Origin of the sequence: Psychrobacter sp. UBA3483 (genome assembly GCF_002377905.1) — a bacterium.
GTDB lineage: Bacteria > Pseudomonadota > Gammaproteobacteria > Pseudomonadales > Moraxellaceae > Psychrobacter.
The window spans coordinates 1-41,671 of sequence record NZ_DFQS01000049.1; the positions used below are offsets into that span (position 1 = coordinate 1).

The following is a 41,671-nucleotide window of genomic DNA, read 5'->3' on the forward strand; positions in this document are numbered from 1 at the left end:
TTTCGATATCACCTTAATCCTTGATTCAGTCGGGTTAAGATGACACTAGTCATTAAAACATTCAGACTCATATCTAACCCCCTTTGCTGACGACAATAGCATGATGGCACCACCTGATCCCTTCCCGAACTCAGAAGTGAAACATCATCGCGCCAATGGTAGTGTGGCTCCGGCCATGTGAGAGTAGGTCATCGTCAGCTCTCTATTCTAAAGTAACCCCCTTCTGCTTATGCAGTTGGGGGTTTTCTTTGGGAGTGGGTTTTATAAAAAAATATCAATTGTCTACTTTAACCAATGCTTACTTTACTTATCTGACGTTATTATCAATTTTTTCTAGCCCTTTCATATCTCGTTATGAAAGGGCTTTTCTTTATTTAAAAAAATACTCCTTAACGCCTCTATTTTTTATTTCGATGACTTTAGAATCTCTCAAATTTATCTTTAAAAATTATTTCTTTCTGCATAATTTATCAGATTTTCTTAAAAAAACTTTTTAAATACTAGATTTTTAGTGTGTCTCTTATACCTAAATTATTGATTTAGATATGGTTACTGAGCAGTATTTAAATTAAATATCCCACATATTGTGTTATTAGTAAGGTGTATATACTATATATGGGTCTCCGCGATTTGGCTTAAGGGGTAGTGATGTTGAATATTGTTGAATATGACATTGTTTTTCAAGAAGTACCAACAGAGGTTAGCTTAGCGTTGACCGTTGCTGGCTGCCCTTTGATGTGCCGAGGTTGTAGTCGTGCTGACACGTGGAAAAAAGAGAAAGGTACGCCTTTAACTGATGACTTTTTAGCAGGGTTATTGGAAAGCTATAAGGGTCTCGTCAGCTGTGTGCTGTTTATGGGTGGTGAATGGCAACCGTCCGCCTTGTTGTCTGCGCTCAAGCAGGTTCGACACTCCGGATTGAAAACGGCACTGTACACAGGCTTGGATGCCATACCGTCCAGTTTGCAAGCAGAGCTAACTTATCTAAAAACAGGACCATGGATTATGGAGCTTGGAGGTTTAGACACTCCAACCACTAATCAAAGGTTTATCGATTGTACTAACGGTGAAGTATTAAATCATTTGTTTTGGAGGAATTATGAGTAAGTTGAATTCAGAGCAGTTGGGCGATAAATTGTTTTTTATCAAAGATTATATGCAAGCGAATAATGCGGCAGATGGCTCTCATGTAGACGCCAATGCCAACGTGACGGTCAAGAATATCGCCACTTTAGAAAGCGAAATTATGAAAGATTATTTTATTCAGGTTAATCGCAGTCAAGTACAACAGCAGATTCGCACATGTTTTGATAGTCATTTGGCAGATGAGTATTTGCGCCAAATTGAAGCTCATGAAATTTATGTACATGACGAAACCAGCCTAAAACCTTACTGCGTCTCAGTATCGTTATATCCATTTTTGCTCGATGGCCTAAAGAAGTTGGGAGGTGAGGCCGGTCCACCGCAGCACTTAGCGTCGTTTTGTGGCTCTTTCATTAACTTGATATTTGCCATTAGCTCACAGTTTGCTGGCGCAGTGGCGACGGTTGAGTTTCTTGCCTATTTCGATTACTTCGCTCGTAAAGACCATGGTAGTGATTATTTAACCACTCATAAATCATTGATTGAAAACTGTTTCCAGCAAGTGGTTTATTCCATTAATCAACCTGCTGCTGCGCGTGGTTATCAAAGCGCGTTTTGGAATATCTCTTTATACGACGAACATTATTTTGATGCCATGTTTGCCAACTTTGTGTTTCCTGATGGTGAAAGACCGTACTGGGAAACGATTAAACAGCTACAGGCGTATTTTTTAACCTGGTTTAATGAAGAGCGTAAGCGTGCAATTTTAACCTTCCCAGTCGTTACCTGCGCCATGCTAACCGAAAACGGTAAATGTAAAGATGAAGAATATGCCGATATGCTAGCGACCGAGTTGGCAGAAAAAAACAGCTTCTTTATTTATCAAAGTGATAATCCGGATTCTTTAGCTTCTTGTTGTCGTCTGCGCAATGAAATCACTGATCACACTTTCTCTTATACTTTGGGCGCAGGTGGCGTGGCTACCGGCTCAATCAATGTTATCACCCTTAATCTAAATCGTATGATTCAAAATGGGCAAGATTTGGCTGCAGAGGTACAAAAAATTCATAAGTATCAGGTCAGTTATCGTAAACTGATGGAACAATATCAAGCATCTGGCATGTTACCTGTTTACGATGCAGGGTTTATTCAACTAGATAAGCAGTTCTTGACGCTCGGTATCAATGGCATGGCAGAAGCGGCGGAGAGTCAGGGCATAGTAGTCGGTAATAATCAGCAATATCATACTTTCGTTAACGACATCCTAAAAACCATTTATGATGAAAATCGAAAAGCCAGTATTCAGTATGGTTTGAAGTTTAATACTGAGTTTGTACCAGCGGAAAACTTAGGCGTTAAAAATGCCAAATGGGACAAACGAGATGGCTATGAGGTGTCGCGTGAGTGCTATAACTCTTATCTGTATCTGGTAGAGGATGAAACAACCAATACCTTGGATAAGTTTATGCTGCATGGGCGTGAGCTCACGCAGTGGCTCGATGGTGGCTCGGCCTTACATTTGAATTTGGATGAAACTCTCGATAAGCAGCAGTATCGTAAATTATTAGATATTGCCGCAACCACAGGGTGCCAGTACTTTTGCATTAACGTGCGTATCACCATTTGCAATGAGTGTCAGCATATTGATAAGCGCACCCTTTATCACTGTGAGGCTTGTGGCTCAAACGATGTCGATCATGCCACGCGTATCATTGGCTATTTAAAGCGGGTATCCGCTTTTAGTGAGGGCAGACGCTTAGAACATCAATTGCGCCACTATCGCCGTGAACGCCAAGTTGATGTGGCTTAATTTTGCCAATGAGTCATTCTAGGTGATGGGGCTGTTACTCCGTGCGACTATATAGTTTAAGTTCGTGGTTAAAGCAGTAGATTTACTTTTCTTATGATTGAAAAAGCCCGTATTAACGAACTAATACGGGCTTTAACATTCAAGAGAGTATTTAAATAAACAAGGCTAATGCTTAGCTAATAGTTAGATTTTAAGCGCCTTCACCAAACTTGCCACTTTGGAAATCGGTGACTGCTTGCATGATTTCTTGCTGACTGTTCATGACAAAAGGACCATATTGCACAATTGGCTCGCGTAGTGGGCGACCAGTGATTAAAATCACTTTGGTATCCTCACTACTATCGGCTGTAATGGTGACGCCATCAGTATCCGCGTTATTTTCAAGAATAGCCATGGTCTTGGTTGGTACCGTTTCGCCTGCAATCTCTATGATACCGCGATAGACAAAAGCAAAAGCATTATGGTCAGCCGGAATCGCCTGACTAAAACTCGTTCCTGCTGGTAGATGGATATCCAAATAAGTCGGCTCAGTGATGTTACGTGTGACCGCGCCTTCAATACCATGCGATTGACCCGCAATTACCGTGACGTCTACGCCATCTTCCGTGCTATATTTTGGCAAATCGTCACTTTGAAAATCTTTATACCAAGGGTCATTCATTTTATCTTTAGCAGGTAGGTTAAGCCAAAGCTGAAAACCTTCCATTGCGCCGTTCTCTTGTTCAGGCAATTCTGAATGAATCACGCCGCTAGCCGCCGTCATCCATTGGACACCGCCATTTTGTAATAGCCCTTCGTTACCGGCGCTATCGCGGTGGCGCATACGGCCAGTAATCATATAGGTAATGGTTTCAAAACCACGATGCGGATGATTGGGGAAACCGGCAACATAGTCGTCTGGATTATCGCTTTTAAAGTTGTCTAACATCAAATACGGGTCAAGACGCTCTTGTAGCTGCTGGGTCAGTACCCGCGTCAGCTTAACCCCAGCACCGTCTTGGGTATCGACACCAGCGTAAAGGTGTTCAATTTGGCGCGAGTTTTTCACTGTGTCTTTCATATCAGGCGTGACAGTATGATTCATTATCTTATCCTTAAAAATCATTTGGTTTATCAATATTCATTTACTTATATATAGTGATAATAAAATAAATTTCAATAGGATACTATGTAGTTTTTTTACATTAGTGGATTTTAAAGTTAAGTATATATTAACTAGTCTCTTTGTTAAAACAATCTTCCTGTCTCTATTGGTACATCAAAATCAAAGCCCAATTGCTCGCCTTTACGCTTTCGCAGCTGCTCGATACGTTGCCGACGTCCTGCTATAAGCCTTAGTACTTCGCGGCGCTGTTCGGTATTCATCTCATGCCATAGCTGGCGCTCAGGACGGCTACGCAGGCAGCCAAAGCAGTAGCCCTTTTTATTGCTTTGGCAAACACCAATGCATGGATTGGCAATCTCGAACAGTTCAAACTGCTGATTCATGGCGGCTCCATCGCTATTACGTTATTCCTTTAACTTGCCCGATTGCTTGTCTTGTCTCACCGTAAATACTAGTATGGCGCAAATAGCGAATAATACTGTGCCATTTTATCGTTACTGTTTTTGTGGCGTCAGTGCTATGCTAAGTTTTGCACCGCCCTATATAGCAATCATAACAAAACCAATCAGTGAGATTCTACATGAATATTATTTATATCCATGGCTTAGACAGTGATGCCAACTCAACAAAAGGCAAATTATTGGAGGATTATTGCCAAAAGTATCATCCCGATATCAAGGTATTACGACCAGATTTGAACAAGACCCCTGAGCAAGTTTTTAAGCAAATACTCTCGTTAATTGAACGTTTAGACGGTCAAAATAAAAAGGCGAAAGATAAGCCAAATAAATTTTTTCCTACCGTACTGGTCGGTAGCTCCTTAGGCGGTTATTTTTCTACGGTGGTTAGCAATCATACCGGTTGCCCAGCGCTATTATTAAATCCCAGCATCCAGCCCCATATTACTTTGCAGCGGTTTGCCAAAGATTTTGCGCTAAAAAACAATTTTAAAGACGAGGATTTGGGCAAGCAGGTTATTCATTCGACAGCGGGCGGTTGGGGTATTACTCAAGCAGATTTACGCTGGTTTGCAGCGCACCAACTATCAACCGTTAATTGTCCTAATAAAATTGCTGTCCTCATTAAGGAAGGAGATGAGCTGCTTAATCCTGAACTGTCTAAACAGTTTTATCAAACGCAAGGAGCAAGCGTAACGATGCAAACGGGCGGCGATCATCGCTTTAGTGATTTTATTGAGCAATTACCTACGGTGATTGAGATGCTGCAGAGTCTCACACGGATTTAACTAAACGACATTATCTGACGTAAGCAAATGAGTATTGACCTTAAGGCCACTGTTTTTCGTTATAATGGGTTAATAGAATTAATCGCACATGAATAATTAAGGATGCATTTGTGAGTCAATATAATGCGCAATCGTTAGAAGTTTTAGAAGGGCTGGAGCCTGTCCGTCGTCGCCCTGGAATGTACACTGACACCACGCGACCCAATCATTTAGCCCAAGAGGTCATTGATAACTCAGTCGACGAAGCGTTGGCGGGCTATGCAAAGACCATCAAGGTGCAGCTGCATAGTGACGGCTCGCTATCGGTCGAAGATGATGGTCGCGGTATGCCAACCGATATCCACCCTGAATTTGGTCAATCAGGGATTGAGCTGATTTTGACCCGTTTGCATGCGGGTGGTAAGTTTTCGACCTCCAATTATGAGGTGTCGGGCGGTCTGCATGGTGTGGGTATCTCTGTCGTCAACGCACTCTCAACGCGAGTTGAAGTAACGGTTTGGCGCGATAGTACGCAGTTCGAGATGGCGTTTGAGAATGGCGCAGCGGTCACCTCTTTAACCGAAACGGTGAGCCCCAATAAACGTAAGCGTGGCACTAGAGTTAAGTTTTGGGCCGATGGTAGTTTTTTTGATACGCCAAAATTCAATGTTAGGCAGCTGAAACACAATCTGAAAGCCAAAGCGGTATTAGCCGCTGGTCTGACGATTGAGTTTGTCGATGATATCAACAATGAAAAAGTTATTTGGCAATTTACCGACGGGGTGGTTGAATATTTAAACGAGCAGCTAGATGGTTTAGAAACCTTACCGGAGGCGCCGTTTTATTATAACCATGAGGCAAAAGCTGGTGAGCGCGCTGCTATCACCTTTGCCTTGTCTTGGTTGCCGGATGGTGGCACGCCGATTCAAGAAAGCTATGTCAATCTTATCCCAACCGCGCAGGGCGGTACGCATGTTAATGGCTTACGTACTGGTATTTTAGAGGCCCTACGTGAGTTTTGCGATATCCATAATCTACTGCCTCGTAATGTTAAATTAACAGCCGAAGATGTCTGGGATGGCGTCAACTATATCCTATCACTGAAGTTTTCTGAGCCGCAGTTTTCTGGTCAAACCAAAGAGCGGCTTTCTAGTCGTGAAGCGGCGGGCGCGGTGCAAACATTGGCAAAAGATGCCTTTAGCTTGTGGCTCAATCAGCATGCCGATAGGGGTGCGCAAATTGCCGAATTGGCGATTAATAAAGCTGGTCGCCGTCTAAAATCTGCCAAAAAAGTCGCGCGTAAAAAAATCACTCAAGGGCCAGCATTACCTGGGAAGTTAGCGGATTGTCGCGGTGATTTACGTGACGGTGCAGAGCTATTTTTGGTTGAAGGGGATTCGGCAGGCGGTAGTGCCAAGCAAGCACGTGACCGTCATTATCAGGCAATATTACCCCTTCGCGGTAAGATTCTAAATACGTGGGAAGTGTCGTCAGATACGGTACTATCGAGCCAAGAGATTCATGATATTGCCATCGCGATTGGTGTGGATCCAGCGTCGGACGACTTATCTGAGCTGCGCTATGACAAAATATGTATTTTGGCTGATGCTGACTCTGATGGTCTACATATTGCCACGCTTATTTGTGCCCTGTTTGTTAAGCATTTCCCAGCGTTGGTTGATGCAGGTCATTTATTTGTCGCGATGCCGCCGCTGTACCGCGTCGATGTGGGTAAAGAAGTACATTATGCGTTAGATGAGTCAGAGCTTGAACACATATTGGCCAATGTACCGGGCAATAAAAAAGCCCAAATCACGCGCTTTAAAGGACTCGGTGAAATGAGTGCCGAACAGCTGCGCGAGACCACCATGAACCGTGATACTCGCCGTTTGGTACAGCTGGACATGGACGATATGATACTGACCAATAGCGTGATGGATATGCTGCTCGCCAAAAAACGTGCGTCTGACCGTAAGTCATGGCTTGAAAATAAAGGCAATTTGGCGATTATCTAGGAAAGGTTGTATAGGTTTGCGCACTTTACTTTTCATTTCTATAGTTTAGTTATATCAGTATAGGAAAAAGTGAGCTGGCAGGTAATAAAAGCCTATAAAATTCAATCTAGTAGCATACGCTTAATGGTATTATAGAGGTATCTTTTACTATCTGGTGCCGTCATGACATCAAAATTTTTTAAGCGTTCTAAAGTGGCTGTTTCTAATCCTACGCGCTCAAAAGTACTACCAAGTTTGAGCAAAAACCAGCTGGGTAATTTAGTACCAAAACGTGGTAATAAATTTGCGCCAAAGATTGGGTCCGCATTGTTAAAAGCAGCAGGCTGGCGCACCGTTGGCGAGATTCCAAATATCCCGCAGGCGGTGGTTTTGGCACTGCCGCATACCTCCAACGTTGACGGTATTTATGCGATACCAAGCTTATTTGCCCTAGATTTGAAAATCAGCATCATGGGCAAACATACGCTATTTAAAGTGCCGTTGTTTGCGCAGCTGTTAAAGTGGATTGGCGTCATTCCTATTGACCGTGGTAATAAAGGCTCGGTGCTGCAAGCGAGTATCGATAAATTTAAGACTGGCAAACCGCTATTTTTAGGCCTAGCACCAGAAGGTACGCGCCAATATACCAAAGACTGGAAAACAGGTTTTTATTATTTGGCATTAGGTGCCGGCGTGCCAATTTTGCCCGTAGCCATGGATTATAAAACCAAGGAAATACGCTTTATGTCGCCCGTCTATCCGACCGGTAATATCGACGTCGATTTGCCAAAAATTTATGCGCAGTATCGCGGGGTAGTACCACGATATCCTGAGCGCTTATCGCAGCCATTACAAGATATCAATCATTTAGCTGAGTAACGCTTTTATGATTTCTAATAACGGTTGCAACCAAAAAGCCTCTGATATTTGAGCTATCAGAGGCTTTTTTAATCTTGAGCAATTATGATTGTTATCAAATAGTTTTTTAGGCGATAGATTATTGGCTACTAAAAATGCGGTTGCCCATTAGAGGCACTGACTCCGCCATCAACGGGCAAATTAACACCGGTAATCATAGCGGCGTCGTCACTGGCTAAAAAAGTGATGGCGGCGGCGATATCTTCTGGTTTCGCCATCCGCTTAAGGGGGCAGCGGTCCAAAAACTTATCGCTTTTGCTATCGTTGTCTTGAATGGCGGTGGTCATCTCGGTTGCCGTCACGCTTGGATTGACGGCGTTGACACGCACGCCATCAGCACCGTGGTCTAGCGCGAGCGTACGAGTCAGATTGCTGATACCGGCTTTGGCCGCATTATAAGCCGCCATATTCCAATCGCCACCGACGCCAGACAGCGACGAGACATTGATAATATTGCCTTTACTCGCAATTAGATGCGGCATGGCAGCCTGACAGACATAAAAAGTACCATTTAAATTGACATCGATGGCTAATTTCCAATCTTCAGAAGACAGCTCAGTAATTTTGCCTTGCATGGCTTTGCCGGCATTGTTTACCAAGACATCGATTTTGCCAAATTTATCGACGACTCTTTTGATCATCTCTTTTACTTGAGCTTCTACGCTGATATCGCAAATGATGGTCAAAAAATTGTCGGTATGAATCCAAGTGCGATCTTGTGGAAACGCTTTAGCCGTTTCTTCTAGGGTGGCCGCGGTACGTCCGACTAACACCACATTAGCGCCTTCTTGAGCAAAACGAATGGCGGTTGCGCGGCCGATACCTGAACCTGCGCCTGTGACGATGACGGTTTTTTCTTTAAAGCGTTTCATGATGTTCAGTCCTTGTTATTATACGAGTGTTATTGTATAAATAAAAATATTAAGCAAGCCCACAGGTGCTGTGGCAATTGATAGCTCAGCAACCGAGGCGTAAACGTGCTAGCTTTTGTGTCATCATAACAACTCACTGCGATGAATGCGACTAGGTATAATGGCGTTTATGTTGTTTAAGTTGTCGTCAAAAGTTATGACAGGGTGTAAATTGCCATATTTATTTTATAAGAAAAGGTTGCGGCTGTGTCCAATTTGACTAGGGTGAGGTCTGATAAAAGCTATCTTGGCGATGAGTTGGCTTGTTACCTGCAATCTGAGGTATCTACGCTTGTATTGCCTGATTTGCAAGCGCTTGCGACTGGCTATAACGGCCAATATAAGGCGCAAAAATTTGAATATCAATTGCCACTAGGTAGGTTGCAACTAATAGAGTTGGTGGTCTATTTGCCTAAGGATATTGTCGCAGGATATTTTGAAAACGTACGTAAAACGGCTATTGAATCGCTTGCGGCATGGCAAAACCACTATTTAACTAAGCATAAAGATAACGTAGATGCGACAATGTATGTTGTGGTTTTTGATATTCAATTTAAAAGCGCTTATCAGAATACAAAAGAACGTTTACAGCATGAGTTTAGAGACGGTTTAAGTTCAGAAATACATGCAAGCGAACCGCCATTGCAGCTGTTTGGCTGGCATGATTGGCAATTGATATTAAGGGCGCTACATACGCCATGCGAGCTATGGCGTTTTTTACAATATCGTTTAGAGCAGACGCAATACAGTGCTAGTAGCCATGTATCTAATCTTAAAACTGAAGAGTTGATGATTAATGGTTTCCTAAATGACCCTGCCGTATTTGCGCAAGCTATCGCTATAGATAACGCGCTGATTAAATATAAGATGCAAGATAAGCCGAATTCCGCTTTGATAGCGATGGCACTGGCGCAAAAAAGTCATAGTACGACAGACCAGATGTATCAGCAGCATATGGCACAAGCGTCTGTGTTATGGTCGCAAATGATTAGCCAAATGCTCAAGCGGTATAGCGATGATGCGCAGAAAAATAATGGGCCACAATCCTCAGAGATAGACCTTGCATATTGGCAGCAGCAAATAGTCGATGAGTCTTTGTTTTCACGTCATGAGCTGATTCGTACGTTATATAAACATCCCAAACAACAACAGCAATTACGAGAACAGGGCTATGTTGTCCATCAACATTCTTATGAGTCTTTAGGTCGGCATTATATGCTGATATTTTATGGGCAGGATGTCAAAGGGCAACATAGTAAACAAACCATGCAGCCAAACCTTGCGAAAATCGCTTTGGATGTGGCCACGCGCTTACCGATAGCGGAGCTGCATCACGTGATTGTACTCGGTATAGATTTCATTGAGGAGGCGAATGACACCTTTATCGATATTGATTTATGGATACAGCCAGTTGCTGCCATGAGCCAACGCGAGCGGCAGCTGACCAAGCAAATACAGCAGTTGCAACAGCAAAATCTAAACCGATAGTGGGAGCAGAACCGAACATAAAATGTGCTTTGTTCTAGCTATAGTAAAAGTATCCTAAAAACGCTACGGTATTGCTGATATCAATTTTTTGTAGCCTCTGTCTGCGCAGGCACAGCAAGCAAGAAAAATTGATATAAGCATTGCGTGATGTATCGATATTACTTTTCACTCACTATAACTCGTTAGAAATATTTATAAACGCGTATAAAAAAAGACAGCCTAGGCTGTCTTTTTTGTACTTAAAATATAATCACTGCTTATTTATTATTGGTATCGTCATATAAACCGCTACCAGGCAGGATGTTATTGTTAGCAATATCCTCATCAGTGATACTACCATCGTTAACGTTGTTATTTACGTTAGGATTGTTTACCTTGTTATTGGCAGTGTTGTTGATGTCAGAGGTATTGATCGTGTCTGTATTCACCCGAGTCGTATCGACGATATCTGTATGGATATCAGAAGTTGACGTAGTCGCAGGCTTAGCTGTTGGCGTATTATCACGCACTGAAGCCGCAAATTTATCTTGCGTCGAAGAGTTAGGCGTCAGAGCAGATTTCGCTTTTGCTTCATCACGTTCTCTGTCCATCTTATCTTGCATTTTACGTAAGAAGCGAGCGGCTGCTTCTTGACCGCCGAGACCAAATGATAGGGCAAATGCAACCGCAACCGCACCTAACGTTAGACCGAATGCTAGGTTAACGATAGAATCAGCGATACCCATCGCTTTTAGACCCATCGCCAGTACTAAGCCCATGATTAAGACACGTACGATGTTTGCTAAGAACTGTGAACCTTGTTCAGAGCGCTCAACGACACCAGCGATGATGTTGGCAAGCCAAAAACCAATAAACAGAATAACTGCGCCCAAAATGATATTAGCACCAAAAGCGATAAACATAGCGATGATGGCTGAGATAGGTTCAAAACCTAATAGATCAGCGGCGGCAATCGCAGCAAATAGCATGGCAAAGAAGATAATCGCATAACTGACAAGATCAGAAACCTTCTTGTCACCCATGGTTTCTTGCAGACCAACTTTCGCAGGCAACTGATTGATTTGAGTGTTCTCAATCAAACCTTTGATGATGTTAGCGACCATACGTACTACATAGAAGGTCACGATTAAAATCGCTGCTGCCATAAAGATATTTGGCAAGGCTTCCATGATTTTGTTCAGCATGTTGGTTGCAGGGCGTGCAATCACATCGATTTTTAGCGCATTTAAAGCAGCAATAATCGTTGGGATAATAACCACTAAAAAGGCTAATGAACCTGCGATATTAGGCAGGCTGTTTTGTTCGCTTAGACCTGCTTTTGATGCCAATTTCTGTACATCAAACGTAGAAACTAAGTTGGTGACAATGCCGCGTACGACTTTGGCGATGATATAACCCACCACAAAGACCACACCAGCAATAAGAATGTTAGGAATAAAGCTAAAGATTTTATCAACCATATTGGTCAATGGTGCAAATAAACCCTCAAGCTCTAACTGACCAAGTACCATGGTCAATACTACCAATAGGATGAACCAGTAAACCATATCAGCAATGGTGCTGCTCATTGGTTTTACGCCAGCTTTGGCACTTAAACGCTCATCCATTGAGGTTTTTGCTAATGCTGCGTTAATAGCAGTACGAGCAACAGTTGCAACAACCCAACCGATAATACCAACGGCAATCGCGCCGATAAGATTAGGGATGAATGCCAATACTTGATTAACCATGTTGGCAAATGGGGTCGAAATAGAGTTTAGATTAAGTTGATTTAAAGCGCCTGAAATAGCGATAATGAAAATAAACCAAAAGACGATTTTTGAGATAATCCCCTCTAAATCATAGCTTTTACCCGTAGAAGAATTCATACGTTGGTTAAGATTTACTTTTGACAACACCCCGCGTACTAAAGCTGCAATACCTAGTGCCACAAGCCAGCCAATGATAAAAATTAAAATAGCGCCGATGATGGAACCAATAGGGCCACCAAGATAACCGTTGAACGATGTATACATTGGATTCATCCTGTCCTCCTTTAATGATCATGCACCCGTTGTCCAACAATCTTTGCTATATAATATAAGCCTGATTATTGGTAGCGAATACATACCTAATTATTAATATTTTTAATTGATATTATTCAAGAAGCGTTTTTTATAAGACCCTAGCCAACATTCTATGCAGATTGTTAACAAAATCTACGTTCTGTTACTTCTTACCTTAACCAATTTAGCTTAGCTGATGTAATGCAGTATTTAAAGACAGAAAGCTTAACGGCTTACTATAGTTGTGTGATAAGTTGTTAATTTGGCGGCGAATATTAACATAGACTGTACATTTGACCGATAATTTCAAGGGAATCGTAGCTCCTAAAACTAAGATTTGCTATGATAGAAGAATGTGACATCTCGCCACTATCCCTACAATTTGAGAGTATTCTATGAAAAAAATTACTACCTTAAGCATTAGTGCCCTTGCTAGTGCGATGTTATTGGTTACCGGCTGTAACGCTAGTAATGGTAATAAAGAAAGCGCCAGCAAAAGCGTTTCAGTGACCGAAAAAAGCCCAGCCAATGAAAAAGTGGGTTATAGCTTGGGTTATATGATGGCAGAAGGTAATAAAGAAGCGGTTGGCGATCTGAATCTTGATACCTTTGAAAAAGGCTTTCGTGATGGCTATGAAGGTAAAGAATCAGCATTGACGCAAGAACAAATGCAAGAAGTATTGATGACTTATCAAAAAGAACAAGAAGAGAAATTCGTCAAAGAAATGGAAGGTAAAGCTGAAGATAACAAAACCAAAGGTGCGGCATTCTTAGCAGAGAACGGCAAGAAAGCTGGCGTGAAAACCACCGCTTCTGGCTTACAATATAAAGTATTGACGGCGGGTACTGGTAAATCACCAAAAGCGACTGACGTGGTCGAAGTGAACTACGAAGGTAAATTGATTGACGGTACGGTATTTGACAGCTCCTATGAGCGCGGTGAGCCAATTGAATTCCCACTTAATCAAGTCATCGCTGGCTGGACAGAAGGTCTACAGTTGATGAAAGAGGGCGGCAAATACGAATTCTATATCCCATCTGATATCGCTTATGGCGAAGCGGGTAATGCTGGTATCGAGCCTAACAGTACGCTTATCTTTACCGTTGAGCTATTAAAAGTAAAATAAGGCGTTATCAGATTTTAGCTCTTTAAATTTAAAGTGGTTAAAGACAATAAAAAGCCCTCATCATATATGAGGGCTTTTTCGTGCGCGGTAATTAAAGGTTGTCAATTGATTAATGAATAAAGGGCTAACTAACCAATTAACTCGCGGCTTATAAAGTTATTTTGAATTATAAAGCCTTTTGGAACACTTTAGAATTACGACCATTATTGTATTTTTCACGGCGCGCTTCCGGTAGAGCAGCAGCATCAACTTCCGCAAAACCTTGCTCGACAAACCAATGCGCGGTACGAGTGGTCAGGACGAACAGCTTATGCAAACCATGGCTGCGCGCTTGTTGCTCTAAAAATGCCAGCAGGTCAGCACCGCGGCTGCCGCTACGGTATTCAGGATGGACCGCCACGCAAGCGACTTCGGCTGAATCTGCATCCAGTGGATAAAGTGCGGCACAGCCCAAAATCATACCATCACGTTCAATGACACTATAGTGATCAATCTCTTGTTCTAAGCGCTCGCGTGAGCGGCTGACCAAGATACCTTGTTGTTCTAGCGGGGTTAGTAGCTCAAGCAGTCCAACCACATCGTCGATATCAGCACGGCGAATCTCTTCATACGGGTCATGACTGATCAAGGTGCCAGAACCATCACGGGTAAATAGCTCTTCGAGAAGCGCGCCATCTTTGGCATAAGAGATGATATGGGTGCGATGCACGCCTTGACGGCAGGCATTGCTAGCACAGCTTAAGAAGTAATTAATCTCACAATTTAAATCACGATCGCGTAAAAAGCGGTCGACTTCATTTGGAATCATCTCACGCAGCAAACGGTTATCGTGATTGATACCAGCTTCTTCACCTAAGAATATCAGCTTATCAGCACCGAGCGCCACAGCAGCACTAAGCGCTACATCTTCAGCCAATAAGTTGAAAACTTCACCCGTTGCTGAATAACCCATCGACCCTAAAATCACAATATGGTCATGTAACAGGTTGTTTTTAATGGCTTCGACATCGATTGAGCGCACCTCACCAGTCATCTGATAATCAACGCCGTCACGAATCCCGTAAGGACGCGCGGTGACAAAGTTGCCCGAAACCGCGTCAATACGCGAGCCGTACATGGGTGAGTTTGCTAAGCCCATCGATAGTTGGGCTTCGATTTGCAAACGAATCGCACCAACCGCTTGTAAGATAGCCGGCATAGCAACACGCGGGGTCACTCGAATATCTTTATGTAAGGGAGAAGTAATCTTCGCATCTTTCAAGTTTTTTTCGATTTGCGGTCGCGCGCCGTGTACCAGTACCAGTTTGATACCCAAGCTGTGCAATAAAGCAAAGTCATGAATCAAGGTACTGAAATTGGGATGATTGACCGCCTCACCGCCAAACATAATCACGAAAGTCTTACCGCGATGCGTGTTAATGTAAGGGGCAGAGTTGCGGAACCAGTGTACGTATTCAGGATTAATTTGTGGCATGGCGCTAGTAGTCATAATGGGTGCAATAGTTGTTAGAATAAGAAAAAGAGCGTGACAGCAAAAGCATGTCGCTAATGAATTACCATAGCAAAAAACACCGTTATGAGCTATCTTTTATTTTAGCCACTTTAATGAATCTTGGTAGCAAATAGATGATATACACAACCTCAACACGGGATTGGTGTACCGCCAAACGCTTTTTGTTATGCTAAGCGCTATTGCTTTAGCACCAGCTTACGCAGATAATTGATAAAAATAACCATGTTGTTGAGCGACGCTTTATTAACAAATTGTTTTACCGCTATACTGTTTTACCGATACATTAACTAGGGATAATGAATGTCATGAAGAAAAGTAACCATTTTGCAAACCCATTCAGTGCGTGGAGCGGCCACCGCTTATTTCATGTTGTCGCTGGTACGCTCGTTGGCGTGATGGCAGTGACGCAGGCTTCAGCAATGTTGCCAACGCCAGAGCAAGCCGTTGATAATTCAGTGGCAATCCAGTCAAATGCCAACCCAGCCAGCACTTCAACGGCGCAAGCGGTCAATAGCAAAATTACCGCCTCATTGATTAGTGTCGATGCAAATGGTCAGGAAGTACTGGTTCCAGTCAATGCCAATACGCGCTTGCAGTCAGGGAATGTCTTAGAATATCAAGGCTACTTTACCAATACCAATGCTGATCGCGTACGTAAAATGACCGTCACTATGAGTATTCCTGAGCAAGTAGAATTGCTACGTGCGGTATCTCCTGACTTCCCTTATGGTAGTGCTGACGGCAACACCTTTGCCCGTATGCCATTACGCGGTAAGGTTGATAATCAATTGCAAGAAATTCCGTTAAAATACTATAAAGCGGTACGTTGGGATTTAGAAGGCGTTGGTTTGAATGATACCGTTGTGGTTAAATATCGTGCACGCGTTAAATAAGTCTGTTTTTTGATATTTATCTAATACTTGCCGAATCGAAAAGCACCACAGTCTAAAGTCTAGGCTGCGGTGCTTTTTTTATAAACAACTTACTAACTCAGATTTGGTAAAATGGCTTTTACCAGCTAAATGTACTTTTGAAATTAAAGCGTGGCATATTTACTTGGCAGCTTTTCTACAAGACCTTTTTCTTGCTGGGCTTTGTCTTTCATAAGTTGCTTAATGGCAGCAATTTGCGGGGTAGTGGCTTGCATGCCAGCCGTCATTAGCGCGCGTCGTTGGCTGGTATCTAGTGAGCTAATATGACCGATATCGGGGATAATGATAATATCCGCACGCTCACGTTCACGGCGCATTGCTGTCGAACGGTTGGTGCTTGCTTGGCTAACACTCGAAACATTGGTGGCGTTAGAAAAATTGGCGACGATATTGCTCTCAAGAAAACCCCAAAAACTGCTTAATGAATTGATAGTCGGTATGTTATTGCTAGCGGGACCATTAGCATTCGCCGCCGTCACATCAACGGCGATGATAATATCGGCACCCAAATCACGCGCGGTGTCGACCGGTACTAAGCTGACCACGCCACCATCGATATATTTTTTGCCAATCTTTTCAGGAATGCGCGGCGCGATAAAAATATTGGGTACGCTGCACGATGCTTGTACTGCAAGTCCGGCATTGCCACTGCTAAAAACGGCCTTTTTTAGCGTGTGTTTTTCGGCAGCGACGGCGGCAAAGCTGATAGGAAAGTCCTCTATATCGCGTCCGCCAACTTTTGCATTAATAAAGTTTTTAAGCTTAATACCTTCGATAAAGCCTTGGTTGGATAAAGTAAAATCTGTTAGTTCACTGTCAGAAGTATTTAGCGCTAAGCGCTCAAGCTGCTTGGCGTTATAACCACTGGCATATAAGCTGCCAATCAGACTGCCGATACTGGTGCCGACCACTAGCGTTGGCGTGATACCATTTTCTTCTAACGCCTTAATGACACCAATATGGGCAAAGCCCTTGGCACCGCCGCCGCCTAATACCAAAGCGACCTTTGGCTGTTTTTCTATAGGTGCGACGGTTTTAGTAACTGGCGGCAAACTTTGGCAAGCACTAATAAACACACCCAACATGGCAAGTATGCTGAAGCGCAGCAAGCATGATAAATGCCGATAGCCATTATAATTAGTAGATAAAAACATACGCAAAAATCACCATAAAGCACTAAAGAGTTAAAAGATAAGCCATTCATCAGCCGCTTACTGAGAAATCAGCTAGACGCCGTATCGTTAAATAGCTTAGCATAAGCAGGTGGCTTGGCCGTTATAATCATTCTGACTGCATTTTTATAGAGGTTGATGATTATAGCTTTTATAAGACCAAATATATTTTAAATCATAAACATCATTAGGATTATTGATGCCCACATCGGTTAGTCGCACTACTACCTTGAACCCAGCAGACGCTATCAGGTCTGAGATGCCCGTTTCGGCGCTTGATATGCCGGTGACGGCACTGGCGGGTGTGGGGCCAAAAGTGGCGGAGCAGTTGTCCCAGTTAGGTATCGAGCGCATTTTTGATTTGCTGCTGCATCTACCGCGTGATTATGAAGATCGTAGCCGACTGGTATCGATAGCTGATGTGGCGCATGGGCAAGCCGCCTTAATTACAGGGCGGGTGGTGCATGTGGATACCAAGCGCAGTGGCATGACGGTGGTGGTCGATGATGAGACTGGCACCCTATCGCTGCGTTTCTTTAAGGTTTATCGTGGCCTTGCGCAAACGATGAGTCTTGGCACGCAGCTGCAATTATTTGGTGAAGTAAAGGTCAGTCGTTACGGTAAGCAGATACATCATCCTGAATATCAAGTGATGAGTAGTAATGAAGCCATCGTCAATACAGGCTTACAGCCGATTTATCCGAGCGTGAAAGGCTTACATCAAAATAAGCTGCGCACGCTCATTAAGCTTGCGCTGCAAACGGTCCGCACCCAAGGTTTACCGATGACCTTGTTCACGCCTGCCGACTTTGGGGTGGTTGCTGATTTGCCGTTAGCGCCTTTTGAGCCTGCTAAATTGGCAATGGCAGACGATGATTTTCCAGACGATATATTTTCAACCCTTGCGCGCCGTGTGCCTGACAATTCAATAAGCTATATTGGCAACATAACTGCAGTTAATGACACGGATAATCAAAATGTTTATAACCTAACGATATTTGAAGCCTTAGTATTGCTGCATACGCCGCCGACTTATACCGATGCAGGGCGACAATATCAGCTACTGACACAATTAAGTGCTCGCACCCATGCTGCCTGTCAGCGATTAATCATTGAAGAATTAACCGCGCATCAACTTAGTCTGTTATATCGCCGTCAGCAATTGCATCAGCATAAAGCCCCCAAGTGTACGATGAATAGCCCGCTTGCCGATCGGTTATTTGGCGCATTGCCGTTTGATTTAACCGGCGCGCAGCAACGCGTCATGAAAGACATCACGGCTGATATGGCGACTTCTATTCCGATGCTCCGACTGGTACAAGGCGATGTGGGCGCAGGCAAAACCTTGGTCGCGGCAGGCGCGGCGGGCTATGCACTCGATAGTGGTTGGCAGGTTGCGGTCATGGCACCGACAGAAATCTTAGCAGAGCAGCATTTGGTCAATTTTAAAAACTGGTTTGAGCCATTGGGTATCGGCGTTGGCTGGCTGGCCGGCAAACAAACCGCCAAGCAGCGCCGTGAAGCGTTAGAAGCGGTGGCAGAAAATACAGTACAAGTGGTGGTTGGTACTCATGCCTTATTCCAAGAGCAGGTGCAATTTGCTAAATTGGGCTTGGTCATTATTGATGAACAGCACCGCTTTGGCGTTGAGCAGCGCATGGCCTTGACCAATAAGGGCGTGGCCAATAGCACACCGCATCAGCTGATTATGACGGCAACCCCGATTCCGCGTACGCTCGCGATGAGCGTTTATGGCGATATGGACACCTCTATCATTGATGAGCTACCTCCGGGGCGTACGCCAATTACCACGGTGACGATTGACCGTAACCGCCGCGACGAAGTGATTGAGCGTATTGCAGTGAATTGTGAAGCAGGTAGGCAGGCGTATTGGGTTTGCTCATTGGTAGAAGAGTCAAGCGTGCTCGATGCGCAAGCCGCAGAAGCGACTTATGAAGATTTAAATGAGCGCTTGGACATTCGTATTGGCTTGGTACACGGCAAAATGAAATCCGCTGACAAACAAGCCATTATGCAAGCATTCAAGAATGGCAATCTTGATTTATTGATTGCCACAACAGTCATCGAAGTGGGCGTTGATGTACCTAATGCCTCGTTAATGGTCATCGAAAACGCCGAACGGCTAGGGTTATCGCAACTACATCAGTTGCGCGGGCGGGTTGGGCGTGGTTCGACCAAAAGCTTCTGCGTACTGTTATATCAAAAGCCGCTATCAGAGACGGGTACGGAGCGCTTAAATGTGCTGCGTGACAGCACCGACGGTTTTGTCATTGCCCAAAAAGACTTAGAGCTACGTGGTCCTGGTGAGCTGTTAGGCAAACGTCAAACCGGTAATGTCGGTTATTATTTGGCCGACCTTATCCGCGATGAGCAGCTGTTTGCGATTGCGCAGCGCCTAGCAAAACATCTTATCTCTGACCCAACCCGTAAAGCGGACGTCAGCCAACTTATCCATCGCTGGATGCCAGAAGCCAGTCGTTATACCAATGCTTGATCATTGATGCTTGCCTGACGACTGATGCAATTCTTTGCTATCGATCCTGCTAAAAAAGCCATTATTTTGTTAAAGATAATGGCTTTTTTTATGGTTTTTATAGGGTATATAAACGATAAGATAGAATATCTGTCCACTCATGCTTATTAACGAGCTGTTCTGATTGTTTATCACCTTTCTCATGTTGCTTTGCAAGTTTTTACGCTTGTTCATGCTTAATAGAGGACAGACTTACGAAGCTAAAACACACTATATAAAAATAAGATGATGACTTAATATATGCTATCCTCAATAAATTTATAGACTATTGTAATCATAAATAGACCTTTTTTACCTATTATTTTCTAACCTTATACCCTTTTTAATTGCCTGTATTGACAGAGAGTTATCATGAGCGATGTTGAAGACAACAAGCTGCCAGTTGAATCTGACCTACCACCTTACCGCCAAGTGGACGCGCGTGCGCCCAAATCATCATCAAAATTCCCCTTATGGTTATTGCCAGTATTGGCAATTGTACTTGTGATTGGGGTTTTGGTCGGTAAGTATTGGGGTGGCGATAAAGATGGGAGTGCTGAATCACCAGTGGCTAACAAGGCACAAAGCGCAAATACTGACCCAAAAGAGAGCAGCAATCAACAGGCGGTACTATCCGTTGAAACAGTATCGCCACGCCAAGACAGTATTGGTAACACGCTGAGTGCCGATGGCACCATTAATGCCAAAGATGTCGCCAATGTCAGCCCTAAAGTAAATGGTGTGGCTATCGAGCAGGTATTGGTTGAAGAAGGCGATCGCGTCAAATCGGGGCAAGTCCTGGCGATATTTGATACCGATGCCATGCAGCAGCAAGTCTTGCAAGCGGAAGCCGATGTTGCCGAAGCCGAAGCAACGCTTGCCAACGCAACTGCCGATGCCGCTCGTGTCCTGCCATTGATTGAGATAGATGCCATTAGTAGGCAAGAAGCGGATCGCTATCGTACCTCCAAGCTACAAGCAGAGGCGGCCTTGCAAGCCTCTAAAGCGCGACTTAGTACCCAGCGCTTGAGTGTGAAAAACGCCAATGTGGTCGCGCCGGTCAGCGGTGTTATCAGTGAAAAAATGGCTGAAGTCGGCATGGTGGCTGGAGGCGAGCCATTATTTACCATTATTAAAGGCGGTGTTTTAGAGTGGCGTGCGGATATCGATCCTAAGCTGCTCGGCGAAGTCAGTGTCGGAACGCCTGTGCGCGTCAGCTTGCCAGGCGGTGAATCAGTCATGGGTAAGGTTAACCGTATTGCACCAACGGCCGATGATAATCGCCAAATCACCATTTATGCCAGCCTTGCGGCGAACTCAAAAGTACGCGCTGGCATGTACCAAACGGGCGAGTTTTTATTGGGTAGCACCAATGCGCAAACTGTGCCCAATAGCGCTATCGTCAGCAATGACGGTTATGATTATGTGATGCTAGTAACCAATACCAACAGTCAAAATGGTCAAAATATTGGCCGTATCAAGCAACAACGCGTGAGCTTGGGTGAGCGCTTTGGTGACAATGTAGCGCTGACAGAGCCACTGCCGGCAGACAGCCGACTAGTAAAGCAGGGTGGCAGCTTCTTAAACGATGGCGACTTGGTACGTGTCGTTGATGGTCTAAATACCGCCAATGATAAATCAGGCAGCCAAACTGGCACAGCCACGCAGGCGCGCTCATGAGTTTAAATGTCTCCGCTTACTCGATTAGAAATCCTTTGGTTGCTATCTTACTGTTTGTGCTGCTGACCTTGGGCGGCCTCTACGGTTTTATGCAAATGAAGGTGCAGCAATTCCCTGATATTGACCTGCCAGCGGTGGTGGTCACTGTCACTTTGCCGGGAGCCGCGCCATCGCAGCTCGAAAACGACATTGCCAAAAAGATAGAAAATAAGCTCACCAGTATTGAGGGCGTTAAGCATATTCGTACCACCTTACAAACGGGTGCCGCGACCATGGTCACCGAGTTTGTCCTAGAAAAAGACATACAAGAAGCGGTCGATGATGTGCGTTCGGCGGTTGGAGAAGTACGTGGTGATTTGCCAGCCGCGGCTAACGATCCAATTATTACCAAAGTCTCAACCGCCGGATTTCCCGTCGTCACTTACTCGGTTGCCTCTGAAAACATGAACGTCGAGGACTTATCTTGGTTCGTTGATGATACGGTCACCAAGCGTTTATCTGATATACCAGGGGTCAGTACCGTCAGCCGTATCGGTGGTTTGCAGCGTGAAATTACCGTGGCCGCCGACCCGATTGCGTTGAGCGGTTTGAAATATCCCATCGCTCAGTTATCGGAACAAATCACTGGTATTCAACAAGACAGCTCAGGCGGTGAAGCGGAAGTAGGCAAAACCACCCAGACCATTCGTGTGCTCGGGGCGGTTGAACGTGCCAGTGATTTGAACAATTTACAAGTCGCGGTGCCGACAGGTGGTACGCAAGCGCTTGGGCGTATGGCACAGATCACCGATGGCGCTGCCGACCCAAGCTCGATTGCTAAGCTTGATGGGCAAACAGTGGTCGCATTTAATATTACCCGTTCGCGCGGTGCCAGTGAGGTTGAAGTGATGGAGCTGGTTGACGCCGAGCTTGCCAAGCTGTCAGCCGATGTCGGCAATATCGATATTGAAAAAGTCTATGATCGTGCCACGCCAATTGCCGAAGATTATCAAGCGTCGTTACGCATGCTGATAGAAGGTGGTTTGCTTGCCGTCGTCGTGGTGTTCTTATTTTTACGCAATATCCGCGCGACTTTTGTGGCGGCGGTAGCATTGCCACTGTCAGTCATTCCTACTTTTTTAGGTATGTACTTATTTGGCTTTAGCTTAAATATTATCTCGTTATTAGCACTTTCATTGGTCATTGGCGTCTTAGTCGATGATGCGATTGTAGAAGTTGAAAACATTATCCGCCATTTGCGCATGGGCAAGACGCCTTATGAAGCGGCAATGGAAGCAGCTGATGAGATTGGTCTAGCAGTCGTCGCAACTACTTTTACCCTCATTGCGGTGTTTTTACCAACTGCCTTTATGGGCGGTATTGTCGGGCAATTTTTCCGGCAGTTTGGTTGGACCGCAGCATTATCGATATTTGCGTCGTTAATGGTCGCGCGTCTTATTACGCCGATGATGGCCGCTTATATATTGCGACCAGAAAAAAAGCACGTTGAAAAACAAAGCGCGCTCATGGATTGGTATCTAAAAGTGGTGTCATGGACGCTGCATCATCGCTGGATTACGATGGGGGCGACATTACTCTTGTTTGTAGCATCACTTGCTTTGGTAAAATTACTACCAACGTCCTTTATTCCTGATAATGATATTGACCAGACGCGGGTTGAGATTGAGCTGACCCCAGATGTAGCGCTTGAAGATACTGAGCGTGTCGCTGCGCTGGCAAGTGAGCGTATATTGGCCATGCCTGATGTGACCCATATTTTTACCTCAGTAGGCGAAGCACAAGAATCTATGGGTCCTAGTTCTGGCTCAGGTAGCGGCAAAACTGAAAATATCGCAGGTTTAGATATCGTACTTGCGCCGCGCGCAGAGCGTGCCTCTAAGCAAGAGATTGAGCGCCAGATAAGTAGTATGCTCTCAGAAGTACCGGGCGCACGCTTTACGGTTGGTTTATCGAGTGGCGGTGAGACCGGTTATAATTTTTCTTTGACCAGTACCGACCCGCGTTTGCTTGAGCAAACCGCGCAGCAAATGATGGCAGAGATTCGTGCATTACCAAGTGCCGGCGCTGTCACCAGTGACCGCAGTCTACCGCGTCAAGAGCTAACGGTAACTCCAGACAGGCTAGCGATGGCGGATAAAGGCGTGACCACGCAAGATATTGCCACTATCTTACGTGTGGCGACTGTTGGTGATTATGAGCAGCGATTATCTAAGCTCAATCTCGATACACGCCAGATTCCTATCGTGGTGCGCCTGCCAGATGTTGCCAAACAAAACGTCAGTCAATTAGAAGGCTTATATGTGCCAAGCGCCTTACCACCGGGACAAGGCGTACGGGTAGGTGAGGTGGCATCGTTAAACTTTGGTACCGGACCTGCACAAATCAGCCGCCTTGATCGTGAGCGGGCGATTAGTATTACGGTGCAGCCTACCAATGGCGAGCTTGGGGACTTGGTGCAAGCAGTTAAAGCCATACCCAGTATGCAGCAGCTGCCGGCCTCTATTACTATTATTGACCAAGGACAAGCCGAGAATATGGCTGAGCTATTTAGTGGCTTTGTGATTGCGATGTCGGTCGGTGTGGTCTGTATCTTAGGCGTGCTGATTTTATTATTTGGGCGGATATTGCAGCCATTTACCATTTTGATGGCTCTGCCGCTGTCTATCGGTGGCGCTTTTGTCGGCTTAGTGATTACCAAAAGTAGTCTGTCGATGCCATCGATGATTGGTTTTATCATGTTGATGGGCATCGCCACCAAAAACTCTATCTTGTTGGTCGATTACGCATTGATTGCTCAGCGCCGAGGTTTGGCGCGTTTTGATGCCATTATCGATTCTTGTCGTAAGCGTGCGCGGCCGATTATCATGACCACCATTGCGATGGGCGCTGGCATGTTGCCATTGGTCTTTGGTTGGGGCGATGCCGATCCTACCTTCCGTCGTCCGATGGCTGCCGCGGTATTGGGCGGTTTGGCCACCTCAACCCTATTAAGCCTCGTAGTCATTCCCGTGGTTTATACCTTGATGGATGACTTATCAGGATGGTTTGGTAAATGGTTGATACCGCATGGTAAAGAGAAGGAAAGTGTCGTTATTGAAAAATAATTTTTCTGTTAAAGCTTCTAGATCAAGCATATAAAATACGATAACCATTGATTGTAGGACATAGGTTATTCATACATACCTTATTTAATACAATAATAAGGCGTACATTAAATATATAAATCAAGATATCTAAGTATCGGTTTTGTTTAAGTAGCCTTATTATTATATTAATAAATATTCAAGAAATTTCATATAATACTATAAAAGAGTGTTTTTTCTTTCATAGCGCTATAAATATCTAATATTTTATAAAACCTTGAAATTAAACTATAAATAAAATTAAAATTTTTAAAAATATTTCTTTTAGGTCGATAAAAGTATTGAATTTCATTAAATATTGCTTTATTGTACCTGTATCAATTTTACTGAAAATGACAATGCTATAATGTTATAGTATGACTATTGCACTATAGAATTTTACATTGACATAAAGCAGACGGTTTGGTAATCTGAGCGTTAAGCTGTTCGCTTTCTACAAGCTGTAGTTAATAGCGAAGTGTACCGTACTATCTATACATGAGTAGTTCTTACATCGATATGAGGAAATAAAGATGAAACAAAAGTATTTAGCAGTAGCATTGAGTGCTGTCTTCGCAGCAACAGCTCTAACAGGTTGTGGTAGCGATAGTGACAGCAACTATGATTATCCTGAAACTCCAGCTCCAACTCCTACGCCTACGCCTACGCCTGAACCAACTCCAGAGCCTACGCCTGAACCAACTCCAGAGCCTACGCCTGAACCAACTCCAGAGCCTACGCCTGAACCAACTCCAACTCCAGAAGAGCCACCTGTTGTAGGTGATCCAGAAGACAACGTTGGTGAAGCAGCAACTGATCCACAAGCCAACGTACCAACCGTTGGTGGTCAGCAATACGTTCGCGGCGAGACTGCAAAATTCGACCGTGAATTAAACCCTGCTGACGCTAACAGTGGTAACGCTACTGTACTAAACAGTAAAACCCTCCAAAACGAAAAGATGGACAACATTGTTGTTGGTCGTGAGACAGTTGAACGTCTAGGCGTAAAAGAATCATTACTACGTTACGTTGGTAAATCAGTTGATGGTTTCTCTGACAAACCAGAAAATGATGCGGATGCACTACAAGTAACTAATAAAGATGTTAACGGTATCAATGTTGACAGTGATAACTTTACGACTAATGGTTTAGTTAGGATTGATAAACAAGCTACAGGTAATGCATTTACTGTAACTGGTCAAGAAGATACTGTAACTGGTGTTAAGGCTGCAACTGGTACTGGTTCAACTCTAAGTACGCGTATCTTTGGTAATAGGTCTCTAGATACTACTAACGCTGCTGACAAAAACAGTGCTCGTTTCTTAGGCAAGGTTAATGCCCAAGGTAATTATGATATTACTGGTTTAGGTCTAACTCCTGAAGAAAACGGTACAGCTAACAAGTTTGAAACTACTAAACTTAATAACGTACAGTATGGTCGTGTAACCTCAACTATTGATAAATTAGATGCGGAAGATCTTGCTGCTAATACTAAATATTATGAGTCTGTACTTGTAGACGAAAGAAATCCACTTAAAGCAGAAAATGGTACTGTAGACACGTATTTCTACCGTGGTACAGGTGAAACTACTGTTGCTCAAATGGATGCTTTACAGGCCAAAGGCGGTAAAGTTGAATATGCTGGTCATGCACTAATGTACGGTATCGACAACGCATATCACGGCGACTTAGGTAGCCCAGATAGTAACTCATTCGGTGGTACTGATAAGCCTGTAGCAGGTAAAGGTAACTTCGTACAAGCTACGGTTGATATGGGTAACAGAACTGTAGAAGGTAATATCTTCAACGTGTGGGAAGTTACTCCAGGTGAAGGTGCTAACGTCTTTAAACAAGACAAGCTTGTAAACTTCAATGGTCAGATCTTTGGTAATACTGCTAAAGGCGAATCACAACTAGCCTATGGTGACAAAGACAAAGGTGCCTTTAAAGGTAGCTTCTATGGTAACCAAGCGCAAGAATTTGGCGGTTCTGTAAACTCTGTAGATAAAGGTTATGGTAATGCAGCATGGGGCGGTGTATTTGGCGCTAACCTAGTAGTACCACCAACCATTACTCCAGAAGACGGTAATGCTAACCAAACTGAGTAATAGTTAATTTGTTATACATTAGCTAACAAACAAACGACCACCTAGCGTGGTCGTTTGTGTATCTAAGGATTGACAAATTACCAATTGGAGCATTTATGCAATATTTCCGACACTCTAGTGTTACCAGCACTTTGGCTTTAGTGATAGGGTGTATTTCTATAAACACTCAAGCTGCTGAAGCTCCTTTATCTCCTCAAGACAATTCAATAGAATCTATTAATAAAGAAATTGGCGAAGTGCGTCCTGACGATTTTGAGCGGCTTTCTACTGAGCTACCTTCAGAGGATGGCGGCCCAAAAATGAGTAAAGAAGAAACCATTATTTACCTAAAAGCCCACCCAGATGAGTTTGAAAATTTGTTAGGTAATTTACTAAAACAAGCTAACGCTGATTCTTTAGAAGAGCTATTGCCGTATTATAAGCAAGTACCTAATTACGATCCCTCAGTTGTAGAATGGGGTACTGCAATTATTGAAGCAAAAAAAGGCAATCTAGATGAAGCGGTTAGTATTTATCGCAAAATTAACGCCAAATTACCCGAAGTCAAAGTATTAAGATTTCAGCTTGCTATGGCGTTATTCTACAATCGCCAATTTGATGCTGCTCAATCTGAATTTGAAAGGTTACGTGGTGATGCCACTACAGATGCCGATGTTAAGGTAATCAATAAATACTTAGATGCTATCAGTTCGCAAGATCGTTGGAGCTTTAATGCTTCAGTTTCTTACCTAAATGATAGTAATATTACTAACTCGCCAAAGCCTGGTACAAGTATAGTTAGAGAAGATGGTTCAGTCCTTACTTATACTTCTCCTAGAGAAACGGGTAAAGGTTTAGACTTTAGTGTCTCTGGTGATAGAAAGTGGCTTTATGATAATAAAATGTATACCGCCTTACATCTGAATAGCTATGGCAAGTATTATTGGGATAATAAAGACTATAATGACATTACGGCAGGTGTCGGTGTTGGAGTAGGTTATCAGAATGCGACTACTGAAGTAGAGTTAGTACCATTTTATAACAAACGTTGGTATGCTCAAGGGAAAAGTGGTGATGGTGAATTAAGTAGTTACGCAGATACCACAGGTATAAGGGCGAGTGTTAATCAATGGATTAGTCCGAAATTACGTTATCAAGCTCTGGCGCGTTATGCGAAATCAGATTATATTGATAAGTATGATTATAATGACGGTGAAGATTGGTTATTAGCTAATACCGCTATTTACTTTCCAAATGGCCAACAATTCTGGACATTTGGGGTAGATTATTCTACTCGCGATTCTGAAGATGATTCATTGGCGTACGATCGTCCAGGTGTTAGAGTAGGCTGGGGACAAACGTGGCCAAAAGGTTATACTACAAGATTAGATCTTGGTTATGCTGAACGTAATTACGATGGGGAAGATTTCTTCGGCATTCAGCGTGAGAACAAAGAGTATACAGCTGGTATTACAGCTTGGAATAGAGGTTTCTCTTTCTTAGGACTGACACCAAGATTAAGTTGGAACTATAGTAAAGTAACTAGTAATTCACCTTTTGAAGAATATGATAAGAACGACGTATCAGTCGAATTGACCAAAGCGTTCTAATTTTTGCTATTAATAGATATAAGAGATATTAACTTATGCGCCGTTCGCTACCCATTTTTATAGGATTGCGCTTCACTCGTTCAGAAAATGCTAATAAGTTTTTATCTTTTATATCATCAGTCTCTATGGCAGGTTTAATACTTGGTGTCGCTGCCCTAATTGTAGTGACATCAGTCTTAAATGGCTTTGAAGAAGCGCTATCTAAAAAAATATTAGGGATGGTGCCACAAGCTGCCGTTTATTCGTCTTTTCCTTTAGATGACTGGAAGCAGTTTGCGCAATCTATAGAAAATAATGATAGCAATATAATAGCGACTGCGCCTTTTGTGCAGGCTCGAGGTATGTTGTCTTTAAATGGGGAAGTCAATAGCACCATCATAAATGGCATTGAGCCAACCTCTCATGCTAAGGTATCTATTCTTAAACAAAGCATGGTAGCAGGCAATTTTGATAGTTTAGATTCTGGTGCTAACAGTATTATTTTAGGCAAATATATCGTTGATAAGTATGCTCTAAAGCTCGGCGATGAAGTCGGAATTATAATCTCTAAACCTTCTAATTCTACGGTTGGTATGACACCCAGCTTTCATACTTATACGCTGACGGGCGTATTTCATGTCAGTCAAGAGATAGATAAATGGATGAGTTATATCGCCATGGATGACGCTTCCGATGCGGTAGGCTTAAATCATGGTGCAACTGGCATTCGTCTAAATCTAAAAGATGTTTTCATTTCTCAAAAATCTGCTCAGCAAGCTCTAGTTAGTGTCTCTAGTCACGCTTCTACGCTCGAAGGTGTCGAAAAAGGTGTTGCATTTTCTAGTGGAGATTGGACACAGACGCATGGCAGCTTATATACTTCTATTCGTATGCAAAAAACCATGATGTCGTTACTTCTATTCCTAATCATTTTAGTTGCCGCATTTAATGTTATTTCAACATTAGTGATGAGCGTTACAGAAAAAAGAGCTGATGTGGCGATATTAAAAACGTTTGGCGCGTCATCAAGTCTGATTTCCCATATATTTATCGTTCAGGGGACTGTTATTGGCGTATTGGGCGTACTTATTGGTTTAGTCTTAGGCATTGGTCTTTCGCTTAGCATTCCTAGTGTATCAGCTTGGATCAATGTCACGTTTGATTTAGGGCTTTTTGATAATTATTTTGTCGAATCGTTACCTTCTAAGATTAAACTCATAGATATACTGCTTATCTTAATCTCTTCTTTTGTTGTCGTCTTATTATCTACCCTATATCCGGCATACAGTGCTGCTAAAGTTGAACCTGTACAAGCATTAAAAGGTGAATAATTACCTATAACATTATCTGCTTCTGAATTTAGTTAATATAGTATATGAAAGTATTCAGTCTCATACTTTTGCCATCTTCTTTGTCACTTGTAGTTCGAATTCTACATGATATTCGACTTTAATTTACGATAGTAAAATGCGAATCAGTTGCTAAACCTGCTATATTATTCTCTTCAATCCTCTAAGATTCTTTCAATGCTTTATAAGTCTCACCTCCCGTAAAATCCTCCTTCAAAATCCCCGTTTTTTAGTCCTATTCTCATAGCCCAATTCTATCAACATGAATTATACTCATCTTTAATTTAAATAGTATCATTTTTATTCATGATTGCGTTCGGGTATGATTTATCTCATACACAAATTTGGTTTTATCTCAGACTATGAGATTAGATTAGGGTAGCGGATTATCATGAGTAAACAATTTACATATTCCATCTCGAGCATTCGTTTTGATGAAAACTATCATCCGGCAGATAGCACGCGTTTGACGACGAACTTTGCCAATTTGGCGCGCGGTGAGCAGCGTGAAGAAAATCTGCATAAAACGTTAACAATGATCAATAATCGTTTTAACGCCTTGGCGCATTGGGATAACCCAACCGCCGACCGTTATTCGGTTGAAGTTGATATTATTTCAGCAGATTTGGATATTGAAGGTAATGGCCATACCTTTCCGGTCATCGAAACGCTAAAAACCACGATCGTCGACCATAAAGACAATACCCGTATCGACGGTATGATTGGTAATAGTTTTTCCTCCTACGTACGCGATTATGACTTTAGCGTTGTCCTATTAGAGCATTTTGATAAAAACCCTACATTGCCACCGCCGACAGATTTTGGTGATTTGCATGGCAAACTGTTTCAGTATTTATTGAATTCAGAAGCCTATCAAGCTGAGTTTAATAAACAGCCGGTGATTTGCTTAAGTGTATCGACCAGTAAAACCTATCATCGTACGATCAATCAGCATCCGGTATTAGGGGTGGAATACCGACAAGACGAATATTCTTTAACTGACGATTATTTCCACAAAATGGGCTTAGCCGTGCGCTATTTTATGCCTGCCGGTAGTGTCGCGCCTTTAGCATTTTATTTTGCCGGTGACTTGCTAAGCGATTACACTGACCTTGAGCTGATTAGTGCGATTGCGACCATGGAAACTTTTCAAAAGATTTATCGTCCTGAAATCTATAATGCCAACTCGACGGCAGGTCAGGTATATCAGCCTAGTTTAAACTATCAAGATTATTCCCTCACGCAAATCGTCTATGACCGCGAAGAGCGGAGCCAAATGGCAGTGAAGCAAGGTAAGTTTACGGAAGAACAATTTATCAAGCCTTACCAAGCTATTCTTGAAGAATGGGCGGCAAGCTATGATGTCAATGAGAATGCAGCAGACGCATGTGCGGATAAAGAATACGCCGCCTAAATACATTCAGTTTAGATACGTTCAGTATAGATACATTCAGTCTAGCTGAAATGAGAATACCAATAAATAAGAAGATAAATGTTATGACACTGTTATTACCAACACAAAAGTTATTACCAACCCAAAGATTACTACCGACATCAACCGCAGGCAGTTTGCCAAAACCTTCTTGGCTGGCTGAACCTGAAAAAATTTGGTCACCTTGGGCTTTAGAAGGCGAGCAACTGCTTGAAGCCAAACAAGATGCGCTACGGGTGTCATTGCAAGAACAATTGCAGGCAGGGATTGATATCGTCAGTGATGGTGAGCAGACGCGTCAGCATTTTGTGACCACCTTTATTGAACATCTTGATGGTGTCGATTTCGAAAAGCGTGAAACGGTTAAAATTCGCAATCGCTATGAGGCCAGTGTGCCTTCGGTGGTTGGGGCGGTGAGCCGTCAAAAACCGGTGTTTGTCGACGATGCGAAGTTTTTACGTTTGCAAACCGATCAGCCAATCAAGTGGGCTTTGCCCGGCCCGATGACGATGATTGATACTTTATATGATGGTCATTATAAAAGCCGTGAAAAATTGGCTTGGGAATTTGCTAAAATTCTCAATCAAGAAGCGAAGGACTTAGAGGCGGCTGGTGTCGATATTATCCAATTTGATGAGCCGGCGTTTAACGTGTTCTTCGATGATGTCAACGACTGGGGTATCGCCACTTTAGAGCGTGCTATCGAAGGGTTAAAGTGTGAGACGGCGGTGCATATTTGCTACGGCTACGGTATCAAAGCCAATACCGATTGGAAAAAAACCTTAGGGTCAGAGTGGCGTCAATATGAGCAAGCCTTTCCAAAATTGCAGCAGTCAAATATCGATATTGTCTCGCTGGAGTGTCAAAACTCACACGTACCGATGGATTTGATTGAACTGATTCGCGGTAAAAAGGTGATGGTTGGCGCTATTGATGTGGCAACCAATAGCATTGAAACCCCAGAAGAAGTGGCAGATACGTTACGCAAAGCGCTGCAGTTTGTCGATGCAGATAAGCTTTATCCTTCGACCAACTGCGGCATGGCACCGCTATCTCGCCAAGTGGCACGCGGCAAATTGCAAGCCTTGAGCGCGGGTGCAGCTATTGTACGCAAAGAGCTTAGCGTTTAGCATTTCTTAACAAAGATTGCCTTGTTTAAACCCATGAGTGACCTCAGTTATCAATGTACTTAAAGATTAATGTACTTAAAGATTAAAATTCAGGAGTTAAGTCATGATTGAAGCAACTGATTTTAGAGATGCCATGTCTCTATTACCGACAGCGGTCAATGTGATCACCACAAAAGGCAACTCTGGCTGTCATGGGTTTACCGCTTCTGCGGTCTGTAGCGTGACCGATACACCGCCAACCTTGCTTGTCTGCATGAATCAGAGCTCGCGCTCACACGAACATTTTCTTGAAAACAAAACGCTAAGTGTCAACGTGTTGGGCATCCAGCATGAACCCATATCCAATGCTTTTGCCTCCAAACTATGCTCAGAAGAGCGCTTTTGTCACGGCGCTTGGACGACATTAACCACAGGCGCCCCTGTTTTAGAGGATGCGCTGGTCAGTTTTGATTGTGAAATTGATGACATTCAACAAGTCGGCACACACAGTATTTTTATGTGCCGAGTGGTCGCCATCAAACAAGGCGAGAGTGATGAAAGTTTGGTGTATTTCAATCGCTCGTACCATCAAGTTGGTCAAACAGAAATTGTTTAATCTACCTTTAAAGCCCTTTTTATTTAACTAAAACTATAGCTAACCGAGAAGTAAATATCCTGTGGAAATACTCATTTTTTTAATAATAGGCGCGCTAGCAGGATTTGCTGCGGGGCTTTTTGGTGTGGGTGGTGGCACAATTATCGTGCCATTGTTGTTTATCGTTTTTACCCAAATGGATTACAGCCCTGACAGCATTATGCATTTAGCATTAGGGACATCATTGGCGACTATTATTGTCACCTCTATCAGCTCGCTTATGGCACACAATAAAAAAGGCGCTGTGATGTGGCCGGTGTTTAAAAATCTGGCACCAGGTTTAGCGCTAGGTTGTTTTTTAGGGGCAGGGATTGCAGGACAGATATCTGGGTTGTATCTTCAACTGATTGTTGGGGTGTTTTTGCTGTGGGTTGCTTATAAGATGTTTTTTGCTGGTAAAAAGCCAGTTGCTAGTCATGCTAATAACTCTAATGGAGCTAATGGTGTCAGTAGTGCCAACTATGCCAATCCAGTACTACCGTCAAAACCTAAGCAATTAGCAGCAGGCGGCGTTATTGGTATCGCTTCTGCTATCTTTGGTATTGGCGGCGGCAGCTTAACGGTGCCTTATCTCACGCGTTATAATGTGGTGATGCAAAAGGCGGTTGGAACTTCAGCGGCGTGCGGGTTGCCGATTGCCATTGCTGGTGCGCTGGGGTTTATGTTTTTTGGCATGCAGCAGCAAGTCGATGTGCCCAATACCATCGGCTTTGTCCATATCTATGCCTTTTTAGGCATTAGTATTATGAGCTTTTTTACCGCAAAGTTGGGGGCGAAAGTCGCTCATATATTATCGCCAGAGCTATTAAAAAAATGCTTTGCAATATTATTGACCGTGGTAGGGTTTTACTTTCTTTATAAAGGATTGGTTTAAATATTCATGTTTGTATAATAGGGCGTGTTCTCATTTAGAATGAGGATGCGCCCTAATCATATTATTTTGGCTAATTAGGTTCAATAAAGATAATTATGTTCAATAAACTTAAAGCATTGGTTGTACTTTCAGCTTTTCTTACAGTAATCGCCTGTTCGGATGATAACTCTGATTTAGCTTATGATGAAAGCGTTACTACGGCTAGCAATCACGAGCGTGATGTACAGGAGATGTATCGTAATATTGACATGTTGACCAGAGAATTGCCAAGCGCAATTGATGACGTTACCACTTTAGACAAGATTGATTTTGATGGAACAACAGTTACTTTCGGTTATCGGCTAGATATATCTGATTATAATGCTTCTGAAAGAAAAGAACTTGAAACGGTAATGCGTAATGAACATACTAAGTTAGCCTGTGCAGAAGCAGAAGTTATGCAAGGGATAAATAAGGGATTTGATTATCAGTATAGTTATTACGATTTAGATGATATCAAAGTGGCTAGTTTTGATGTCACCAAAGACATTTGCGACAACCTAAATAAAGCTGACTCTGAAATTGAAATAGGGACATAATCAACTCTGGTGTACTTTGCTGCTGAATATAATATTTATACTGACATATATCTAAATTATTGAAATTTTTTATGTCCATTATAAGAAACCCTTTGCTATTTAGTTAGTACTAGACAGCAAAGGGTTTAGTGTTATACAATATTATGATAATAAAAAAACCTTTTAAAATCAAATACTTATCCTATTCGACTGTGACTGATTTTGCGAGGTTACGTGGTTGGTCTACATCCGTACCACGCATCACCGCTACATGGTATGACAACAACTGCACCGGCACGCTATAAACGATAGGGGCAAGCGTCTCGCAGACCTCAGGTACATAGACCACGTGCATTCTATCATCTGCGACCATCTTACTTTCTTCACTGGCAAATACAAACAGCTCACCATGACGCGCATGTACCTCTTGCATGTTGGCTTTTAGCTTATCAAACATACTGTCTTTTGGCGCAAGTACCACGATAGGCATATCTTTATCAACCAATGCTAGTGGGCCGTGTTTTAGCTCACCGGCGGCATAGCCTTCAGCATGAATATAAGAGATTTCTTTTAGTTTCAATGCGCCTTCTAAGGCGATTGGGAACTGTAAGCCACGACCTAAAAATAAGCAGCTTTTCTTATATTCAAAGTGCTCACTCATGACTTTGATAGGCGCATCGAGGTGTAAGCTGGCATGTAGTTGACCGGGTAATTGTTGTAATTTACCTAGCAGAGTGGTCAGGTTTTCGCCCGTCATACGCGCTTGCACGACACCCACTTTTAAGACGAGTAACATCAAAGCGGTAAGCTGAGTGGTAAAGGCTTTGGTAGAAGCAACCCCAATCTCAGGGCCCGCAAGCGTTGGTAAAAAGATATCTGTCTCACGTACCAAAGATGAAGTCGGTACATTACATAAGGCTAAGCTGACGAGGCCTGCGGGCGCATGATTTTGGGTATCGCGAAGTGCCGATAAGGTATCCGCCGTTTCACCCGATTGCGAAATACAAATGACCAAGGTGTTATCGACGACAACAGGATTGCGGTAGCGGAACTCACTAGCAACCTCAACCGAACACGGCACGCGAATGAGACTTTCAAACCAATATTTAGCGACCAAGCCTGAGTGATAACTGGTGCCACAAGCGATGACTTGGACGTGCTTAATGCCTTTTAACTGTGCTTCATGACGCTGTAAAAAGTCGTCGCGCAGCTTAGATGGCGCATCACTATCTAAAGCCATCTCAATCGTACGGGCAACTGCATCCGGCTGCTCATAGATTTCTTTGAGCATATAATGCTTAAATTCACCTTTATCAGCATTATGCTGGGCGGCATCAATCTCATGTATCTGACGTTTTACTTTTACGCCATCGGCATAAACTTCAATACTATTACGGGTTAATTTGGCGATATCGCCTTCTTCTAGATACATAAAGCGATTGGTCACGGGCAAAAGCGCCAATTGATCAGAGGCAATAAAGTTCTCACCGATACCTACACCGATGACCAAAGGCGAACCTAGACGAACGGTAATCAGCTCGTCTGGGCAATCGATGTGCACAATGCCAAGAGCAAACGCGCCATGTAATAAAGGAATAACCGCGCGTACTGCTTCTAGTAAATCAGGCGTATTTTTGTAGATATCATTGATTAAATGGGCGACAACTTCGGTATCAGTTTGCGAGGTAAACTCGTAGCCTTTAGCAATCAGCTCTTCTTTTAGCTCGGCATAGTTCTCAACGATACCGTTGTGTACCACCGCAATTTTGCCAGATACATGTGGATGGGCGTTGCGCTGGGCAGGCTCGCCATGTGTGGCCCAGCGGGTATGCGCAATGCCAATATGACCATCAAAAAATTCAGGATTGACTGCGACGGCATCGACCAGCGCTTGTACTTTGCCCACTTGGCGTTCGCGATGCAGCTCGCCATCACGGATAACCGTCAGACCAGCTGAGTCATAACCACGGTATTCTAGGCGTTTAAGACCCTCAAGTAAGATATTGGCGATATTACGCTCAGCAACTGCCCCAACGATTCCACACATAACTATTCCTTAAATTTTATGTTCTCATACCATGTGATTTTGCAAGATGCCAACACATGGATAATCATTAATCTGTAAATATAAATAAGCAGCACCACAAATTATTGTCGTACTGCTTTAGTGGTCTTACCATCATTTTATCGAGTCAACTATCAGCGCCGCCTTTATTTTTTGGTCGGACGCTGAAAGTCATCTTTCTGGGTTTGGCGCGCGCGCCCAAAGGCTAAGGCTTTATCATCGACGTTTTTGGTAATGACTGAGCCTGCCGCAACCGTTGCGGTATCACCAATGGTAACTGGCGCAACCAAACTGGCATTAGAGCCGATAAACGCATTGTCTTCGATGATGGTTTGCGATTTATTGACGCCATCGTAATTACAGGTAATCACACCCGCACCGATATTGACATTTGTTCCAACTGTCGCATCACCCACATAACTTAGATGATTGACCTTGCTACCTTGGCCGATAGTCGATTTTTTAATCTCGACGAAATTGCCTACTTTACTGTTATTAGACAAAACAGTATCAGGGCGCAAATGGGCGAAAGGTCCAATATCGACGCCGTTACCAATGTGCGCACTGTCAATCACACAGTAAGGTTTTAGGTGACAGGCATTGCCAATGTGCGCATTTTTAATCACACAGCCGGCTTCGATATAAACGTTGTCACCTAAGACACAATCACCCTCAAACACCACGCCCACATCGACGAATACATCTTGGCCTGCGCTCAAGCTACCACGAATATCAACGCGCGTCGGATCGGCAAACTGCACACCCGCTTCTTGTAAGTCTGCTACTAACTTGCCCTGCCATGTGCGCTCTAAGCTGGCAAGCTGTTGGCGGTTGTTGACGCCTTCAATCTCAAAGCTATGTTCAGGCTCGATGGCGACAATATTGATGCCTTCAGCAACCGCCATCTTAACGATATCGGTCAGATAGTATTCTTGTTGTGCGTTATCATTGGATAGCTTTGGTAGATATTTATGCAATAATGCATTATCAACGCAGTAAATACCGCTATTAATCTCTTGGATTTTTTGCTCGTCGGCGCTGGCATCTTTTTGCTCAACGATGGCCTCAATATTGCCGTCTTTATCGCGTTTGATACGGCCAAGACCAAATGGATTTTCTACCGTCAAGGTCAACATCGACATACCACTAGTATTAGCCGCTTTCAGTGCCGCTAGCGTCTGGCAACTGACCAATGGCACATCACCATATAAAATCAGACTTTGGCCTTCTTTTGGTAACTCAGACAGGGTGACTTTTACTGCATGGCCTGTGCCTAATTGTTCAGTCTGGGCAATCCACGTAATCGGCAAATGCGCATATTGTTCATTAATATCTGCTTGCACTTGCTCGCCGCCAAAACCATGCACAATAATGGTGTCATCAACGGTCAATTGATGACAAGTATCAAGCACATGACCCAATAACGACTTACCAGCCAGTGTCTGTAGCACTTTTGGCTTGGCTGATTGCATACGCGTGCCTTTACCAGCCGCGAGGATAATTACTGAAAGAGGAGCTGTCATAATAGCCTACAAATGTAACAAAATATAATTCTGAATTATAACGCAAATTACGATTTAACTAAAACGCTATGTCGTGACATCTTTGTAAACTGATTGTGACGTTAGCTGTCTACAAATCCACCTTAAATAGCAAGCGATCAAAAAATCTAACCGCTAAATAGGTGAGCGATATAAAAGGCAGTAAAGTAGAAGTATTTATGGTAAAAACGTTTATTTGAGGCTTAAAGGATAAGCTTAAGATTAAAAGCTAAAAGAGAAGATAAAGGTATAAATAATCACCCAAACGGCGGCCGCCATGATACCAGCGATAATATCATCGAGCATAATACCGAGGCCGCCTGCGACTTTTTTATCTGCCCAACCAATCGGTGGCGGCTTAATAATGTCAAAAAAGCGGAATAATATAAAGGCGATAATAATCGCTACGATAGTAGGGATTTGGGTGATATTTTGCCAAAAACTGCCATTGGCGATACCCATATAAGATAGCGGTAGTAATGTAAGCCACATACCAGCCCACTCATCCCAAACGATGTGCGGGTTATCATGACCGCCCATCAGCTCTGAGGTACGACCGCATATCGAATTACCAAGCAAACAAGCTAAAATGGTAATAATCAAAAACGGCACAAAGCCTAGGCTTAATAATGGTATCGCAACGATTAAAGCGCCAACCGTACCCCAAGTGCCGGGTGCACGGCGCGGCAGACCACTACCTAGACCGATACCAAGCCAATAAATCAAACGGTCAAGCGCACTGGCATTGGCGGGTAGAGGCGGGCAATCATTGGCTTGTCTGATATCAGGCTTAGATAGGTTGTGATCAATCATGGGTTAACCTGCAAAATGTTGATAACCCGTCAGATTGGGCCAATTAGGGAATGGGGCGGGATATGTCGGTGTGACTGCTAGGCCTTGATAAAAAATCTCTGGTCGTACATTTGTAGCAGCATCTGCCTTGTTTACGGCTATGACTTCACCGATACAGGTGACAGGCGTGTTGCTATTATTATCAGTCGGTGGCTCGATATGGGCAGGCAAGGTAAAAGCCAGCTCATAATCATCACCGCCCGCTAACTGACATAATAGGCGCTCAGATAGATCAACGCTTGCCAATGCTTTACTGGTAGGCAGCTGCTCAAGGTAAATGCGCATACCAACGGCGCTTTGCTCACAGATATGTCCAAGGTCTTGATACAGACCATCAGAGATATCTATCATCGAAGTCGCGCCAATTGTCCCTAATCCTGCCCCTAAGGCAATACGCGGTGTTGGCATATGTAGCCGATGGGCAAGCTCAATACCAGCAGCATTATCAGGATGCTGTAGCGCATAAGCGGCATCGCCAAGCGACCCCGAAACATAGATTTTATCGCCGACCCGCGCGCCTGAGCGGTAAACAGCTGGGGTGCCCGCATCAAGTAAGCCTTGCGCGCTGACACTGAGTACTAACTTATCACTGCGCGTGGTATCACCGCCAATGAGCGTGACGTCAAATAGCTGGCAGGCGTGAAACAAACCTTTGGCGAACTCAGTCAGCCATTGCTCATTGGCCAAACGCTCAGGTAAAGCCAATGCCAATAAAATACTATGCGGCGTTGCGCCCATCGCGGCAATGTCTGAGACGTTAACCGCGACCGCCTTATAACCAATAGCAAACGCAAGTTTATCAACCTGCTGCCAATCAGCGCTAAAGTGCCGCCCTTGAACGAGGGTATCAATACAGCTAACCAAGCGCGCACCTACAGGCAAGCTCATTACCGCCGCATCATCGCCAATGCCTTTTTCGACATTGCGTGCTTCGGCAGTGCTGCATAATGACGGCGCAGCTTGCATTTGCGCAAATATACGCTCAATCAGCTCAAACTCGTTCATGGCTAGTCTTTATTGTTTTCATCAGGAGTAATAAGGTTCGAATCATGTAAGCCTACGTCAGCTGCGTCACTATTCTCATCATTGCTAACATCATTAGTAGCCCCATTTTTTTCTAAAGAGTTTTCTTCTAAAGCGCTTTCTTTTGTAGGTTGTTCATTAACGATATTATTTGGCGCTTCATTTTTTGCGGCGTCGTTTTTCTTATTGATCTTATAGTCCATAATATTTGCTAGAGCCTTACTCGCGCTATTGCGTTTAACACTGGCATTATTGGCACTGATACGCGGTTTGTTCGAAGCAGTTGACATACTATCGATATCAGATTCCGCTGTGCTTTCACTGGCTTCTTCAACATCAGTAGATTGAGCTTCAGTCTGCTTAGTATTTGCTTGTGTCGCCGCTTTTTGTGAGGTGCGTAGATTGGCTTTGCTATCGGCATCGACTTCAAGCGCGCGCAATTCAATCGCCATTTTATCAAGGACGGCATTAATCAATTTATGCGCGTCAGTAGCGCCAAAGTGATTGTTTAGCTTCATCGCTTCATCAAGCACGACTTTGTAGGGAATCTCTAAGCGGTTTTGTAGCTCATACGCACCAATCAATAAAATAGCATGTTCGACGGTATCGAGTTTGTCGATGTCACGGTCAAGATGCTGACTGATTAGCGCATCGAGAGCGTCAATCTGCTCTGGAATATCGCGCATCATTTCATGATAGTAGCCGATATGAACGGTATGCATGGCATTGGTCGCGCGCGTACGGGCAGCGATATCATGCGGCGCATTGTCCTTCCAGCCAAGCTTGCCATCGATATCAAAACGGCGATCAGTGACCAACCACTCATATAGGCCTTGCATCGCAAAGCGACGAGCCTTACGCACAGCAGTGTGGCTAGTCTTATAAGTCGTTTCACTCATATCAAAGGTTTGCTCACCCGCGCTGCTGCTCGCGATACGAGTAGCTTCAGCTTGTTCATCATTGGCTTGGGCAGTTTGTGCAGCGCTAATGGCGCGCTTGAGTTGGTCAGTCATAGGGGGTCAATACCTAAATTTTAAATAACTATCCTTTTGAACCACTATCTTGGCGCAAATAACAAGCTTGGCAAAGACAGCAAGTGGTAAGAAATAGTATAAAAGTTGTTAAATAGTAGACGACTGGCAGGCTGTGACAGTCGGATATTAAAACGGTGCTTTATAGAACTGTTTATAGTGCTTTTTACTATAATATTGGCGCTGCGGTCTATATCAAAGGTGACATAAGCCGCAGCGCCAATTAAATGACGATTAACAGGTTATAAAATGAAGACTTAATTATGCGTCATCATTATCATCATAGTCATCAGCAATATCCAGCTGTGATAGAACCGCTAGCATCTCAAGCACAACCATCGCCGCTTCTGAGCCTTTATTACCGGCTTTGGTACCAGAGCGCTCAATCGCTTGCTCGATGCTGTCAGTGGTCAATACACCGTTGGCAACAGGGATATTATAATCAATTGCAACGCTGCTTAAACCTTTGGCAGATTCGCTCGCCACAAAATCAAAATGCGGCGTGCTACCACGGATAATCGCGCCTAACGCAATGATAGCGTCAAAGCGATCAGACTCAGCGGCGCGCTGAGCAACGAGTGGCAACTCAAAAGCACCTGGCACGCGAATCACGGTAATGTTGCTGCCCAATACGCCATGACGCAGTAGGGCATCGATTGCGCCATCTACCAATGATTCAACGACAAAACCGTTAAAACGACCAACGACGATACCAATGCGGGCATCTTCATTTTGATGTAAATTGCCATCGATATGGGTAATATCATTGCGCTGCTGTTGTAAATTTGACATAAGAAAATCCTTTGAGTAAGTAGCGTTTAAAACAAAATTTGGTGGTGTTCTAAAAAG

General features: G+C 43.6%; 31 protein-coding genes and 1 rRNA gene. 20 read left to right on the plus strand and 12 right to left on the minus strand.

Annotated features, from left to right (window positions below; translation table 11 throughout):
- The first annotated feature begins 85 nt into the window (after window positions 1-85).
- The 3 genes from rrf to nrdD all read left to right on the plus strand — a co-directional run bounded on the left by rrf (window position 86) and on the right by nrdD (window position 2,893).
- Window positions 86-200, plus strand: a 5S ribosomal RNA gene (gene rrf, locus B2866_RS08795).
- 448 nt (window positions 201-648) lie between these two features.
- Window positions 649-1,107, plus strand: coding sequence for an anaerobic ribonucleoside-triphosphate reductase activating protein (gene nrdG / locus B2866_RS08800; protein WP_296192954.1), 459 nt, complete (start codon window positions 649-651; stop codon window positions 1,105-1,107).
- Window positions 1,100-2,893, plus strand: coding sequence for an anaerobic ribonucleoside-triphosphate reductase (nrdD, locus tag B2866_RS08805; RefSeq protein ID WP_296192959.1), 1,794 nt, complete (start codon window positions 1,100-1,102; stop codon window positions 2,891-2,893). The genes nrdG and nrdD overlap by 8 nt, the downstream gene beginning before the upstream one ends.
- A gap of 190 nt (window positions 2,894-3,083) precedes the next feature.
- On the opposite strand, the gene B2866_RS08810 is transcribed toward nrdD, so the two are convergent.
- Together B2866_RS08810 and B2866_RS08815 are read right to left on the minus strand one after the other, a co-directional pair.
- A complete protein-coding gene (locus tag B2866_RS08810) occupies window positions 3,084-3,977 on the minus strand; it encodes a pirin family protein (protein WP_296192962.1) in 894 nt (297 codons plus the stop codon).
- 143 nt (window positions 3,978-4,120) lie between these two features.
- A complete protein-coding gene (locus B2866_RS08815) occupies window positions 4,121-4,381 on the minus strand; it encodes a DUF1289 domain-containing protein (protein ID WP_296192965.1) in 261 nt (86 codons plus the stop codon).
- 197 nt (window positions 4,382-4,578) lie between these two features.
- On the opposite strand from B2866_RS08815, the gene B2866_RS08820 reads away from it, so the two are divergent.
- From B2866_RS08820 to B2866_RS08830, 3 genes are all read left to right on the plus strand, one after another.
- A complete protein-coding gene (locus tag B2866_RS08820) occupies window positions 4,579-5,244 on the plus strand; it encodes a YqiA/YcfP family alpha/beta fold hydrolase (protein WP_296192968.1) in 666 nt (221 codons plus the stop codon).
- A gap of 110 nt (window positions 5,245-5,354) precedes the next feature.
- A complete protein-coding gene (parE, locus tag B2866_RS08825; protein WP_296192971.1) occupies window positions 5,355-7,238 on the plus strand; it encodes a DNA topoisomerase IV subunit B in 1,884 nt (627 codons plus the stop codon).
- A gap of 162 nt (window positions 7,239-7,400) precedes the next feature.
- Window positions 7,401-8,096, plus strand: a complete 696-nt coding sequence (locus B2866_RS08830) for a lysophospholipid acyltransferase family protein (protein WP_296192973.1) — start codon at window positions 7,401-7,403, stop codon at window positions 8,094-8,096.
- Window positions 8,097-8,224: 128 nt separating this feature from the next.
- Here B2866_RS08830 and B2866_RS08835 read toward each other — a convergent pair whose 3' ends face one another.
- The gene (locus B2866_RS08835; protein ID WP_296192977.1) at window positions 8,225-9,007 is read right to left on the minus strand and encodes an SDR family NAD(P)-dependent oxidoreductase; all 783 of its coding nucleotides are present in this window, start codon (window positions 9,005-9,007) and stop codon (window positions 8,225-8,227) included.
- Window positions 9,008-9,253: 246 nt separating this feature from the next.
- Here B2866_RS08835 and B2866_RS08840 point away from each other — a divergent pair, with 246 nt between their 5' ends.
- Window positions 9,254-10,534 carry a hypothetical protein gene (locus tag B2866_RS08840; RefSeq protein WP_296192980.1) on the plus strand — a complete coding sequence of 427 codons (1,281 nt, stop codon included), beginning with the start codon at window positions 9,254-9,256 and terminating at the stop codon, window positions 10,532-10,534.
- 257 nt (window positions 10,535-10,791) lie between these two features.
- Here the strand turns inward: B2866_RS08840 and B2866_RS08845 are convergent, their stop codons facing one another.
- A complete protein-coding gene (locus tag B2866_RS08845) occupies window positions 10,792-12,558 on the minus strand; it encodes a mechanosensitive ion channel (protein ID WP_296192983.1) in 1,767 nt (588 codons plus the stop codon).
- Between the two features lie 416 nt (window positions 12,559-12,974).
- On the opposite strand from B2866_RS08845, the gene B2866_RS08850 reads away from it, so the two are divergent.
- Window positions 12,975-13,706 carry an FKBP-type peptidyl-prolyl cis-trans isomerase gene (locus B2866_RS08850; RefSeq protein WP_296192986.1) on the plus strand — a complete coding sequence of 244 codons (732 nt, stop codon included), beginning with the start codon at window positions 12,975-12,977 and terminating at the stop codon, window positions 13,704-13,706.
- A 166-nt stretch (window positions 13,707-13,872) separates the two neighbouring features.
- Here the strand turns inward: B2866_RS08850 and argA are convergent, their stop codons facing one another.
- The gene (gene argA, locus B2866_RS08855; protein WP_296192989.1) at window positions 13,873-15,195 is read right to left on the minus strand and encodes an amino-acid N-acetyltransferase; all 1,323 of its coding nucleotides are present in this window, start codon (window positions 15,193-15,195) and stop codon (window positions 13,873-13,875) included.
- A 329-nt stretch (window positions 15,196-15,524) separates the two neighbouring features.
- On the opposite strand from argA, the gene B2866_RS08860 reads away from it, so the two are divergent.
- Window positions 15,525-16,112 carry a hypothetical protein gene (locus tag B2866_RS08860; RefSeq protein WP_068406123.1) on the plus strand — a complete coding sequence of 196 codons (588 nt, stop codon included), beginning with the start codon at window positions 15,525-15,527 and terminating at the stop codon, window positions 16,110-16,112.
- A gap of 143 nt (window positions 16,113-16,255) precedes the next feature.
- On the opposite strand, the gene B2866_RS08865 is transcribed toward B2866_RS08860, so the two are convergent.
- Complete coding sequence (locus B2866_RS08865; RefSeq protein WP_296192992.1) at window positions 16,256-17,305, minus strand: patatin-like phospholipase family protein; 1,050 nt, start codon at window positions 17,303-17,305, stop codon at window positions 16,256-16,258.
- Between the two features lie 217 nt (window positions 17,306-17,522).
- Between B2866_RS08865 and recG the strand changes: the two genes are divergently transcribed.
- The 11 genes from recG to B2866_RS08920 all read left to right on the plus strand — a co-directional run bounded on the left by recG (window position 17,523) and on the right by B2866_RS08920 (window position 34,331).
- The gene (gene recG, locus B2866_RS08870) at window positions 17,523-19,838 is read left to right on the plus strand and encodes an ATP-dependent DNA helicase RecG (protein WP_296192995.1); all 2,316 of its coding nucleotides are present in this window, start codon (window positions 17,523-17,525) and stop codon (window positions 19,836-19,838) included.
- 390 nt (window positions 19,839-20,228) lie between these two features.
- Window positions 20,229-21,536: an efflux RND transporter periplasmic adaptor subunit gene (locus B2866_RS08875; protein WP_296192998.1), complete on the plus strand. Its 1,308-nt coding sequence runs from the start codon at window positions 20,229-20,231 to the stop codon at window positions 21,534-21,536.
- On the plus strand, window positions 21,533-24,640 hold the full coding sequence (locus B2866_RS08880; protein WP_296193002.1) for an efflux RND transporter permease subunit: 3,108 nt from the start codon (window positions 21,533-21,535) through the stop codon (window positions 24,638-24,640). Before B2866_RS08875 ends, B2866_RS08880 begins: the two co-directional genes overlap by 4 nt.
- Window positions 24,641-25,191: 551 nt before the next feature.
- The gene (locus B2866_RS08885) at window positions 25,192-26,766 is read left to right on the plus strand and encodes a transferrin-binding protein-like solute binding protein (protein WP_296193007.1); all 1,575 of its coding nucleotides are present in this window, start codon (window positions 25,192-25,194) and stop codon (window positions 26,764-26,766) included.
- 95 nt (window positions 26,767-26,861) lie between these two features.
- Entirely contained in the window at window positions 26,862-28,355 is a 1,494-nt protein-coding gene (locus tag B2866_RS08890; RefSeq protein ID WP_296193009.1) for a surface lipoprotein assembly modifier, read from the plus strand.
- 35 nt (window positions 28,356-28,390) lie between these two features.
- Entirely contained in the window at window positions 28,391-29,665 is a 1,275-nt protein-coding gene (locus tag B2866_RS08895; protein ID WP_296193012.1) for a lipoprotein-releasing ABC transporter permease subunit, read from the plus strand.
- A 409-nt stretch (window positions 29,666-30,074) separates the two neighbouring features.
- Window positions 30,075-31,097 carry a DUF1852 domain-containing protein gene (locus B2866_RS08900; protein ID WP_296193013.1) on the plus strand — a complete coding sequence of 341 codons (1,023 nt, stop codon included), beginning with the start codon at window positions 30,075-30,077 and terminating at the stop codon, window positions 31,095-31,097.
- 83 nt (window positions 31,098-31,180) lie between these two features.
- A complete protein-coding gene (locus B2866_RS08905; protein ID WP_296193016.1) occupies window positions 31,181-32,245 on the plus strand; it encodes a methionine synthase in 1,065 nt (354 codons plus the stop codon).
- A gap of 103 nt (window positions 32,246-32,348) precedes the next feature.
- Window positions 32,349-32,840: a flavin reductase gene (locus tag B2866_RS08910; protein WP_296193019.1), complete on the plus strand. Its 492-nt coding sequence runs from the start codon at window positions 32,349-32,351 to the stop codon at window positions 32,838-32,840.
- 61 nt (window positions 32,841-32,901) lie between these two features.
- Window positions 32,902-33,753, plus strand: a complete 852-nt coding sequence (locus B2866_RS08915; protein ID WP_296193022.1) for a sulfite exporter TauE/SafE family protein — start codon at window positions 32,902-32,904, stop codon at window positions 33,751-33,753.
- Window positions 33,754-33,848: 95 nt separating this feature from the next.
- Entirely contained in the window at window positions 33,849-34,331 is a 483-nt protein-coding gene (locus B2866_RS08920; RefSeq protein ID WP_296193025.1) for a hypothetical protein, read from the plus strand.
- Between the two features lie 181 nt (window positions 34,332-34,512).
- Here B2866_RS08920 and glmS read toward each other — a convergent pair whose 3' ends face one another.
- The 6 genes from glmS to ribE all read right to left on the minus strand — a co-directional run bounded on the left by glmS (window position 34,513) and on the right by ribE (window position 41,614).
- Entirely contained in the window at window positions 34,513-36,357 is a 1,845-nt protein-coding gene (glmS, locus tag B2866_RS08925; RefSeq protein WP_296193027.1) for a glutamine--fructose-6-phosphate transaminase (isomerizing), read from the minus strand.
- A 164-nt stretch (window positions 36,358-36,521) separates the two neighbouring features.
- A complete protein-coding gene (gene glmU, locus B2866_RS08930) occupies window positions 36,522-37,898 on the minus strand; it encodes a bifunctional UDP-N-acetylglucosamine diphosphorylase/glucosamine-1-phosphate N-acetyltransferase GlmU (RefSeq protein ID WP_296193030.1) in 1,377 nt (458 codons plus the stop codon).
- A 240-nt stretch (window positions 37,899-38,138) separates the two neighbouring features.
- On the minus strand, window positions 38,139-38,729 hold the full coding sequence (locus tag B2866_RS08935) for a phosphatidylglycerophosphatase A family protein (protein ID WP_296193032.1): 591 nt from the start codon (window positions 38,727-38,729) through the stop codon (window positions 38,139-38,141).
- A gap of 3 nt (window positions 38,730-38,732) precedes the next feature.
- Window positions 38,733-39,773 (minus strand): thiamine-phosphate kinase, encoded by a 1,041-nt coding sequence (thiL, locus tag B2866_RS08940; protein ID WP_296193035.1) that lies wholly within the window; start codon window positions 39,771-39,773, stop codon window positions 38,733-38,735.
- A 2-nt stretch (window positions 39,774-39,775) separates the two neighbouring features.
- Window positions 39,776-40,804 carry a transcription antitermination factor NusB gene (gene nusB, locus B2866_RS08945; protein ID WP_296193037.1) on the minus strand — a complete coding sequence of 343 codons (1,029 nt, stop codon included), beginning with the start codon at window positions 40,802-40,804 and terminating at the stop codon, window positions 39,776-39,778.
- Between the two features lie 279 nt (window positions 40,805-41,083).
- Window positions 41,084-41,614 (minus strand): 6,7-dimethyl-8-ribityllumazine synthase, encoded by a 531-nt coding sequence (ribE, locus tag B2866_RS08950; RefSeq protein WP_296193039.1) that lies wholly within the window; start codon window positions 41,612-41,614, stop codon window positions 41,084-41,086.
- Between the last annotated feature and the right edge of the window lie 57 nt (window positions 41,615-41,671).

Coding starts and splice junctions, on each gene's coding strand:
- glmS (WP_296193027.1), bottom strand. CDS start 36,357: ATGTGTGGAATCGTTGGGGCAGTTGCTGAGCGTAATATCGCCAATATC.
- B2866_RS08920 (WP_296193025.1), top strand. CDS start 33,849: ATGTTCAATAAACTTAAAGCATTGGTTGTACTTTCAGCTTTTCTTACA.
- B2866_RS08850 (WP_296192986.1), top strand. CDS start 12,975: ATGAAAAAAATTACTACCTTAAGCATTAGTGCCCTTGCTAGTGCGATG.
- B2866_RS08935 (WP_296193032.1), bottom strand. CDS start 38,729: ATGATTGATCACAACCTATCTAAGCCTGATATCAGACAAGCCAATGAT.
- B2866_RS08905 (WP_296193016.1), top strand. CDS start 31,181: ATGACACTGTTATTACCAACACAAAAGTTATTACCAACCCAAAGATTA.
- B2866_RS08885 (WP_296193007.1), top strand. CDS start 25,192: ATGAAACAAAAGTATTTAGCAGTAGCATTGAGTGCTGTCTTCGCAGCA.
- nrdD (WP_296192959.1), top strand. CDS start 1,100: ATGAGTAAGTTGAATTCAGAGCAGTTGGGCGATAAATTGTTTTTTATC.
- argA (WP_296192989.1), bottom strand. CDS start 15,195: ATGACTACTAGCGCCATGCCACAAATTAATCCTGAATACGTACACTGG.
- nusB (WP_296193037.1), bottom strand. CDS start 40,804: ATGACTGACCAACTCAAGCGCGCCATTAGCGCTGCACAAACTGCCCAA.
- B2866_RS08810 (WP_296192962.1), bottom strand. CDS start 3,977: ATGAATCATACTGTCACGCCTGATATGAAAGACACAGTGAAAAACTCG.
- B2866_RS08890 (WP_296193009.1), top strand. CDS start 26,862: ATGCAATATTTCCGACACTCTAGTGTTACCAGCACTTTGGCTTTAGTG.
- B2866_RS08860 (WP_068406123.1), top strand. CDS start 15,525: ATGAAGAAAAGTAACCATTTTGCAAACCCATTCAGTGCGTGGAGCGGC.
- glmU (WP_296193030.1), bottom strand. CDS start 37,898: ATGACAGCTCCTCTTTCAGTAATTATCCTCGCGGCTGGTAAAGGCACG.
- recG (WP_296192995.1), top strand. CDS start 17,523: ATGCCCACATCGGTTAGTCGCACTACTACCTTGAACCCAGCAGACGCT.
- thiL (WP_296193035.1), bottom strand. CDS start 39,773: ATGAACGAGTTTGAGCTGATTGAGCGTATATTTGCGCAAATGCAAGCT.
- B2866_RS08815 (WP_296192965.1), bottom strand. CDS start 4,381: ATGAATCAGCAGTTTGAACTGTTCGAGATTGCCAATCCATGCATTGGT.
- B2866_RS08880 (WP_296193002.1), top strand. CDS start 21,533: ATGAGTTTAAATGTCTCCGCTTACTCGATTAGAAATCCTTTGGTTGCT.
- nrdG (WP_296192954.1), top strand. CDS start 649: ATGTTGAATATTGTTGAATATGACATTGTTTTTCAAGAAGTACCAACA.
- B2866_RS08830 (WP_296192973.1), top strand. CDS start 7,401: ATGACATCAAAATTTTTTAAGCGTTCTAAAGTGGCTGTTTCTAATCCT.
- ribE (WP_296193039.1), bottom strand. CDS start 41,614: ATGTCAAATTTACAACAGCAGCGCAATGATATTACCCATATCGATGGC.
- B2866_RS08895 (WP_296193012.1), top strand. CDS start 28,391: ATGCGCCGTTCGCTACCCATTTTTATAGGATTGCGCTTCACTCGTTCA.
- B2866_RS08820 (WP_296192968.1), top strand. CDS start 4,579: ATGAATATTATTTATATCCATGGCTTAGACAGTGATGCCAACTCAACA.
- B2866_RS08875 (WP_296192998.1), top strand. CDS start 20,229: ATGAGCGATGTTGAAGACAACAAGCTGCCAGTTGAATCTGACCTACCA.
- B2866_RS08865 (WP_296192992.1), bottom strand. CDS start 17,305: ATGTTTTTATCTACTAATTATAATGGCTATCGGCATTTATCATGCTTG.
- B2866_RS08845 (WP_296192983.1), bottom strand. CDS start 12,558: ATGAATCCAATGTATACATCGTTCAACGGTTATCTTGGTGGCCCTATT.
- B2866_RS08910 (WP_296193019.1), top strand. CDS start 32,349: ATGATTGAAGCAACTGATTTTAGAGATGCCATGTCTCTATTACCGACA.
- B2866_RS08900 (WP_296193013.1), top strand. CDS start 30,075: ATGAGTAAACAATTTACATATTCCATCTCGAGCATTCGTTTTGATGAA.
- B2866_RS08835 (WP_296192977.1), bottom strand. CDS start 9,007: ATGAAACGCTTTAAAGAAAAAACCGTCATCGTCACAGGCGCAGGTTCA.